This is a genomic window from Paenibacillus contaminans (assembly GCF_003285015.1).
In the GTDB taxonomy this organism is placed as follows: Bacteria; Bacillota; Bacilli; order Paenibacillales; family NBRC-103111; genus Paenibacillus_V; species Paenibacillus_V contaminans.
This window is the reverse complement of sequence record NZ_QMFB01000047.1, coordinates 1-54,858: the sequence shown is the minus strand read 5'-3', so window position 1 is coordinate 54,858 and position 54,858 is coordinate 1. Positions and strand designations below refer to the sequence as shown.

The 54,858-nt window shown below is 52.3% G+C and carries 34 protein-coding genes; 6 read left to right on the top strand and 28 right to left on the bottom strand.

The genetic code is table 11. From position 1 onward, the window contains the following. Positions 1-109: 109 nt before the first annotated feature. The 4 genes from DQG23_RS38965 to DQG23_RS38950 form a co-directional block, all read right to left on the bottom strand. Positions 110-5,533, bottom strand: a complete 5,424-nt coding sequence (locus DQG23_RS38965) for an FIMAH domain-containing protein (RefSeq protein ID WP_475114184.1) — start codon at positions 5,531-5,533, stop codon at positions 110-112. 1,331 nt (positions 5,534-6,864) lie between these two features. After that, positions 6,865-8,577, bottom strand: a complete 1,713-nt coding sequence (locus DQG23_RS38960; protein WP_113036456.1) for an AraC family transcriptional regulator — start codon at positions 8,575-8,577, stop codon at positions 6,865-6,867. A gap of 163 nt (positions 8,578-8,740) precedes the next feature. Continuing rightward, positions 8,741-9,760, bottom strand: a complete 1,020-nt coding sequence (locus tag DQG23_RS38955; RefSeq protein ID WP_158560928.1) for an ABC transporter substrate-binding protein — start codon at positions 9,758-9,760, stop codon at positions 8,741-8,743. A 590-nt stretch (positions 9,761-10,350) separates the two neighbouring features. Continuing rightward, on the bottom strand, positions 10,351-10,806 hold the full coding sequence (locus tag DQG23_RS38950; RefSeq protein ID WP_113036454.1) for a hypothetical protein: 456 nt from the start codon (positions 10,804-10,806) through the stop codon (positions 10,351-10,353). Between the two features lie 193 nt (positions 10,807-10,999). Here DQG23_RS38950 and DQG23_RS38945 point away from each other — a divergent pair, with 193 nt between their 5' ends. Further along, complete coding sequence (locus tag DQG23_RS38945) at positions 11,000-11,665, top strand: GntR family transcriptional regulator (protein ID WP_113036453.1); 666 nt, start codon at positions 11,000-11,002, stop codon at positions 11,663-11,665. Positions 11,666-11,685: 20 nt separating this feature from the next. Next, entirely contained in the window at positions 11,686-13,377 is a 1,692-nt protein-coding gene (ilvD, locus tag DQG23_RS38940; protein ID WP_113036452.1) for a dihydroxy-acid dehydratase, read from the top strand. Positions 13,378-13,472: 95 nt separating this feature from the next. Here ilvD and DQG23_RS38935 read toward each other — a convergent pair whose 3' ends face one another. The 10 genes from DQG23_RS38935 to DQG23_RS38890 all read right to left on the bottom strand — a co-directional run bounded on the left by DQG23_RS38935 (position 13,473) and on the right by DQG23_RS38890 (position 29,015). Beyond that, on the bottom strand, positions 13,473-15,203 hold the full coding sequence (locus tag DQG23_RS38935; RefSeq protein ID WP_113036451.1) for a glycosyl hydrolase family 28-related protein: 1,731 nt from the start codon (positions 15,201-15,203) through the stop codon (positions 13,473-13,475). Positions 15,204-15,218: 15 nt separating this feature from the next. Then, positions 15,219-16,103 carry a carbohydrate ABC transporter permease gene (locus tag DQG23_RS38930; RefSeq protein ID WP_113036450.1) on the bottom strand — a complete coding sequence of 295 codons (885 nt, stop codon included), beginning with the start codon at positions 16,101-16,103 and terminating at the stop codon, positions 15,219-15,221. A 31-nt stretch (positions 16,104-16,134) separates the two neighbouring features. After that, entirely contained in the window at positions 16,135-16,992 is an 858-nt protein-coding gene (locus DQG23_RS38925; protein ID WP_113036460.1) for an ABC transporter permease, read from the bottom strand. Between the two features lie 99 nt (positions 16,993-17,091). Then, positions 17,092-18,738, bottom strand: a complete 1,647-nt coding sequence (locus DQG23_RS38920; RefSeq protein ID WP_113036449.1) for an extracellular solute-binding protein — start codon at positions 18,736-18,738, stop codon at positions 17,092-17,094. A gap of 106 nt (positions 18,739-18,844) precedes the next feature. Next, on the bottom strand, positions 18,845-19,864 hold the full coding sequence (locus tag DQG23_RS38915) for an S-layer homology domain-containing protein (RefSeq protein WP_113036448.1): 1,020 nt from the start codon (positions 19,862-19,864) through the stop codon (positions 18,845-18,847). A 76-nt stretch (positions 19,865-19,940) separates the two neighbouring features. After that, positions 19,941-21,650 carry an exo-alpha-sialidase gene (locus DQG23_RS38910; protein ID WP_113036447.1) on the bottom strand — a complete coding sequence of 570 codons (1,710 nt, stop codon included), beginning with the start codon at positions 21,648-21,650 and terminating at the stop codon, positions 19,941-19,943. Between the two features lie 180 nt (positions 21,651-21,830). Beyond that, on the bottom strand, positions 21,831-24,116 hold the full coding sequence (locus DQG23_RS38905) for a helix-turn-helix domain-containing protein (protein ID WP_113036446.1): 2,286 nt from the start codon (positions 24,114-24,116) through the stop codon (positions 21,831-21,833). Positions 24,117-24,403: 287 nt separating this feature from the next. Further along, entirely contained in the window at positions 24,404-26,476 is a 2,073-nt protein-coding gene (locus DQG23_RS38900) for a beta-galactosidase trimerization domain-containing protein (RefSeq protein WP_113036445.1), read from the bottom strand. 147 nt (positions 26,477-26,623) lie between these two features. Next, the gene (locus DQG23_RS38895; RefSeq protein WP_113036444.1) at positions 26,624-26,995 is read right to left on the bottom strand and encodes an iron chaperone; all 372 of its coding nucleotides are present in this window, start codon (positions 26,993-26,995) and stop codon (positions 26,624-26,626) included. A gap of 412 nt (positions 26,996-27,407) precedes the next feature. Continuing rightward, positions 27,408-29,015, bottom strand: coding sequence for a sensor domain-containing diguanylate cyclase (locus DQG23_RS38890; protein WP_113036443.1), 1,608 nt, complete (start codon positions 29,013-29,015; stop codon positions 27,408-27,410). Between the two features lie 528 nt (positions 29,016-29,543). On the opposite strand from DQG23_RS38890, the gene DQG23_RS38880 reads away from it, so the two are divergent. Beyond that, positions 29,544-29,747 carry a YgaP family membrane protein gene (locus DQG23_RS38880; RefSeq protein WP_113036441.1) on the top strand — a complete coding sequence of 68 codons (204 nt, stop codon included), beginning with the start codon at positions 29,544-29,546 and terminating at the stop codon, positions 29,745-29,747. 126 nt (positions 29,748-29,873) lie between these two features. Here DQG23_RS38880 and DQG23_RS38875 read toward each other — a convergent pair whose 3' ends face one another. Further along, a complete protein-coding gene (locus tag DQG23_RS38875) occupies positions 29,874-30,830 on the bottom strand; it encodes a carbon-nitrogen hydrolase family protein (RefSeq protein ID WP_113036440.1) in 957 nt (318 codons plus the stop codon). A 951-nt stretch (positions 30,831-31,781) separates the two neighbouring features. Here DQG23_RS38875 and pdxR point away from each other — a divergent pair. Next, complete coding sequence (gene pdxR, locus DQG23_RS38865) at positions 31,782-33,215, top strand: MocR-like pyridoxine biosynthesis transcription factor PdxR (protein WP_113036438.1); 1,434 nt, start codon at positions 31,782-31,784, stop codon at positions 33,213-33,215. Between the two features lie 31 nt (positions 33,216-33,246). Here pdxR and DQG23_RS43560 read toward each other — a convergent pair whose 3' ends face one another. The 8 genes from DQG23_RS43560 to DQG23_RS38830 form a co-directional block, all read right to left on the bottom strand. Continuing rightward, positions 33,247-33,369: a hypothetical protein gene (locus DQG23_RS43560; RefSeq protein ID WP_272949090.1), complete on the bottom strand. Its 123-nt coding sequence runs from the start codon at positions 33,367-33,369 to the stop codon at positions 33,247-33,249. A gap of 163 nt (positions 33,370-33,532) precedes the next feature. Continuing rightward, on the bottom strand, positions 33,533-34,285 hold the full coding sequence (locus tag DQG23_RS38860; RefSeq protein WP_113036459.1) for an amino acid ABC transporter ATP-binding protein: 753 nt from the start codon (positions 34,283-34,285) through the stop codon (positions 33,533-33,535). 43 nt (positions 34,286-34,328) lie between these two features. Beyond that, positions 34,329-35,042: an amino acid ABC transporter permease gene (locus DQG23_RS38855; RefSeq protein ID WP_113036437.1), complete on the bottom strand. Its 714-nt coding sequence runs from the start codon at positions 35,040-35,042 to the stop codon at positions 34,329-34,331. A gap of 21 nt (positions 35,043-35,063) precedes the next feature. Beyond that, positions 35,064-35,765 carry an amino acid ABC transporter permease gene (locus tag DQG23_RS38850; RefSeq protein WP_113036436.1) on the bottom strand — a complete coding sequence of 234 codons (702 nt, stop codon included), beginning with the start codon at positions 35,763-35,765 and terminating at the stop codon, positions 35,064-35,066. Between the two features lie 6 nt (positions 35,766-35,771). Further along, positions 35,772-36,674 carry a transporter substrate-binding domain-containing protein gene (locus DQG23_RS38845; protein ID WP_113036435.1) on the bottom strand — a complete coding sequence of 301 codons (903 nt, stop codon included), beginning with the start codon at positions 36,672-36,674 and terminating at the stop codon, positions 35,772-35,774. Between the two features lie 22 nt (positions 36,675-36,696). After that, complete coding sequence (locus DQG23_RS38840) at positions 36,697-38,055, bottom strand: LLM class flavin-dependent oxidoreductase (protein ID WP_113036434.1); 1,359 nt, start codon at positions 38,053-38,055, stop codon at positions 36,697-36,699. Continuing rightward, positions 38,055-39,347 carry an NtaA/DmoA family FMN-dependent monooxygenase gene (locus DQG23_RS38835; protein WP_113036433.1) on the bottom strand — a complete coding sequence of 431 codons (1,293 nt, stop codon included), beginning with the start codon at positions 39,345-39,347 and terminating at the stop codon, positions 38,055-38,057. The genes DQG23_RS38840 and DQG23_RS38835 overlap by 1 nt, the downstream gene beginning before the upstream one ends. Before the next feature lie 110 nt (positions 39,348-39,457). Then, on the bottom strand, positions 39,458-40,300 hold the full coding sequence (locus DQG23_RS38830) for a sulfurtransferase (protein WP_113036432.1): 843 nt from the start codon (positions 40,298-40,300) through the stop codon (positions 39,458-39,460). A 181-nt stretch (positions 40,301-40,481) separates the two neighbouring features. Between DQG23_RS38830 and DQG23_RS38825 the strand changes: the two genes are divergently transcribed. Then, complete coding sequence (locus DQG23_RS38825) at positions 40,482-41,669, top strand: helix-turn-helix domain-containing protein (protein ID WP_113036431.1); 1,188 nt, start codon at positions 40,482-40,484, stop codon at positions 41,667-41,669. Between the two features lie 319 nt (positions 41,670-41,988). Here the strand turns inward: DQG23_RS38825 and DQG23_RS38820 are convergent, their stop codons facing one another. The 5 genes from DQG23_RS38820 to DQG23_RS38800 all read right to left on the bottom strand — a co-directional run bounded on the left by DQG23_RS38820 (position 41,989) and on the right by DQG23_RS38800 (position 51,786). After that, positions 41,989-42,414, bottom strand: a complete 426-nt coding sequence (locus tag DQG23_RS38820) for a PH domain-containing protein (protein ID WP_113036430.1) — start codon at positions 42,412-42,414, stop codon at positions 41,989-41,991. Between the two features lie 169 nt (positions 42,415-42,583). Next, positions 42,584-48,082: an S-layer homology domain-containing protein gene (locus DQG23_RS38815; RefSeq protein WP_113036429.1), complete on the bottom strand. Its 5,499-nt coding sequence runs from the start codon at positions 48,080-48,082 to the stop codon at positions 42,584-42,586. An 84-nt stretch (positions 48,083-48,166) separates the two neighbouring features. After that, positions 48,167-49,792 (bottom strand): extracellular solute-binding protein, encoded by a 1,626-nt coding sequence (locus DQG23_RS38810; RefSeq protein WP_113036428.1) that lies wholly within the window; start codon positions 49,790-49,792, stop codon positions 48,167-48,169. A gap of 133 nt (positions 49,793-49,925) precedes the next feature. Next, positions 49,926-50,801, bottom strand: coding sequence for a carbohydrate ABC transporter permease (locus tag DQG23_RS38805; RefSeq protein ID WP_113036427.1), 876 nt, complete (start codon positions 50,799-50,801; stop codon positions 49,926-49,928). 13 nt (positions 50,802-50,814) lie between these two features. Beyond that, positions 50,815-51,786: an ABC transporter permease gene (locus tag DQG23_RS38800; RefSeq protein WP_238178234.1), complete on the bottom strand. Its 972-nt coding sequence runs from the start codon at positions 51,784-51,786 to the stop codon at positions 50,815-50,817. A 295-nt stretch (positions 51,787-52,081) separates the two neighbouring features. Between DQG23_RS38800 and DQG23_RS38795 the strand changes: the two genes are divergently transcribed. Then, the gene (locus DQG23_RS38795) at positions 52,082-54,409 is read left to right on the top strand and encodes an AraC family transcriptional regulator (RefSeq protein WP_113036426.1); all 2,328 of its coding nucleotides are present in this window, start codon (positions 52,082-52,084) and stop codon (positions 54,407-54,409) included. Positions 54,410-54,858: the final 449 nt, after the last annotated feature.

Here is a 54,858-nt window from a genome sequence, read left to right as displayed (position 1 = left end):
ACCCCTTAGATTCATCGGATTAACCTAGGGGGTTTTCCAATGTCTATTCTAAGGGGTGCACTTCAATGATCATCGGACGTTTTTTCCCCTGTAAAGCAGGCATAAATCGTTATTCCCACAGTTGCCGCAGAAACCCGATATCCGCTGTCAGAGCGGCTCTCGCCTGTGCGGAAATTTGACTCTGATGCGCCGTGTTGTTCATATGCTTCATGAAATCGTCCAAGCTTTTCAGCGCTTGCGTCTTCCGGCCGGCATCCCAATGATGGACGGCTTGCATCATATTGTTGCGAAGCTGCGAGGCAATGGCATGCCCCAGCTCCCCCGCCGCCAAGTAGGCGTCAATGAGCTGCGTGATGGAAGCCGGGCTTGTCGCCGCTTGAACGGTTACCGTTTCCTGTATCCGGTTGCCGGCATGATCCTCAACCCATATGCCGATCGTATGGGTACCCAATAAACCGGCCCAATTCAGCGGCATCCCTTCCTGATACGCTTGACCGTCGACTGTCATTCCTTGCGAAGCTACGCCGGATAGGCCATCGGTCGCTTGAAGAGTCAGTACGACCGGTCGGCTATCTTCTACAACAGCTCCATTCGACAATACTTCACCGCCTGCCAGCAGCGTGAATGCAGGGGCCGTCTTGTCGACGCCGATCTCAAGCANAGGGGCCGTCTTGTCGACGCCGATCTCAAGCATCTGCTCCGCCTCCGCGTTTCCGGCCCGGTCGACCGAATGGTACCGCAGCGTATATCGTCCTTCGCCGGCGGTGATCGGAGCGGCATATGGCACGGTCTCCTCGCCTTGCATTCCACCCTGGCCATATACGCTTTGCGTTACGGACCATCCGTAATGCGTCGACTCGATTCCGGAATGGGGATCGGCGGCGTTTAACGCAAGTTGAATATCCGAAACATACCAGTTCCCATTCCCCTTAACCCCTGTAACGATGGGAACGGTAACGGGAGGATCGTTATCCACTTTGACGACGATCGAACGCACGGGTTCCGTTCTCCCTTCCGCATCCTCGGAACGAAAAGACAACGTATGCTCGCCGCTAGTCTGAAAGACGATCGGAGCGGTATACAAATTCCAGTTCTGCCCGCCGTCCAGACTGTACGTTGTCGTCGCTGCGGACGAAGACGAGCTGCCATATACGCTCAACTGAACCGAAACGTCGCTTGTGTACCAGCCGTTATGCTGTTCCCCGGCAACGGAAGCCTCCGTTTGCAAAAGGAACGACTCGGACGGCAGAGGGATCACGAACGCCGCTCCTGCGGCAAAATCATAAATAAATCCTAAGCCGAGGTTTCCGCTGTCCGCATAAGAACGGATCGGCGTCATATCGCCTATATCGAGCCGGTAATCGCTGCCGCCGAGCGAGGATATGCCTTTAATCTCGTACGAAGCGTTACGGATGCCGTCATTGGCGATATAGAGCCATTTGCCTATAAGATCCTCCATCCGGATACCGGACAAATCCATCCGGACGTCGATATGATTGGCGAGGCTCAACGTCTTCGTAAAATCCGTTACCGTCCCTTCCAGCCTGCCCGGGGACATGTCCGGCGATGCTCCGATCGGGGCAATATAGGAACCGTCATTCACGTAGCCGTACACCTGCTTGCCGTCCTTCTCGGCATACATCCCAAAAAATCCTCTGAACTCGATTTTGTCGTCGATCGTGTACGTGATTTCCGGATTCATTGCGCTGACGATGTAGTCCGTTCTGCCGTTCGTCAACTCCACTTTTACCGCTTTGGCTTCCAAATCGCTCGCTACCGGTACCCCGTTCGCTTTAACGATCGCCGGGCTGATGTTCATGACGAAACGTTGTTCCTTGTACGGTTCGATGACCGATGCGAAGTTGCTCTCCAAATTCGTTCCCGTACGGTGAGCCAGCAAATAAGTCAGGCTTTCCGGATTGTTCGGTTTATTGGTAGGTGGCACGCCATCCGCCAGCGCGACGTCGTTCGTCTGTCCAAGCATCGTCAAGCGGAGATGAATATCCGCGGGCTCCTTCAGCACGTTATAGGTGTCCACCGCATCCCAATCCACGCTGAACTGACCGGACGGAGCCTCGTCCTTTCTTACATTTTTAAGATAATGGAACCCGCTTCCGGTATACCCCGTTCCGCTTACGCTATCGACCCGCTCGCCGTACGCAACGTTCGGACCCGCATAAGTTCCCGTCTGCTGGGCAACCAGCTCCAGTCCCTCAACTGCGGCGCTGCCTTCCGGTCCGTGAAAGCTGAAGTGATGATCCGTTCCGCCCTTCACCCGGAAGAAGTCGACGGCATACGAGTTTTCTTCATCCGCCTGGATCATCGCCGTCGTTCTTTTGTACAAACTTGTCTGCGGATAAACGCCCGGCGCTTCGACGTCGACCACTTGAACGATGCCGCTGTCGTCAAAATGCTTCGGCGTTCCGACCCACTGCGACGCCTGCTTCGACTTGTCGACGACGACGGTATTATGGCTGACGGTATTGTTTACCCATTGATGCCTGTGCATATCATTGCTGTCGGCAAATTCCGGGTAGCCGAGATCCGGAGCCAAATCAAGCCCGAACGCATGAAGGCCCAAATTCAGCGTATCCCGGTGTCCGTGACCGGAGCTTCTGCCGTAGTACATCCATACGTCGCGCAGCGTATTCGATTTTCCAGCAGCCTCATCGCGGTCCTGCACATCCTTGCTGTCCAGCAGAGACAGCTCCTTCACGCCCATTTTATAATTGGTCGCCGTCTCGCGCTTGCCGACGCCTTCGAAGCGAATCGTATGCTTGCCCGCGGCAAGCGGCAGGACGGCAATCGTCTCATGCTCGGAGCCCGATCCGTAAAAATCGAAGTCCTTCACGAAAACGCCGTCGATCAAAATCCGGTAAATCCCGTACGAAGCCGATTTGAACGGCATCATCGAAATTTCGTACTGATCCGTCTTTGGCGCATCGAATTCGAAGCTGATGAAGCCTCCTGGCGCGTTAGCCTCCAATTGGAGCGTTCCCGTGTTTTCAAACAGCCGGTACGGGGTATGCTCGCCTGCGACCGTTAAAGCCGGGAATGCGTAGGTTTTGCCGAAAACGGTGAGCGGATGGATCCCATCGCGCAGCGCGGCGAAGCCGTAACCCGTCAGGTTGGCGCTGTCCAGCTTCAGCGGACCGTACTCCTCGATCGCTTCTCTGATCCGATCCGCGATAAGGTCCGGGGAGGCCGTAAACACATCGCTGTGAATGCCCTCGGTATGATTGTTATTCAAGAAATAAGCCAATTGGGCATAAACAGGCTTGCCATATACTTCGAAGGCTTTGACGGCGCTTTCTCTGCTTAGCAGATTGAGGCCCGGATTGCCCGTTTGTCCGGAATCGCCGATTTGCGCAATATAGTTGTCGCTTAGCATGAGCGGATAGATCCCGTCGTACATTTTTTGAAATTTCACATTTTCATACAAGTCGGCCTCAGGATAAATGTCGTTCCCCAGCAAAATATCCGCAACCAATTGATAATTTGCCAGCCACAATGCGTTGTAACCCGGCGCCGCTTCATTGCCGTTGCCGTCGCGGTCTACCGAACCGACCAACGATGCCATAATGTTGCCGCCCGTCACTTGCCATGTCGGAGTACTGACCAATCCTCCCGCCTGGAAGTTAAAATCCAGCCATTCCTTCGATTCGGGCAGCGTATCGTACACGATCGCGGCCATCGCCAGAGCGCTTTGATGCATCCCGTCGTTGCCGCGAATTTGCGCGCTGCGGATCGCAGGGAACACTTGCCTTACAATGCCGTCCTCGATATTTCGTCTGATTCCCGCAGCCGTACGCTTCAAAGGCCCCAGATCGTACGTTTCCGCCTTCGCCTGCAGGAAACCGGTGATTTCCGAATCGTCCATAGCCGGGAAAAACGCATCGTACGCGCTTACGAAGTCCCTGACAATCGTCGTTTCCCAGATGGAGCCAATCGCCTTGCCCTTGCCGGTTCCGCCGTTCGAGTTCAAATAAACCTTACTGTCATAAACCGATACATCCATTTGCGGATAAACGTCTGCGATGCGGTCAAGCAAAATCGTTCCCGCTCTGGCATACTTCGCTTCCCCCGTGTACAGGTAAGCGTTCTTTAGCGAATTCAGCGCATGCTGTATGTTGCCCTCCCGCTGTTCGCCATACCATAACCCCCAATGCACATAGTAGGCGATAAACGTATAGCGGTTCCCGTTCTCGTCCACCCAGCCGGTGCCGTCGTCCACTCCCCAATCCGGTCCTTTATCCGGATAGAGCTCGTTGACCAGAAGATCGCGATTTGCCAGCTCGGGTCTGAACACGCCGTTCGCGTCAAGGCCGCTCCGGTAATAAGCGCCGAAATCGTTAGTCGGATATCTGTAATATTCGCCGTCCGCATCCTTTGCGCTCGGATCGATCAGCTTCCACGGCTCATTGACCGGATCGATCAAATAAGGATAATTGCCGAAGGCGTTGATTTGCGTGCCGCTGACCGGACTTCCCTTGACCTGGTTAACCCCGTAGCTGCGCGGCAGCGTTTGCGGCGTTACCATGTTCCAGAGGAAATCGTATCCGAGCTCCACATACTTGTCCGCGGCGCTGACGGCGGAGGTTTTCAAACTTTTGGCCCATTCGAAGCTCTGCACGTTGCTTCTCGACGCCGCCACTTTCTCGGGCGTATAAAAGGTAGCTCTCGTCTTCTTATTGGTCACTTCGACGACTTGCACGGGCAGCGTCTTCGACAAGGTCGTTCCGTCCAGCGTCACGACAACCATGATGTCCGTAGCGCCGACCGCATACGCGGTTAATTTGGAAGTGCCGCTGTCGACGTCCGCAATAAGGCTGTCGCCGCTGGAATAGGAAATGTCCGCCTGCGACAAATCCGCGGCGCTGCCGTCAAGCAGCTTTCCCTGCACCGTCAGGTTTACCTTTTCTGTAACGAATAACGGTTCCTTATTGATCGCAACCGTTATTTCGGCAAGCGCATTTTTCACAACCTCCACCGGCACGATGACATGCTTCGTCACACCCGCCAGCGTAGCATCGACGCGCAAGTCCGCATGTCCGATCGTTCGCGCGCTCACCTTTGCGGGAGCGTCGAACGATGCGACTTCCGGATTGCTGCTCGTATACGTTATCGCTGCGCCGGTCAGATTCGCCTCCTGCCCGCTTGTCAGAAAGCCGCGAACGGCGAGCGTTTCCGTTCGTCCGGCCAAGATCGGCAAGTCGAGCTGAACCTCGATGCGGTCAAGAGCTCCTTCCGCAACTTGAATGTCCAGACCGGCCGTCTTAGTCGTGCCGTCGAGTTCTACCGTAACGTTGATGGCAGCCGAACCCGGTTGCTTGGCTGTGACCGTTCCGCTAGCGTCTACCGACGCTACAGCCTCATTGCTGCTTGCATAAGTAATGACAGCGTTGGCAAAATCCGCATCCGTGCGATTCGAAAGCTTGCCTTCCAGCAGTAAGGGAAGCGTTTCGTCCGCGACCAGCGTCGTTTTGGCAGCCGATAATGAAATCGATTTCAAAACAGGCGCTTCCGCGAACATTAGCTCGGAAGGATACATATCGTTGCCCCATTCGTCGCGCAGACCGGTCGCCTTAAACATGATCTTGTGCGTACCCGCGCTCAGCTGCAGCGTTCCAAGCGTCACCCACTGGCTGTATTGGCCTGCGGCTGCATAGAAGTTATAACCCGCAAGCTTTTCTCCGTCGAAAAACACGTCCGATTTCCCGCCGCCGGAAGACAAATAGCTTTTGAACTTGACTTCATATTTGCCCGATGCCGGAATATCGAATTGAAGCGTCAGCTTATCGTCTTTGACGAGCCCATTCATATGCAAACCGTAAGGCTGCGCCCGATATTTCGGAGTCGTCTCCGCCGTTACGATGCTCCAGCCTGGCTGCGAACCTTGCGTGCCTACTCCCAGCTTGTGAAAATCGAACGCGTACTCCGCCCCGAACTGGACCTGTTCGAACTGAAGCTCGGACGGATACATGTCATTGCCCCATCCGTCCCGCAGACCGGTCGCCGTAAACGTGATCTTATGGGTTCCTGCGCTTAATTGCAGCGTCCCGAGCGTCACCGATTGGCTGTACTGGCCCGCAGCAGCATAAAAGTTATAAACCGCAAGCTTGTTGCCGTCGATGGATACGTCCGATTTTCCGCCGCCGGAGGACAAGTAGCTTTTAAACTTGATATCATACTTTCCCGATTCCGGGATATCGAATTGCAGCGTCAGCTTGTCGTCTTTGACGGGCCCGTTCATATGCAGACCGTAAGGCTGCTCCCGGTATTTCGGAGCCGACTCCGCCGTCACGATGCTCCAGCCGGGCTGCGTCCCTTGCGTACCCACCCCCAGCTTGTGAAAATCGTAAAGATAAACGGTCGGTTCGTCCATCTGTGCCGGCGCCGGCTCTTCGGCGAATGCCGCAGGCATTCCTGAGAAAACCATGCTCCAAACGAGCAATGCAACGACTATTTTCGAAAACCAGCTTCTCCGGTGTCGTACCGATAACCTGTACGTTTGCAAAATTGTCCCTCCCGATTTAAAGTCTGCTATGTACTCCCTCATGCTTTCGTTCGCCCCTGCATGGCAGCGCTTTCAAATCAACCCGAAAATGTAGAACGGAACTGCAAGTTTCACCGCTTATTCATTTCCGTCACTCCTTCCCAGCGCTACGATTTTTTCCATTATAATTTCAAAGCCTCGCCGGTTATAGGACACAATTTTTTGAAAAGTGTACAAAATATTTATAAATCAATCGAGCTTAATTAACGGCGGCCCCCTTTGCCGAAAAAAGAAAACCGCTTGCAGGCAAGCGGCGAACAGAAATTTTTAGCGCACTTAGTCGTAATACGCGAGCCGTCTACGCTCTTTCAAATCCGCGAGGACAAAATATGCGGCAATACCGGAAGCAGCTGCCCGCGGGTCAGCGAATCGTCATAATTCCACTTGGCTTCAGTCATATGGATATTGCCGCTGCGGAAAGCGTGAAGGCTTTGCCATGCCGAAGTTTCCGTCAACTGCCGCGCCTCTCGCTTCGAACGCTCGTCTCCGGAGAAAAGCAGAAACAGGCGGTCGCCGTCATAACCCGGCAATTGTTCTGCCGTGATTTCCCGAAACCGTTCGCTGCCCTCAGCCAGCTTCGCCGCTCCTTCCGACGAACTGAAGCCTCGCGGATGATAAAGCGTAGCCGCCAACCCCCGATTGCCCATCACAAATAATTGCACGCCGATCTGCACTAGCACCGTTGCCGTTTCCCCGGTTCCGATGCGGCTGCGGAGCCGGTTCCACATCGAACTAGCCGCATCCTCGTGCCTGGCAATCCACTCGTCCGCCTCCCGCTCCGCACCAAGAAGCGCCGCGATAGCGCGAAGCCTTACCGTTACATCCTCCGTGCGCCTGAAGGAGACGACAGGAGCGGCTGCGGACTGAAAATGGGAGGCTGCAACGCCCTCCTTCTCCAGCAGGACAAGATCCGGTTGAAGCGCAGCGATCGTATCGGCATCGCCGCCGATTCCGACGTCCAAAATACCGGCTAGCTTATCGCGGTAGACGACTTGTCTGCCCATGACCGCAAGCTCCGCGCCGAGCGGCTTGACGCCCAGCGAAAGCACATCGCCCAGGATGCCGCCGCAGACGACCAGCCGGGACGGCTCGCCAGTCAAGCTCGAGCGGACGCGGGCTTGTTTAGCCGCCGGAAGGAGCGGCTGCCGGGATGCGGCGGTTTTGCCGGAGCGGGCGAAAGACTTCGGTGCGCATCCGAACATACGGCTGAACTTGCGATTGAAGTAATATTCGTCGCGGAAGCCGACGCTTTGGGCGATTTCCCGCAGCGGGTCGTCGGTAAGCAGGAGCAGCTCCTTCGCCCGGTTCAAGCGTATCGTATTGATGTAATCGAGCGGCCGCTTCCCGGTCAGACGTCGAAATAACTCGCTGAACTGCCAGCGCCCGACTCCGGCAATACTTGCCAGCTGTTCCACAGTCAAAGGCTCGGTGTAATGATCCCGCACGTAAGAAATCGCGCGCTTCACCGCTGCGGCCGCGTTGTCAAGCATATGGGAGCGCTGCTGGTTCTCCATCAGCAAAGCAAGCAGCTCCAGCAAAGCTGCCTGTTTGCGCAGCGCTGTCGGATCGTCATAGCCGTCAGCCGTTCTCGTTATCCGATCGACGACGGAGCAGAGTGCGGCAAACGGGTGTACGGCAATTTCTTGATGGTAGGGCAGCAAAGGAAACCCTCCAGCTATCGGACGGCTGTCTCCGAAACGAAACACAAAAAACTCGACAAGCCAGCCGGCCAAACGTCCGGTTGCGGAGCCGGAGCCGCTTTGGACGCTGAAGCGTCCGCCAGACCTAAGCTGAATTGCGGATCCTTTACTCAATGAAACGGAAGTTCCGTCGAGATCAATCGTTCCCGGCTCTTCCGTAAAAATGGCGATCGAACAAACGCAGTCGTCGGCTGTCGGTTCCGCAGCGTCAGACCGCCAAGGAGCGCCGCTGGCTCCCGGCTGCCAAAGGCCTTCACCGAACGGCTTGACGCTTTTTAGGAGGAACGTATGTGAAAGCATAAAGGCGCGATCATTATCCATGTCTCAGAGGCTCCTGTCGACGCTTTTTAATTGAGAATTGTTATCAGTAGTTTCAGTGTAACGAAAAGCAGGGAGCGTTTCAACAACGATTGTTGAAATGCTCCCTGCTTCTATTCTTCATTTGCGACGGCTTCGTATTCCGCAGACTATTGTCGCTTCACAGCTATTTTCCCATAATGCGGGGAAGCTCTTCGAGCAGTCTTTCCCTGGTAATCGGGTCGTCGAAGTTCCATTTCGATTCAAACACGTGCACTTGTCCGTTTTTGACAGCCGGGAGCGACTTCCAAAGAGCGCTGTCGAGCAACGCTTGCTTGGCAGCTACCGTTTCTTCGGCTTTGTTTGCGAGCAAGAATACCCAATCCCCGGTATATTCGGGCAGCACTTCGGCGGAGACGGTTATGAACCGCTTCGAATCGTCAATGATTCCTTTGATTTTGGGCGTCGGCTTAAATCCGAGCACATCGAATACGGTTACGGAAAGCCCGCGATTCCCCATGACATACAGCTGTTTTCCGAGCTGAAGCAAAACGGCGGCGGTGTCGTCCGGGCTTGTCTTCAGCCGTTCGAGCGTAACCTTCGCTTTCGCTTCGTAGCCGGCTATCCATTTTTCCGCCTCCTCCTTTTTGCCTGTCGCATCGGCAAGGAAGCGGAGCCGTTCATACATCGGAGCGGCGGAATCGTAAGAGACGGACGGGGCGATTTTGGCCAGCGCCTGCACCTTATCGTCATAGACGACACCGTCGAATAAAATCAGATCGGGTTCGAGCAAGGTGATCTTTTCCAGGTTGGCTTCGCCGCCGCCGATATCCTCGATGCCGCTCAGCAATTCGGGATAAACGATTTGGCTCGAGATGACGCTAAGCGTGGCGCCGACAGGCTTGACGCCAAGCGCGAACAAATCGCCGGGACTGCTGCCCACGTATACGATCCTTTTCGGCTGGGCCGGGATGTCGAACGTTCTTTTCGTGTAATCCGTTATCGAACGGGTTGGCGGCTTGGGCTCGCCCGTTTTGCCGGGATCCGGAGAACCGCCGCCGCCCGAAGTTGTTTGCGCTGCGGCTGCAGGACTGCCTCCTGCCGTATCGCCGGCCGGCGCATCGTTCGAGCATGCCGCTAATAAAGCGATGAACAGCGAGAGCGCTGCCGCGAACCCGATTGCGGAGATCATTTTGCGGATATTCATCATGTACCCCTCTTTCGCTTTATACAAGAAATTTGCCGCGACACTGAGAATCATTATCACAGCCTATCCATGATTATAGACGGTTTCGCCATACCGGCAATGGACAGAAAGCTGATTTTTTACTGGACAAAAGTAAAGCACAAAAAAACGGAACGCGGTGCTGCCGGATCCGTTGTAAGAAGCTTCCTTTTCAAAGCAAACTATTCTCTTCGATTGGTTTTTTAGGCGCTCGTACCATAACCGCATATGATCTAAGGTTTGCTGCCACACAAAATGCTATCAGTGAGGAAAAGTTTACTGTTCATAAGGCAAACCTCACTATCTCTCGCCGAAAACCCGTGCTCTGGAGAGCTAATGAGGCAAACGCAATTATTAGTGTGACAAACGAAATTGATAGTTTCGTTTGCCTCACTGACGGGCAAGAACGAGCATTTTACCGGTGAAATAGTGAGGACAGCCTCATTTCCGTTAGATTTGAGCAATGGCCGTTTCAAGCAGGATAACGGCCGTGGCTTCCGTTAGAAATCCCCCGCATGAGTCAGACGCACGAATGGTTATAGGCAATCTACAGGTTAAGACTTGGCGGTCTACTAGATCCAACTCATAAAATGCTTATAGGAAAACGCAACTTGGTTACGCTCCGCCCAATCCGCCAATTCCTTCATGCCCTTTTCATCGAGAAACCGAAAGCAAAGCTTGATCGGCACGATCCGCTTTCCGACAGGCTTGATGCCGATTATCGGATTGAAGTATCCCCTGACCATGATTTCCTTGATTTCGTCAGCTTTTATTTCCCTGCCGTTTACTACGAGCTGCCGTTCACCGATTCGAATGCGGGAAGCCGGCTTTAAAGCCCAATATAGCGTAACAGCCACAACGACGAAGCAGGGGATGAGTACGCCGATTTCAATCCATGTCAGGATTCCGGCTTGGTTCACTTTTAACATACGAAATATATGAATGCCGATAATGAGGCTTAATCCAGCGATCACTGGAACCCCGCGTGGATTGCGGATTTTATGAGTCGGGTTTTGACTGCTTATCAAGGTTGTGTCTCCTCCTTTTCCCAGCTCGATAATTCCATTATATGTGAAATGCACTCTCCTTTTCCATGACAATTTCCTTCACGGCTTCTTACAAGGAACAACTCGACGGTGTTAACAATAAATATCCGCTTGCAAACGGCATGCAGTATGCGATATATTGCATATAACAATAACGAAAAAAAGGATGTTGAACATGCCCGTTCCTCAAAATTTTTCCTCCCCCATCCGAATGTCTGCGAAAGAGCGGGCTTTGGCGCAAATTCAAAGATGGATCATCGAAGGTACCCTACTGCCTGGCGAGAAGTTAATCGACGCCGAGCTGGCGGAATCTTTGGCGGTGAGCAGGACGCCCATCCGCGAGGCTTTTCAGCTTCTTGAGGTGCAGGGCTTGGTTTCGATGCATCCCGGCAAAGAAACGAGAGTAACGAGCATCGAGAAAGACGATATTTTAAACATGTACCCGACGCTCGCCGCGCTTCACTCGTTGGCAGCCGAGTATTCGGCGCAGCTCATCGTACCCGAGCAAATCGAAATGCTGAAGGATCTGAACGCGCAGTTCGGCCAAGCGATCGAAAACGGGCAGCCCTATCAGGCGATGGAGCTCGACGAGCAGTTCCACAATCTTATTGTCGAGGTGTCCGACAACCCGTACATCGCTTCATTCAGCGCATCGCTGCAAATTCATATCAGAAGGTTTAAGTACGTTTTTCTTAAGCAGCCGATGGCCGCAACGCTAAACTCCGTGGAAGAACACGCCTCCATCATCTCGGCCTTGGAGGAGCGCAACAAGGAAGCCGCATCCGCCATGATGAAACAAAATTTGCTTAGACCGATGAAAGAGCTGCACGCATTAATCTAATAAGGAAGGGACCGATCGGGATGACTGAAAATAAGGACTTGAGAATTCGCAGCAAAGTAATCAGCGAGGGGGCGAACCGCGTCCCTAACCGGGCAATGCTTCGAGCCGTCGGCTTTAAGGACGAGGACTTCAAGAAACCGATGATCGGCGTAGCGAGCACATGGAGCGAGGTCACGCCCTGCAACATGCATATTGACCAATTAGCCGTCCAGGCCAAAAAGGGTATTCAGGAGCATGGCGGAGCGCCGCTTATTTTTAATACGATTACGGTTTCCGACGGCATTTCGATGGGCCATGAGGGCATGCTGTTCTCGCTGCCGAGCCGCGAAGCGATTGCGGACTCCATCGAAATCGTCACGAACGCCGAACGTTTTGACGCACTGGTCGCCGTAGGCGGCTGCGATAAAAACACACCCGCCTGCTTAATGGCCATCGGCCGGATGAATGTGCCGGCGGTTTACGTTTATGGCGGAACGATCCAGCCCGGAAATTTGGACGGCAGGAAAGTCGATATCGTCAGCGCCTTCGAGGCGGTCGGACAATATCATGACGGGAGAATGACGGAAGAAGAGCTCCATAAGGTGGAATGCAGCGCTTGTCCGGGTGCGGGATCGTGCGGAGGGATGTATACGGCCAACACGATGGCGTCCGCCGCCGAAGCGCTGGGGATAAGTCTGCCCGGCTCCTCCTCGACGCCCGCCATTTCTCCCGACAAAGCAGCGGAATGCGCGGAAGCGGGGAAAACGGTCATTGAGCTTCTGCGCAATGGCATTTACCCGCGCGATATTATGACGAAAAAAGCATTCGAAAATGCCATTACCGTCGTCATGGCGCTGGGTGGCTCGACCAACGCATTTTTGCATCTGCTCGCCATCGCCCACTCGGTTCAAGTCGACTTGACGCTGGATGATTTCGAGCGAATTCGCGTCAAGGTCCCCCATATTGCGGATCTTAAGCCAAGCGGCAAATATGTCATGCAAGACCTCAACGATATCGGCGGCGTTCCGGGCGTGATGAAGCTTCTGCTCGAGCAAGGGCTTCTCCATGGCGACTGTATGACCGTAACGGGAAAAACATTGGCGGAAAACCTGGCGGAAGCCGCTCCATTAAACGAAGATCAAGATATCATTCGGCCTTTGGACAGCCCCTTAAAGCCTACGGGACCGTTAGTTGTGTTAAGAGGAAATTTGGCTCCCGAAGGAGCCATCGCTAAAATGTCGGGGATGAAGCAACTGCGCTTTACCGGCCCTGCCCGTGTCTATGACAGTGAAGAATCGGCGACTCAAGCGATTTTGGAGGATCGGATCAAGGAAGGGGATGTGCTCGTCATCCGTTATTGCGGTCCCAAGGGCGGGCCCGGCATGCCCGAGATGCTTTCCGTAACGGCCTTGATCGTCGGTAAAGGGCTGGGCGGCAAAGTGGCGCTAATTACGGACGGAAGATTTTCAGGCGGTTCTCACGGCTTTGTCATCGGACATGTCGCGCCGGAAGCGCAAACGGGCGGTCCCATCGCGCTGCTGCAGGACGATGATATCGTCACGATCGACAGCGAAACACAGGAGATTTCATTCGAAGTCTCGCCAGAGGAGTTGGACAACCGCCGCAAAGCTTGGATCCGGCCGCAGCCGAAGTTTAAAACAGGCGTGCTTGCCAAATACGCAAGACTTGTGTCATCCGCTTCCAAAGGCGCCGTCACGGATTTATTCGAATAGCTCTTCGACTTTGAATAAAGACCGTTATGTACGGTCAAAACGGTTCTCTCGAAAAGCCGCACCTGCCCTCCAAACGGAGACAGGTGCGGCTTTCGTTATTCGTTATATACCGGAATATAGCCGGCTAACGTTCCATCGGTATGATAAACCGGAATTCGCTTGCTTTGCGCGGCGGGAACGCTTGCCGTTTGAATGGCCGATAGCTGAATCGATCCGTTATTCGTTACCGCAAATAACTCCTGATCGGTGTTGGAAACGACTTTCAACACCTCGGTCGTTCCGGCGCCGCTGACCGTTTGCTTGACCGCTATCGAGGTCCCGCTTCTATACATCGTATTGTGGGCCGTCTTCCCGTCCGTATATGCAAAGCCCAAGCTGCCGTTAACGACTAGATCCGCACCGCTCGGCACGCCGTTCGTTTTAATGCCGATCGTCTCGAACCGGCTTTCGGATCCGGCTATGACGATATTGCTTGTCCCTGCCGCATAAACAATCGGGTCATATTCTCCTAAAGCCGCGTTTTTGAACGTATTTCCGACAAAAGCGCTTTTTCTGGCGAAACCCGAAGGACTTGTATTCAAAAGCTTGATGCCAAAGCCGTCCGCAGCGCCTGTAAACCGGTTATTCGCAGCTTGGCAAAATTGCGTCGGTCCCGAATAAAGATTATCGAGGACGAAATAATGATCGCATTTGGCGTAATACACGAAATTATCGCTTATCACGCAGCCGTCCGTACCCGACACGAGCAACGGAATGAGCTTCGTATCGAACGGTACCTCGGTCGGGGCGGAGATCCGGTGGGAAATAAACTGATTGCCCGCGGCGACGACTCCGGAGGCTCTGCCCAGCACCAAGCCGAATTGGGCGCCGACGACCGTATTGCCGGCGATTTCGCACGATAATTTTTCGACATGGTTGCCGGTTGCCGGTGCGGATGCGCTGACATACATGCCTCGATAAAAAGCGCCGAATGTATTTCCGAATACTTTAATATTCGAAGGAATAAGCGCGGAACTGCCGTTCAAATCCATGCCGAAGCCGAATGGGCAATTCCTGGATTCGCTGTTCGAAATACGGATGTTCGTACAGGCTTGCGGCCCAGCGCCTTGCTGAACCGTAAAAGCTTTGCCTCCGTCCACATAATTGCTCTTGACTACGTACGGCAAATCGAAAACGTATACGTTGTCGATCGTAATGCCGCTAGTGCCGTTCGTCATCGAAATGCCGTTACAGCCATGAGTCGGATCGGAGGGATCCGTTTTTACGGACGTGATGGCCAAATCGCGGATCGTCATATTTTGCACGCTATTCAGTTGAAATACGTCAAAACCGATCGCGCTGACTCCCTTAATGACCGAAGCCTTGCCGTCGCCCATGAGAACGATGTTGTTCAAGTCGATCAGGACGGCGGTCGAATCCTGCCTTAATTCGGATAAATAAATATCGATGATATAAGTGCCCGGCGGGAAGTAGACGACGCCTCCCGTGATTTTGGCCGCTTGAATCGTACTGTTGATCGCATCGTAGTCGTTCGCCGTCCCGTCGCCGACCGCTCCGTAATCCTTTACATTGTACCAAGGACAACAGGAAGCCAAGCTTGCAGTCGTTTTGTCCTTATTCTTGTTGCCGTACACGGCTTCCGTAACCGCTCCGTCCTGCGCTGCGGCGTTTGCAATCGGCGTCCCTTGGAGCAAGCTCTGGGAAGCCAGCGCAATGCCGGCGACGCCTAGCGAAGCCAGAAGCTCTCTTCTGCCGAGCCGTTTGCCCGAATGCGTTTCTTTATTTTCGATATGCTTTGAAGTTCGATCCGCTTTGTTTTGAGTCATTTTCGTTTCCTCCCGTCATTCTTTTACACTCCCTGGCACGATCCCTTGCATGAAATATTTTTGCAGGAACGGATATAGAAAAAGGATGGGCAGCGTCGCCAAAATAATTTGAGCCGATTTGATCGACCGATCCGACAGCTCCTTCATCAGCACCACCTCCTTTTCCGTAACCGCGTTCATATCTTGTTGGATAATGAAGGTCTGCAAATAGCTTTGCAGCGGGTAATTTTCCGATCTGTTCATATAAATCAAACCATCGAACCAGCTGTTCCAATGCATAACGACCGAGAACAGCGACAAGGCGGCCATCGCAGGCATGGACAGCGGAATATAAATCCGCAGCAGCGTCGTCAAATGGCCCGCCCCGTCGATAAAGGCGGCTTCCTCCAATTCCTTCGGCAGGCCGCGGAAGAAATTCAATAGCAGGACGACGCTGAATACCGGAACCGCAGTCGGGATAAGCAGCACCCAAATCGTATCGAGCAGTCCCGTCATTTTGACGGTTAAGTAGGAGGGTACAAGGCCGCCGTTGAACAAAATCGTAAGCACAAAAAACCATGCGTAAACGGTCCGATACCTAAGCGCTCCGGCCTCCTTGGACAGCGGATAAGCTGCGAGAACGATCATCGTCATATTCAAGGAAGCGCCAAGCAGCACCCTTTGCACGGATTTCGCGAACGACTTGGCGAACGCTTCTTTTTGAAGCACGAATTCGTAAGCTTTCAGAGAAAAATCGACGGGTCTAAGACCGACCGTTCCTGCGTTTACCGCCGTACTGGAGCTGAAGGACACCGCAAGGACATGGATAACGGGCAATAAGCACAATAAAGAAAGAGCAGTTAAAAAAACAATATTGCCTGCGATAAACATACGTCTGCCGAATGTCGGTTGTTCGACCAAGCCCGCATTCTCCTTTATTCTTAGAGGTAGCTCAAAATATCCGATATCGGGCCAGCTTGTAGGCGAGAAAATATGCAGTCGATATCAGCGCGAGCGAAATAACCGATTTAAACAAACCGACTGCCGTCGCGACGCTGTACTGGGCATTCAACAACCCCATCCGGTAAACCATCGTATCGATAATATCGCCGCTTTCGTATACTTGCGGACTGTACAGGTTCAACACTTGATCGAACCCCGCATTAAGCACTTGGCCGAGCGCAAGCGTCAACAAAAGCACGAGGATCGGCCGCATGCCGGGCAGCGTGATGTGCCAGGTTTGCCTCCAACGGCCCGCTCCGTCGATTACCGCAGCTTCGTACAGCGTCGGATTGATACCGGTCAATGCGGCCAGATAAATGATCGTATTGAATCCGAACTCCTTCCATTCGTTTGTGGCGACAAGCACATACGGGAACCATCGGTTGTCGCCCAGAAAATAAATCGGCGCGATCCCGAAATAGCCGAGCAGCCGGTTCACGAGACCATGCTCCGGCGACAAAACGTCGATTAATATTCCGCTGAGCAGCAGCCAAGACAAAAAGTACGGGAAATAAATAAAGGTTTGAACCGCTCTTTTGAACGCGGTCTTCCGAACCTCGTTCAGCAGCATCGCTACGAGAATCGGTACTATGAGGCCCGCGATTATTTTCATAACCGAAATAAACAGCGTATTCGCAATAACGGTCATGATATCCGGCAGGCTGAAGACATACGTAAAATTTTTGAATCCGATCCATTCCGAGCCTTGAATACCTTTGGCCGGTATAAACCTTTGGAATGCAATGACCAAACCGAGCATGGGGCCATAGCTGTAAACCAGCACTATTAACACAGATGGCAGAAGCATCGCGTGCAAAGGCAATTCGAGACTCCGTTTCTTCCCCAAGCGGCATTTCCTCCAATCGGGCGGAAGGGCCTTCCCCTCCCTTACCTGCGATGCAATCCGTCATTTCTTCGTGTACCAGTCGTTTACGGCCTTCGTTATTTCGTCCCCGCCGGTCTTCTTCCAGTCGGCGACGAAATGCTCGAATTCCTCAATCGGTGCGCCTTGGATGATTTTGGTGAACGCTTCCGCCTCCAGCTTGACGAGCTGCGGCATTTTATCCGTCATGACCTGAAGAGGAGCGGTTATGAATTGGTTCGGCATAAACTGGTTGTTTTTAATAATTTGATCCACGACCTTCCCGCCTCCGTTCAAGCCGAAGCTGGCATTCTCCCCCCAAAACCTTCCGTCGCCATTCTGATATTTTTGAATGCTATCGTATACTTTCCGCTCCTCCGGCGTCAGCTTGCTCTTATCCCCGCCTCCGCCTTCGAGCAAAGGCTTTATATTTCGGTATACGCTTACATTTTTTTCGGAGCGGTACATTTTAATCGGCGCGTACATCCATAACGTATTGTTGTCAGGCGCTTCGTTCAGCTTGGCGAATAGGTCGTCGGACGTATTGAAATAAAAGGTATCCAGCCATTTTTGCAGCAGCGTGAAAATCGCTTCCTGATGTTTAACTCCCTTCTTGACGACCCAAAATCCGCCGTAAATATTTAGATCATGCTGATACATGACGGCTTCTCCGTCAATCGAAGGCATCGGGTACGCCTGCCAATCCGCATTCGGATCTTTATCCCTGCTTCTCCCAAGCGGAATGATTCCGGAATTCATGCTGCCGAAATAGACGCCCGCTTTGCCCATTGTAACGTTTTGCGTCATTTGCGTTGCGTTTTTGACGCCGAATTCCTTATCCAGCAGGCCGGTTTTGTACATCGTTTGCAGCGCGGCAAGCGCCTTTTTCATTTCCGGCTGGATGCTGCCGAACGTCAGCTTGCCGGAGGCATCCTTCACCCAAATGCCCCGGTAAGCATGGTAAGCGTTCATAAAGCCGTTTGCCGCCGACAAATCCTTGTCGATTCCGAATCCGATCGTATCGTCTTTGCCGTTCCCGTCCGGATCCTGCTTCGTAAAAGCTTCGATGATCGTTTGCAAATCCGCCATCGTTTTCGGCTCGGGCAAATTCAACGATCTCAACCAATCCGTTCGCACCCACAAGACCGGCACCGATTCCTCGGCAAGTCCCGTAAACGGAATGCCCATCAGCTTGCCGTCGATCATCGCCGCTTCCATGACTTCGTCACCGGCTTCCTTGAGCACTTTTCTGACCGAATCCGGAGCCAATTTCTCATAAATGCCGGTCAGGTCTTCAATCAAGCCGGATTCATGAAGCTGCTTGAATTGCGCCGGCGTGACGAGAAAAATATCGGGCAAATCGCCGGATGCGAGCGTTAAGTTCATTTTCTTCTCATAATCGTTGTAATGAACCGCCCATACATGCTTCACCTTGATTCCGAATTCGCTTTCGAGCGTCCGCGTCCAAACGTTATTGTTCATATCGTCGCCTTGCGGATACTTGATCCCGCTAAAATAGTAGCTTCCGGTTGTAAGCTCAATCGGCGGATCGTACTTGGCAGGCAGCGTTTGCATGATTTCCGCAGCGGGGGCGCTTCCGGCTTTCTGCTTTTCGGTATTGGAGCCGCAAGCCGATAGAAGGAGCGAAGCGGATAAGTTCAAGGATAATGCAGCAATAATCGGGCGTTTCATGTTTCATCTTCCCCCTCGTCTAATTTACTTGTTCAACAGTTCAGTCATTTTCCATACCGGCAGCTCCAATGGCAATGGACGTATGATACGGTTCCGGGTTCGCAGTTCATAAGCGCCCTCCCCATTTGAACAACAATCGCTTGATCAATACAGCCGCTTCCGCTCTGGTCGCCAGTGCCCCCGGCTCGAACGTATCGGCGGTTCTGCCGTTGACGATACCTTCACGAACGGCAATCGCAATATCTTTAACCGCCCAATCGCCGATCGAGCTTGCATCCGCGAACGGGATCGAACCGGCTGAATCCGTATCCTTTAAGCCCCCCTCCGAAATATGCATGCCCGCCCTCATAATCATCACCGTCATTTGTTCCCGCGTAATCTCTTCCTCCGGCGCGAAGCCGTTTTCCGTCATTCCTTGAATAAGTCCCGCAGCATAAGCGCCGCTTACGGCTGCTCGATACCAGGAGTCCTCCGGCACATCGGTAAACGGAGTTGTCGCGTCGCTTTCATCCAGCTTTAATGCACGTACCAGCATTGTTGCGAATTGCGCTCTGGTTATCATCGCATCCGGCACAAACCGCTCCTCATCCATGCCGTCGATTATTCCCTCGAATGCAAGCTTTTCAATATCTTCTCCGGCCCAATGCCCTGCCAAATCCGAAAATCCTTTAACCGCAAATGCGCTTTTTTCTACCGGAATCGTCGTGCTTTGCAGCTTATCGGTGACAATCTTTATCGATTCCCACTTCACCGAAGCTTTCCCTTGTTTCTTAAGCTTAAATGTTAAAGTACCGATCTTGAAATCGCCGCTATATCCGGGAGCATCACCTATTTGGGTATAAGCCGTGACGATTTCGTTCTTCGTGACGATCGGTGGCACGAAAAATCCATCCAGCCCGGATTCCCCTCCCAGCAGCTCCAGCCTCTCGGGATCGAACGATAATCTGGCTTCGTAGCCGTATAGATGATTCAAATTTGCCGCACTTAAGGTCATGACGACTTTACCGTCATAAGGCTTGCCTGCATCCAGCCGAAAAGCCGGAGCTTCATCGGCGTTTGCCGAGGCGACGAGGGGCCCCGATAAACAAAAAACGACGATCAGCAAATAAATGATCGATGTACGCACGCTTCTCCATCCCCCCTTATCCCGAGCTGCCCCTGCAGGAGGAGGAGAACCTCCTCCTGCAGGGGCAGCCGTTCTATTACCGCTTTACTTTCTTGGCTAATATCGCCAAATCCTCGATATCGATTTTGCCGTCGCCGTTCAAATCCGCACGCTTCACTTGCTCCCAATCCGGGCTGCCGCTGTTTTTCCCATAATTAGCGGCCATAATCGCCAAATCGCCGACCGTTACTTTGTTATCCTGGTTAATGTCTCCGGGAAGACCGGCTGTCACTTGAATGCTCACCGAGGACAGCTCGGCCACATATTCAACGCCTTGACCGTCCGCCAAAGCAGCGTCCGTAATCCTGATCTCGCTTGCCGTCGTCTGCGAAACAAACTTCGCTTTAAACGTGAGCTCGACAATATCACCTTGCCCCGTAATCTCGTTGCCCGGTCCTGCGCTGGCCAAAATCAATTGAACCGTTCCGTTCGGGTTTGCCGAGGTTTCCAGCAAGTTGACCCCCGACTTGACCGAGGCCGCCGAAACGAACTCGACCGAGCTGGGATCGAAAGCGAATGTGACATCCTGAGCGTATACCCGCTCGGAGACGCTGCTTAATCCGTATCTTACCTTGAACGTTTCACCGCCCTGTACATTGCTTGCGTCAGCCGTCAAGGATGCTGCATTGCCGAACCCCGTTCCCGCCGTAATATCGGCCAGCTTCCATATTTGCAGCTTTAACGGCAATGTATACTTACCGTCAGGAAGAGGGTTGTACGTATAATACGTGATGAGAACCTCGTCGCGGTAAGTTGTAATGGAAGGATAGGCATATACGCCGCTGTTCGAAGGCGTAAGATTGATGAAATTCGTCCATGTTTCGCCTTCGTCGCCCGAAAGCGCCATCGTCAAAGGTCTGCGCACTTCCGTAGAAACATTGTTCCAGATAAGCAGCAGCGGCCCTAGGCCGTTATCCGGTATTCTTTTGACCATTTGCGGGGTATACGGCGAATTCAAATCCGTTTTTACCGGATCGCCCCAAGTGGTTCCGCCGTCATCCGAATACGCTTTGTAAATATACTTGAGCGTCGAGCGGATGAGCAGCATGACTCGTTTATCCTTCAGCTCGACAAGGACCGGTTCGGCCGGAGCCCCTGTCGGCATGTTGACGAATGGCCCGACCGTCCAAGTCTCCCCGTCATCGTCCGAATAGATCGCAAACGCTCCCGTTTTCCCGGGCTGGGCCGCCGATTTTCCGCCAAGCGGCAATATAATTCTACCGGAGGACAGCATCACCGCCCGGTCGTTCGCCGTCACGTGATGACCGGTATAGGGCGTAATGTTGCGTGGCTGTCCCCATGTCAACCCTTCGTCGGCGGAACGTTTCATATACATCGAAACTTCTGCGTTATCGTCCTGCTTGGCGAAAAACAGAGCGAGCTCGCCGGTTTTCAATCGGACGATCCCTTGGTTCGTCACATTTTTTTGACCGATATTTTCTTGAATGAGGAATTTCTCTCCCCACGTTCTTCCCCCGTCCTCCGAGATTTTCCCCGAAATGACGCCCGGAGACGCATCCATCACATCCGTGTAATCGTCGTAAGTAAGCAGCAGCCTGTTGTTCGTCAATTCGAAAATCGCGCTGTTGAACGCTCTTTTCGTCGTTGTGCTCTCGTTCGCCTCCACAAGGGTCGATTCGAATACCGGCCCTTTCTGCTGCTCCTGACCGCCTGCGGCGTAGGCTTGCATCGACAACAGCAGTGAAAACAGCATGACGACCAGAAGCGTTTTGCACATTTTGTTCATCCGTCTTGCCTCCCTTATAAAATGACTACACCAAAAATCTATAAAATTTCGGGCTGATCCGATATATAGATTTCTGGGTTAAAGCTTCGAAATTCCATACGATTGCGGCATTTCCGCCTTAAAAAAACCTTGTACGGCACGGTGTCATGCCAACAAAGGTTCCTCGGGACCGACTTAAGCTCAAGTGACGGAATCCTCCCCGGCGTTTATCTTGAATGCGCTCCTGTATTTCGCCGGAGAACCGCCGACTACCGTTTTGAAGCAGGTGCTGAAATAATTGGCATCGTTATAGCCGACTTGCTCTGCGACTTCTCCGATTTTGCTGTCCGTCGTTTCCAAAAGCTTTTTCGCATGGTCCATCCGAACCTTCATCAAGTATTGGGAAAAATTTTCGCCCGTTTCATTTTTGAACAGCTTGGACAAATAATTTTCGCTAACGAACAGCTCCTTCGCCATTTTGGCGACCGACAAGCCGCTGTCCGCATATTGCATGTCTATCGTCCGAATCGCTTTGACGACGAGATCGTTCATCTTCTTGTCCCTGCCCGCCGCGATCGCGTCGATCATATCCGTAAGCAGCTGCAGCAGCGCTTCCCGTGATTCGTCGATCCGATCCGAGCCGTGAATTTGCTCGATGACCCCGAGCCGGTCCGTATGGATGGCGTTCACGTTCGCACCGAGGCCGGAGGCGTTTTTCAAGCTTTTGAGATAAATGTTTAAAATCGAGAAGTTGATAATTTCCTTCTTGATATATTTCTCTCTGAAGGCGGCAAAAAGCTGGTTCATTTTCTCCATCAGACGGTTTTTCTCCATGTACATGACGGCATCGGCAATATCGTCCTCCATGTGCTCCAGCATTTCGTAATCGTAGTCCGTATGCTTGATATCGTTCGAATAAATGATTTCGTTCTCCCCGAGAAAAAAAGTATAATTCAACGCCGACAACGCTTCTTGGTAAGAATTGCGGATGCTTTCGAAGCCGGCGGCGACCGAGCCCGCTCCGATATTCGCTTTAACGCCCAATTGGACGTTTAAAGCCTTATGAAGAGCTTCGAGCGTTTCCTCGCGCTGCGATTGCCGCTCGAATCCCGCCACCAAAATCATTTTTCTGGAGTCGAATACGTAAAGATACGCCTCCGCACCCGCCTTTTCCAGTTCGGCTGAAAGGAAGCTCTCCAGCATGCGAATGTTGAACCGGTTCATGTTCAAATCATGCTCTTGGAACTCGAATATGGCGGCAAAATTGTTTTTGTCGGCAATACGAATGCCGAGCTCCCCGGCTTCTTGTATGTAATCGCTTTCGTCCAATCTTACGAAAAGCAGCTTGCTGAAAAATCTTTCTCTTCGCAAAGGTACGCTTTCCTTGAGCCTACCTACCATCCGATTGAATTGATCGGCTAAAATTCCGAGCTCGTTTGCGGGAATTTTATTCATTTTGCTGTTCAAATCTCCCTGTTCGACGCGATTCATCAGGCTCACTAATTTGTTGACGGGTCTGACCAGCGATTTGGACAAAAAATGGGACAGCAGCATAACGCTGAGCAAAATGATCATAACGGCGTAAACCGTCACCCTTTTGAAATATGCCACGTCTTTCAGCAGTTCTTTCTCCGGTACCATGCTGATCAGCGTGTATCCGTATTTTTCATTTTTCAAATAGGTCGCCCAATAGTCGACGCCGCCGATATTCGGTTCGGAAGAGCCTTGAACGCCGTCCTGCTCGAGAAAGCTTGTTTCGAACGGACTCGGGGAATTCCACTTGTTCCTATTGCTGTCTATCACTTGCACATGCTGCCGGTCCATGACAGAAACGTAATTGCCGCTTTCACCGTTTCCTAGGAGCGCCGCGAACGCCTCTTTTTTGACGCTGAGCAGGATGACGCCGATTTCCGAATTTCCGTCGACGATGCTGCGCGCAAACGTAACCAGCTCCGGATTGTTCAGGATTCGACCGGAATAATCGATGTATACGCCGCCTTTCAAATCCGCCACAGCGCTATACCACGTCGAAAACTCGATATGCGACAACATCTCGTCCCGCGTAAAGGCGTTGTAATCGAACGAATACCGGTTGTTAAACTTGTCCAGCACATAAATCGAACCGATTTCCGTCGTCACGATATTCGCTTCGTTCATCCTTTGATACAACATCGAAGCGAGCTTCAGCTGCTTTTCGAGAGGCATGCTTTTGAAATGCTTTAATAAATCCTGCGTATTTTCCTCATAGACTAATGACATCATGACGTCGGAATATTTTTGAATACCGGCGTTCATATGATCCTCGACATTTTTGAGCCGGTTCAGGACCGCTTTGCTTTCCTTTTCTTTAATAATGGTTCCCGACACCTTAATGGTAACGCTTGCAAAAGTGACGATAATAAGTACGGCAATAAGCAAATACGAGAAAACAAGAATATTTTTGATGCTGAAAAACGAAAAAGTCGGCCATTTCCTGCGGTCTCCCACCAGATATCACCTGCTTATTTCATGATTTTTACTCATTTTACTTGGTAACAAGGACAAACGACTACGCCGTCCTCAAGACTTTTGAAGAAAGCGGCGCCCTATACTTAGTGATAGTCGCGTTAATAGCTGTATTTTAAAACAACACCTGCCTCCTGCCGGAGACAAGTGTTGCGTGAAGCGGACTCGTTACTTTGTTTATAACCCGGTATAATCTGACGACGTATCTACGTCCCGAAGCTGATACGCATGTCAACATCTTTGACGATGCCGTTTCGCCATGAACCGGCCTACAAATTCGAGCCCTCAACAACAATCGCGGCGTGCAAGCCGATTTCCGGAACGACGCAGCGGATGCGATCCCCTTCCTTCGTAAACGGCAGCTCCACGCCTCCGGGAACGACGTATACCCGCTCGGCGGTTGTCTTCATGACAACCTCGATATGTTTCGCCGGCACGATTTCTTCGACGAACGTCTTGGAGCCTGCTGCCTTCTCTTCGCGGACATTCGTCAAATGGACGACGGCGCGGTCCGGCTGACGCATCACATTGACTTCGACCGACAACGGAGCTTCGACTTTCACCTTCGGCTCCGGATACAGCAGGTTCAGGATGTTCAAGTAAAGCGTCCTCAGCCAAGGCGATCCCGTCCGCCAATACGCGGATTCGATCGGAGCGGCGATATACATGCTCGTTCCCTCGCCGTACGAATGGGAAACGATCGCCGGATAAGGCGTCTCAACTGCCGGATGCGCGTGCTGATGGTAAACGTGACGGAACGGCTTGGCCTCCAGCGCAGGGTCCGTAAACTTGGCGAGCGTCTCTGCGCCGGGTTTGGCCGTTATTCGAAGCGTATTCTGATCCGAGTCCTTCAGCAGTATCGGCATATTGGGAACCGAGCCCGAAACCGCCCGGTCGACCGGATAAAAGTAGGAAACGCTGTAATTGGATACGTCGGCGAATTCGATGCCGAATACGTCCGCAAGTCCGAAAGAAGGCTTTCGTCCCCCGTCTCCGTCATACAAGGACGTACGGTTCGATGCGAGCAGACGTCCTCCTTGTCTTACGAACTCCCTTATGCGATTTTCCACGGCTTCGCTCAAATAGGCCTGATCCGGCAAAACGAGCAGCTCATACTCGTCGAGCTTTTCCAGCAAAACCGCCTCGTCGATAATATCGAAATGAATATGTCCTTCCGTCAGTATCCGGTGGAGCCCTTGCAAATGAGGTTCGTCGGCGGCATATGCATGAACGGATGCCTCTAGTAATCGTTTACTTTCGATCGAATGAAGGACGGCGGCCATCGGAACGCTTTCCGCATCCTTCAGCCACGGCTCAAGCGACTTTACCCACTCGTTCGTCTCGCCCATCGCTTGCATCACAGGTTCGGGAACTTGGCCCTTCATAAATCCGGAAGGATAAGCGACATGGCCGAAGCTGATCGATCCGCCGTTCACGACGGCAATCGCGGCCGTTGTCCTCAGCGTCGCTTCCGGCGCGACCGTCCACTCTCCCCAGCTTCCCATTTCGCTAGGCATCATGAGCTCGAAAGGCTTTCCGAACGACCGCTTCCACCTTGCCAGCAAACTGCCGTGCGCATAATGCGGAGGATGAAATTCGGAAGTAAAATAATCCGCATAACGGTCGGCTTCCACTTGCCCGAAGCGCGGATCGCCCGCATGATTCCAGCCGACAAGCAAATCGGGATTGATCGCCTTGATGCGGGAGGCAGCGTCGCGCAGGAAGTTATGGCGTATATCGCGCTGGAAAGACTGGAACTCTTTTAGCTCCTGCGTTCCCGGCTGAGGCGAATGCGGCATCGGCTTGCCATAGCGGGATTTATACCAAGCACTGCAATACTCGCAATAGCAGCTATTGCTCCACACGTAAGTAATATCGAAGAAAAATCCGGCGACTCCGTAGTTTTCGGCGATCTCTTGGAATTGGCCGTAAACGTAGTCGCGATACGGGGAATTCATGCAGAGAAGGTCGTAGTAGTCGAAGGCTTCGACGATCGGCTCCTGATCCGAAGTCCGCTGCCGGTAGTCGGGGTTTGCCGCCGCGACATGGCTGTTCAGCCCTACATTATAATAGGCGATGATTGCGATTCCGTGCTTGCGCGCTTCTTCCACAACTTCGGCGAGCAGATCGCCCTTCAATCTGATATTTTTGTGGCCGATTCGCGTATTGAAATAACTGTTGCCGAAGGCGTCCTTCGTCATAAACGTAATCGTCTGGACGCCGGCTTTTACCGCCGCTTCGATATAGTCCGCCACATTCAGTTCCACTTCGGGAACGGCTTCTCCCGCATGAAAATCGAACAATCCCCGCCGAAATGTATTGCGGTACAGAGTATTTGCCATGATTGGTAGCCTCCGTCTCTTTGCGGTTCTTATCGCAGCTAGCTTCCATTTTGCCGCGACCGCATCATTATATATAATATATATTATATATCCGGAGAAGGACGGTCAATATGCCGTTTAAAATTGCTTCGTTCATTTGCCACTATTTTATTTCCGCCAAAAAGTTGTACAGTCTGCCTTATCCGAAATATTAAACTCGATCATTTTCTCAAGTAACGAGAAATCAACCGGACTATTCCACTTGATACGTACAAGCTCCTTGGTGTGATCGTAGCCGGCCTGCGCAATGTCATCGGAAAAATGATTAATCCCCGCTCTTTCAGGGGCAACAGCCAGATGTTGTTTGGATACGCTAAAGCCGATAATAAAGGTGTCATGATCGGTAAACATAGGCTGATTCCATGCAATTTTGGGCACTAAATTCGGAAATTTCTTAGTTACCCATGCGAAAACTTCTTCCGTACGGGCCCGATGCAGCGGGTTATCGATCTTCGTTAAAAATTCTGCAAAAACTTCCATGCCGATCCCTCCTAAAATATAACGATGTCGTTCAGCGAAGTTCCTCACACCTATACAACAAAAGGTATAACAGATTCAGACCAAGTAATCAATGAATGACTCGACTTACCAGAGTAACAGCTTCACCAACCACTGGCATATTCAGCGTCGCGGTTACTACCGGCAAATTGGCCAAATAGCTTCGACAAGAAGCCGGAGGCCCAGAACGATCTTGCCGTAACGGTGGAGCTTAACGGCAATGCTCAAAAATCTCATAAAACTCCTTCGATTCAGGTTATGCCAACAAAGCAAAAAGACAGCCGGAAGCATAAAATTGCGCTTCCGGCTGTCTTTTCTGATTGGGCTCTCCAGTACGGCAAACAAATAATAAGGGACGGAGGATACGCTTTGCTAATCCGCTTGGCTGCGGCGCTCATTCGGTGGAAAACTCGTACGATCGCGTTATGACCGTCTGGTTGCGGCCCATTCTTTTCGCTTCGTACAATGCTTGATCGGCTTGCAAAAACAAGGCTTCCGCCGCCAACGCATGCGACGGGTAATGAGCGATGCCAAGCGAGAGCGTTACCGGTTTCCCGACCGGTTCGACGCTCTCCTCCATCGTCCGGCGGATTCGCTCGGCGACGATAAACGCTTCCGGCACACTAGTCCGAGCCAGCAGGATGACAAACTCTTCTCCTCCGTACCGGCAGCAGATGTCGATCGGCCGAACCGATTGCTTCATCGTTTCCGCGAGAACCTTCAGCACTTCGTCGCCGACTTGATGACCATACGTATCATTGATCGATTTGAACTTATCCAGATCCAAGACAATGATGGAGAACGGAGCCTGCTCCGCAATCCATCCGTTCATCGCCTTTTCCATCGTCCTTCTGTTCGCCAGTCCCGTTAACGGGTCCGTAACGGCGGCTTGCGTCAGCTGATCCGTCCGTTCCCTAATATCCGCAACTGCTAGCATAATCGTCCGGGTCAACAGGTCGGCTTCCCTGTTCCAATGACTCTGCGGCGCAGGAAGATCGACCTTCTCCTTCCCCAATTTGCTGACAAGATCGGCAAGGGAAACGAACGGCCGGGCCAATCTTCGCGCAAGCCAAACGGCTGCCAGCATCAGCAGCACAAAAGGAGGAAGCATATAGAGCAGCATCGTTCGGATATCGCGGTTCAACTGCTCGTACACTTTGTCGATCGGGGAAACGACGACGACCCCCCAGTTATTCTCCTGGACGGTCGAATAGCCGGCGAGCAGCGCCACTCCTCTCGTATTGACGACCTGCTCGGAGCCGTTTTGGCCCTGCATCGTCTTTATGACGACTTGATTTCGGCTTACGTTCTCGGCGATTCTGCTTCTGTCCGGATGAAACAGCAAGGAACCGTCCGAGCTTACGACAAAGAAGTAGGTCCCCAGCTCGTCGATGTTGTTGCTCCCGAATATCGTATTCATGATGTTATTCTCTTGTAGGTAAATCGTCCCCCCGATCAATCCCCGGTATGTCCCGTCTTTATCGAAGAGAGGCTCGCTCATGAACATGATCAGCCGTCCGGTAGCCGAAATGTACGGCTTGGACGTATAGGGCTTCCGCAGTGCCAGCGCTTCTTTGCTTGCATCGGTACTAAGCGGTTTACCGGCCGTGCCGGCGGTTTGCGGCGCTATGCTCCGCATGATGCCCGTTTCATCCACCGCTACGATGGAATTGAAGTAACCGCTGCTTCGTCTCATCAGCTCCAAATGCTCGTACCTGATCTCCTCGTTCATTAGCGGATTGTTCGCCATAATGCCGGCGGTATATTGCAGGCTGCCCCGCATCGATTTGAAGAGCGAGTCCATCGTCAAGCTCATTTTCATCGCATTGGAATGATTTAATGTGAGCGTCGTATCGAATAACGCCCGTTTTTTGGATTGGTAGGATGCGATCAGCTGAATCGTAAACGTAAGGGCGACCGATAGAGCAACAAGCCCTGACAGCAGCGTCGCAAGACTGATCTTTCTTTGCGGGCAATTAATAATGTCGCGCGGCGTAAGCATGGCATTGCCCCTTTGCATCAATGATCCATGCTTAATTCGACATTATTCTACATTTTCCTTCTATCCATCTGCGTCCGCTTGCAGAGGCCTTCACTTCAACATGTAGTTCACTATCAATAAAATTATGAGAAAAATCGGGATAAACAACAGTTGTGCAATAATCACAGGGTTGGTAAGCAAAGGATGTTTAATGGTGACATCGCTCATTGCTTTCATGTCCCGATTATGATGCTGCTGTCTTTTCATAATCAGAATTGATGCGATCATCCCGATCAAAAGTGTAATGACGCCTCCGGCGAAAAGCCAAAATAATGTATTAGTGTACAACACTCATCGTCCTTTCTCAAATTAGGATTCGCGATTTTCCGATATCGTGTATTGTTTCGTTTACAGAAAAAAATATGCCAAAGACAGTAACTACCATTAAATAAACGCATTAGCACGCCATAAAACATTAACAATATAGAGGGATTCTTTTAAATAAAACGAATGAACGAAAGCAGCTTCCTGGAAGGAGGAATATAAAGCTTGAAATGCAACGTTGGTAAAACCGAACAAGTCTTGAGAATTTCCAGCGGAGCTATTATTGTTTTGGCCGGTCTCTATTACAGAAACTGGTGGGGACTGATCGGGTTGGCGCCAATCATTACTGGTGCAGCCCGCTATTGTCCGGCGAATGCCGTCCTAGGAATTCAAAATTGTAAGGTTACGTCCTCTAATCAGGCGCCATAAAACAGAAAAAAAGCGGTCTGAAGCCATGTATAGGTTTCAGACCGCCTTTTCTGTTTCGATATGCACGACTAACCACGAACGGAAACCGCTGAGACTTCATATATAACGCTTCATACAAACGACAGGTTATTCTTGATTGAAGCCGCGCACGATATCCTGCTTCTGACGGTTCACGATTAATTGAAAGACGTCCGGGCGGCTGTAATGACCCACAGCATCAAAATCAAAACGGCTTTGCGCGACCAAAGAAAGATCCAGATCGGCAATCAGCATGCCCTCTTGATTATAAAGAGGCTCCACGACGTATTCGCCAAGCGGACCGACAATCGCGCTGCCCCCTCTGCACATGATGCCCGGATCGTCCTTAATGTCTTCATAACATGCCAAATCGGCGGGATACGAATCTTTGGTCACGAACTGATTGCTGGAAACGACAAAACAGCGGCCTTCGCAGGCGATATGCCGTATCGTAGACTGCCACGTGTCGCGTGCGTCCGCCGTTGGCGTAATAAAGATGTCGATCCCTTGAGCATACATGGCCGTTCGGGCAAGCGGCATATAATTTTCCCAGCAGATCAAACCGCCGATTCTGCCGAAAGGCGTATCGATCACCGTAAGCGTACTCCCGTCGCCTTGTCCCCACAAGAGCCGCTCCGAGCCTGTCGGCACAAGCTTGCGGTGTTTGCCGGCCACTTCCCCATCCGGCCCGATATAAACGACCGAATTGTATAAGGTGCCTCTGCTGAATTCCCGGTCCCGCTCCACTACGCCGATGACAAGGTATACCCCGGTTTCTTTGGCGAGCTCTCCAAGCGCCTCCGTTTCTACTCCCGGTATTTCAATGGCGCTCTCCCAGTATCGCTTCCAATCTTCCCGTCCCGCGGTATTCCGGCTTCCCACACGCGTGCCGAACCCGAGTCCCCGGGGATATCCGGGCAGAAACACTTCGGGAAATACGACTAAATCCGCTCCTTGACCGGCCGCTTCCTTCGTCTTGCTTATTATTTTTTCCATCGATGATAACTTATCGAAAAGAATCGGCGAAGCTTGAACGACAGCTATTCGAATTTGATTTTTGGTCATTCGGCTAATCCCCTCTCCGGCTTTACTAGGGCGTGTCTGAATACTCTGAGAGGAACAGATTTTGCCGAATTTTCGTTCCATGCAAGGCGCGTTTGTGAAGGCGTACCGGGGGTACGTCAAGCAAACGGAACGAAGCAGGGGGCGAAAAGGCGGTGAAAGATGACCCCGAGTGAGTTTTCAGACACGTCCTAGCTATCATAAAAGAAAAAACCGACGGCTAAACCATCCAAAAGGTAAAACTTATAGCCATCCGCTTGCAAGCATAGGTTGGTTATACGAGGACGATACTACAAGAATAAACGGCTTCACCGTCCTAAACGCTTTCGAAGAAAGCGGCTTCGTAAGTATAAGCTAAGGGCAGGCGCGTTTACTGCTGAATATTAGGCCCAATTAATGCACGACATATAATTCTGATATTTTGAGAACCGCCTTGCGGCGGCTTTGGGGTTCGATATATCGCGCAGTCCGAATTTGCCCGCTTGGAATCGAGTACGGCTTCCTTTCCCTGCATCTAGTCCGAAAACGCCTGCTTGCAGCGGCTTTTTTGCTCGTCACACCGGTGAATCCGTTCTCCAAGTCGGCAAAATCGGACTCGAGCGTAAGGCTCACCTCGATTCCTTGCTCCAAACGGGCGTTTTCGGACTACAGCATATTGAGGAACCTTAATGGCAGCTTAGGGATGAACGTCCCTTATAGGACTTGCGTGTTTACCTGAAAATTTGAACAATCGGCGAAAGAGACGCTTTCTGGCGAGAATACATAGGAACCGATGTCCGGCAAACCATCCATTCTATAAGCAGGTTCACCATCCATGTTCAATAAATTGATATAGTTCCGTCATTTTTCGCATGAAAAGAGATGATTTCTTTTTCAATCGGATGTTATGATAAAAAACAAGGATAAACGGCTGCCGATGCCGTTTATATGCACCATCAACAGGGGGGTGACATGATGTGGAAACCGGATCGAAAAAATGACCAACCGCTTTATCAGCAAATTGCCGACGATCTCGAGCGGAGAATATCATATGGAGAATTTCCGCCGGGCAGCCTGCTGCCTTCCGAACGAAAATTGGCCGAGCAGCTTGGCGTCAATCGAAGCACGGTCATTCTTGCTTATGCGGAGCTTCGCGCGATCGGCATCATCGAAAGCCGGACGGGAAGCGGAACGCGGGTAAGTAAATTCAAATGGGGAGCTACGCCGAAGCATACCCCTAACTGGCATCGTTATGTCGAGGGCGGGAGCTTCTTGCCGAATGTGCCTTTTCTGCGCCGCATCCGGGAAGCGCTCCAGCAAGACAAAACGCTGATCGATTTTGCAAGCGGAGAGCTGGCGTCGGATCTTGCGCCTGCGCAGGAAATCAACAGGCTTATGGAAGAAAGCAGCCGCACGGAATATTTCGGATACGACAATCCGCAAGGGTTTGTTCCGCTTAGGGAAGCGCTCGTTTCTTTTCTGGGGAAATATCGGGGAATTCAAACCTCGGCATCGTCGATTCTAATCACATCCGGCTCTCAGCAATCCTTATATTTAATCACCCAATGCTTGCTGGCTCCGGGAGATGCGGTTGCCATCGAAGATCCTTCTTACTGCTATTCGCTGCCCATGTTTCAATCGGCCGGGCTGCGATTGTTCCGGCTCCCCGTCGATCATAAAGGGGTACGGCCCGAGGATGTGCGCGCGCTCTATAAAAAACACCGCATCAAGATGGTGTTCTTGAATCCGAATTTTCAGAATCCGACAGGCAGGCTGCTCGATCCGAACCGCCGCAGCGAGCTTCTGGAGGTTGCCAGCGAGCTGGGCCTTCCCATTGTCGAGGACGATCCGTTCAGCTTGACCGCTTATGACGGGGTGCCGCCGCTGCCGCTTAAGTCCGACGCTCCGACCTCGGTGCTCTACATCGGCTCCTTCTCCAAAATAGCCGCATCAGGGCTGCGTGTCGGATGGATGGTCGCACCGCATTCCGTAGTCGACCGGTTGTCGGATGCGAGGCAGCAGATGGATTTCGGACTAAGCGTCGTGCCTCAAAATCTCGCTGCGCAATTTTTGATGTCTCCTTATATTCAACCCCACCTGGAGCGTCTGCGGATGAATCTGCTCTACAAGCGCGATCTGGTCATAGAAGCGCTGCGAAACGAGCTGCGGGACCTTGTCAGCTTCACGGTTCCGCAAGGCGGCTTGCATCTGTGGTGCAAAATTATACCCGAGGTGAACGATAATAAGCTGCTGGAGGAAGCTATCCGAAACGGCGTGATCTTCGTGCCCGGCAGCGTGTACGGCTCGGATTCCGGTTTCGTTCGTTTTACTTTCGCAAGACCGAAGGCGGATGAAATCGTTTCGGGCATTTCCAAATTCGCCGCCGCCTTGCGGAGCGTTCTCGGTTAATCGAAGGCCGGATTCAGAACAATGGGAAGAATCATTCCTCGTCGTCTTCCCATTTTTTTGAATAGGCCTTTTTTAAAACCCAAAACGTCATATAACAAACGAGGAAGATGACAATTGCAGAAACGACCCATACGATACCGGGTATATCGACCATCGTTATCCCTCCTGGCTACTATAAATTTTTTTATAGTATAAAGGTAGGGCACAAGGACTATGCTGTCACCATCCATTTCCGCATGAATCGTACCATCCACATGTCCAGCGGCGACCGGGACATGATCGCAGCCGAAGAAAGCCGCGCCCCGCATGCTTGCAGATCAAATCGAGTAGCTCAGCTCCGGCCGAATCCGCTTGAGAAACTGCTTCGTGCGCTCCTCCTTCGGATCGCGGAACAGCTCGTTCGGCTTGCCTTCCTCCACGATAACGCCTTCGTCCATAAACACGACGTGACTCGCAACATCCTGCGCGAAGCTCATCTCGTGGGTCACGATGATCATCGTGATTCCTTCCTTCGCGATTTTGCGAATGACCGCCAGCACTTCCCCGACAAGCTCCGGGTCGAGCGCGGAGGTCGGCTCGTCGAACAAAATGACCTCGGGATTAAGCGCCAGCGCCCGGGCTATGCCGACTCGCTGCTGCTGGCCGCCGGACAACTGGGACGGGTAAGCGTCCAGCTTGTTCGCCAGCCCTACCTTTTGCAGCAGCTCGACGCTCCTTGCCTTTGCCTCTTCCTTCGGAAGCTTCTTCACGACCACGAGTCCTTCCATTACATTTTCCAGCGCGGTTTTATGCTTGAACAAGTTGTACTGCTGAAACACCATTGCCGACTTTTGTCGAAGCCGGTGAATGTCTTTCTTGCCCGCGCGCTTGCAGTCGACGGCGAAATCGCCGATGGCGATGCTGCCTTCGTCCGGCTTCTCCAGATAGTTCAAGCAGCGCAGCAGCGTCGTTTTTCCCGAACCGCTCGGACCGAGAATGGCGACGACATCGCCTTTCCGCACCGTCAAATCGATGCCCTTCAGCACCTGATGGCGGCCGAAGCTTTTTTTGATGTTGGACACGGTAATCATGCCGTGCCGCCTCCTTTCGTAAATCGTATTGCCCGTAAGCCGTTCATGCGGCGATTTTCCGCTCATGACGGCTGAAACGGGCCTCAAGCCAAGCGAACAGCCTCTCGCACCCCCAGCAAATGATCCAGTATATGACGGAAGCGTCGACGTACATTTCCAAGTACCGGTAGCTGTCGCCGGCCAAGATTTTGGCCTCGGCCATCACCTCGACGACTTTGATCGCGAAGGCGAGCGAGGTCCCTTTGATCAAATTGATGAAAATGTTGCCCAAATTCGGGAGCGCGACGGCTAACGCCTGCGGGACGATGATTCTGACGAAGCCTTGGGATGCGGTCATTCCGACAGACAACGCCGCTTCCATTTGTCCGGAATCGGCTGCGCCCAGCGCTCCACGGATCGCCTCCGATTGGTATGCCGCCGAGTTGACCGTAAACGCCAGCAAGGCAAACGCCAAGGGGGACATTTCCTGCACCGGCAGCTGCCAGCCCCATTCCCGGTTCAATAGTTCGATAAAGGACGGCGTCCCGTAAAACACGATGTAAATTTGCACGAGCAGCGGGGTTCCCCGGATGAACGAAACGTACAGCGCGCAAAGCTTGCCCAGCACCGGCACTTTATACATTCTGCAAAGCGCGATGGCAAATCCGAAAAGCGTACCGAGCAGCATCGAGACGACCGCTATAAGAAGCGTCGCAGGCACGCCCTTCAGAACGTCGGGAAATTTCTCGATGGCGTATTCCAAGCTGAAATTGGCCAATGCTGGCCCTCCCTTCCTTCCTTATCTCGCGATGCCGGCGTGACCTTTTTTGAAGCTTTTTTCCAGCCGGCCGAAGCTTTTCTCGATCAAGATGCTCAGCACCCAGTACATCAATGAGACGATTATATACACCTGAATGATATTCGCCCCGTAGTTGTTTCCGAGTATGATCTGCACTTGGCCCATAATGTCCGTAATCCCGATCGAGAAGGCCAGCGACGTTTCCTTCAGCAAAATAATGAGATTATTGCCCAAATTCGGGATTGCGATGCCGAAAGCTTGCGGCAAAATAATGCGCCGGAGCGACTGGAAGTAGCTCATTCCGACGCTGTACGCGGCCTCCTGTTGGCCGCTGCCTACCGCCAAATAGGCGGACCGGATCACTTCGGAGAAAAAAGCCGCGCTGTGCAGCGAGAACGTAACGACGGCAAAAATCATTTTATCCCAGCCGTTCACATCGACCCCGAATACGAGGAGCAGCTGCGGCAGCCCGTAATAGACGAGAAACAGCTGGACGATCGTCGGCGTGCACCGCATGAACGACAAGTAAAACGTCGCGATGGCGTATGAGATTTTTCTTTTCCGGATTCTGACGAGAGCGATGATAAACCCGAGCAGCAGTCCGAAAAGCAGGGATAACAGCAAAATCGTAAGCGTAACGGGCAGCCTTTCGGCGATTCGCTGGATCAGCTTCAGAGTCGTGTCAATGCCGGAGCCGTTCATGTCGGGTTAACCGTCTTTCCGGAATTTATAACCTTGCTGCACGTACTCCAAGCTTTTGTAGACGTCCACCTTGAACCATTTCTCCGAAAGCTTCGGCAGCGTTCCGTCTTTGATCAGCTCCTGGGTAACCGTATCGAACTTTTGGGCAAGCTCCGTCTGGTTTTTGTTAAAGAGCAAATATACCGGCTCCTTGGACACGACACCGCCGACTTTCAAATTCAAGTTCAGCTTCTTCACCACGTCTTCAAAATGAACGACGTTGAGCAAATGCGCGTCATACTTGCCCGATTCGACGAGCTTCAGATCGTCTGCCGGCGTCGTTTTGTCGACGTCTTCGATTTTGACCTCCCTGCCCGGGTGGTTGAGATTGTAGTCTTTCAAAATGTAGCGGAAGCCGGAAACCGGCGTCATCGGAACAAGCTTTTTGCCGACCAGATCATCCAGCGTTTTGATGTCGTTCCGGTCCGGTTTTACGGCCAGTGCCGTAATCGAATAGCCGAATTCCTGTTTCGGGTACAAATATTTTTTCTCGCGCTCCGGATTTTTGAACCAGAAGTTGGCTGCGAACGCGTACTTGCCGGAGTCGGTACCGATCAGTTGGCCTTCGTTATCCGCCGGCTCGTATTCGAATTTATATTCCGGCAGTTTTTTCTCAAGCTCCTTCAAGTAGTCGATAATAAAGCCGGCCGGCTTATTGTTTTCGTCCAGATAGCTGAACAGCGGAACGGGAACGGTATTAAGCGACGCCTTGATCACTTTGGGCGCTCCTTTCGCGGACGGCGAAGCTGCTGCCGCAGCCGAGCCGCTTGGCGAGCTTTCCCCCGCACCGGTTGTAGAAGATTTCGCGCAGCCTGCCGCAAACGTAAGAAGCGCCAAAGCAAAAATAAGGTAAAGTCGGGCCGTTTTCATGGGGTTGTTCCTCCTCGTATTTTTATGTGGATGATTGGACGCCGAGCGCCGACCAACGGTTGGCCGGGGCCGTCAACCCGAGATGGTCGCGCAGCGTGCTGCCGGAATAGTCGGTGCGGTAACGGCCTCTTTTTTGCAAAATCGGGACGACGTGATCGACAAACTCCTCCAATCCGCGAAGGTAGTGGGACGGCATAATGTTGAATCCGTCGCATGCGCCGTTGTCCAGCCATTCCTCCATCAAGTCCGCCAGCCGCTCCGGCGTTCCCGCGAACGTATGATGCCCGCCTGCGGCTACGACGTGCTTGCTCATTTGCCTTACAGTCAACTTTTCGCGCTGGGCCAAATCTTTCAAAAGCTGCAGGCGGCTTTTCTTGTTGTTGTTGCTCTCGGCGTCGATTTCCCAATACGGGAACAAACCGTCCAGCGGATACGAAGACAAGTCGACGTCGATCGTGCCGGACAGCGTTTTGACGGCGATCTCGGGCAGCACCAGCTCGTTGAAATACTCTTCCCGCTGCTTCGCTTCGCGTTCCGTCGAGCCTATAATCGGAGCGAGCCCCGGCAAAATGTGAAGCTGCTCCGGCCTGCGCCCGTACTGTCTCAGCATCCCTTTCAGATTGGCATAGTAGGCCTTAGCGTCCTCCAGATTGTCTTGTGCGGTAAAGACGACCTCGGCCTTTTGGGCCGCGAATTTCAAGCCGCTCCCCGACGACCCCGCCTGAAAAAGCACCGGATGCCCCTGAACCGGGCGCGGGACGTAAGAAGCGCCGCTCATCGCGAAAAATCGGCCCGAATGATCGATGTCATGCACCTTCGCGGGATCGGTATAAAGCCCGAAGCTCCGCCCGGCCGCCAGCGCGTCTTCCTCCCAGCTGTCCCACAGCTTCATCGCGACTTCGACGAATTCGTTCGCTCGTTCGTACCGCAAAGCGTGGTCCATATGGGCATCCTTGCTGAATTGGGACGCGATGCGCGGATCTTGGGAGGTGACCATGTTCCAGCCTGCCCGCCCTCCGCTCAAATGATCCAGCGTTGCGAATCTCGCGGCAACATGGAACGGATCGTTGTACGTCGTGGACAGCGTGGCCGTCAAGCCGATTTTCTCCGTCACGGACGCCATGACCGACAGCAGCGTCAGCGTATCCGGCGTCGGGATCGAACGCTCCTCGGCCGCCTTTCCGTTCTGCTCGCCGATGGCGATTTGCTCGAGCACGAGAATCGTATCGAACTTCCCCCGCTCCGACAGCTTCGCAAAGTTGTGATAAAAGGTCATGTCGAGCAGATCGGCCTCGGTCTCCGGATGCCGCCATCCTCCGACATGCTGGCCGGTATTAAGCAGAAACACGCCGAGATGAAGCTGTTTTTTGTCGTTTCCCATCAATACCCCTCCTTGCTTATCCGCACGTTCACCGGGAGCGGAAGCTCGAGATGCTCCCGAAGCGTAGACCCGCTGTATTCGGTGCGGAAAAGTCCTTTGCTTTGCAGCGCGGGGACGACTTGGCCGACGAATTCGTCCAATCCCCCGGGCAGCACCGGAAGCTCGAGATGAAACCCGTCGCTGCCGTAAGCGTCGTACCACGCTTCCATCCAGTCGGCAAGCTGCTCCGGCGTTCCTATGAACACGCGGTTTCCCTTTACTTCCAAGGCCCGGCGGCCGAGCTCGCGCAAGGACAAACCTTCGAGTCCGGCGGCTTTTACCGCCTCTCGCAAGCCGGGAATGGCTGGAAGCGGGCCGCTTTCGGAATAACCTGTCAAATCCGTATGGAACAGATCGGATAAAAAAGCTAACCCCTCCTGCGGATCGGCAAGCTCCCGCAGCTCGGCCGCTTTGCGCCGGGCTTCCGCCTCGGTCGCCCCCAAAATCGGCGTAACGGTCGTCAGCACCTTCGTGTGATTAGCATCGCTGCGTTTCTTAAGCTTCGCGTAAAAATCCGCCGCTTCGCCCAGTGAAGGCCTCGAGCTGAACACGATGTCCGCCGGATCCGGAAACGTATTTTCGAGAATAGAGCTCCTCCCGATGCGGACCGGATGCCCTTGGGGCGGGCGCGGTATGCTTAACGGGCCACGCACGCGAAAATGATTCCCGGCATGTTGAATCACATGCACCTTGCCCGAGTCGATATAACGTCCTTGCTCCCTATCGGCGATGACCGCCCCTTCTTCCCAGCTGTCCCATAGCCTAGCCGCCACTTCGACGAACTCCCTTTTGCGCTCAAGCCGTTCCTCGCGGGACAGCTCCGGCGGGCCGCCGAGACGGCGCCTCGGCTCGAGAATATCCGTCTCGCTCGCCAGCCATGCCGTCCTTCCGCCGCTCAAATGATCCAATGCGGCCAATTGCCGGGCGACGGCGAACGGCTCGATGACCGATGTGGACACCGCGGCTCCCAGCCCGATGCGCTCCGTGACCGAAGCGAGCGCTCCCAGCAAGGTGAAAGGCTCCAAAAGCAGCCCCGGTTCACTGCCTGTTGAACGAAGCCGGTCGCCGACGAAAGCGTGGTCGAGAAACAGCAGATCGAGCTTCGCGTGCTCGGCCGTTTGCGCCAGTTTGTAAAAATAAGCCGGGTCATGCAATTTTTCCGTTTCGGCTTCGGGATGACGCCAGCTCCCCGAATGATAACCCGCGCCCTGCACGGACACCGCGAGATGCAGCCGGCCTTTTCTTTTGCCCATGTTCGTTCACGATTCCTTTCCGCTTTATGTGCTCTTAACGGCAAAAGGCCAAGACATTCGCCGCATTGCGCGCAGCGAAGATCTCGGCCTCCGGTTTTCCGGTCAGCTGATTATATTTGTTCCGGCCCCGGAGCGATCGGGTTTTCCGGGTACGATATCCAGTCGCTCCAGCTGCCGCCGTACAGCTTGACGTTCGGGAACCCCGCTTCCGTCAAGGCGAGTATGTTCGGACATGCGGTAACGCCCGACCCGCAGTAAACGACGATTTCTTTCGACGCGTCCAGCTCTTTGAATAATTGTTTCAGCTCCGCCTGCTCCTTCAAAGCGGCTTCGGCCGTAAAGCCTTCCTTCCAAAAATAGTTCGCCGCCCCCGGGATATGGCCGCCTATTTTATCGATCGGCTCCTCGAGACCCAAATATCTTTTGGGCTCGCGCGAATCGACAATGACCGTATCCGGCCGGCCCAATCTTTGCCTGACCTGATCCGCGTCCAGCAGCCATCCTTCCTGCAACTGTGGACGAAACTCGTTTCCCTTCGGATGAGGAATATCCGTCGCGGTCTCAAAGCCAAGGCTATTCCACCTTGAGTAACCGCCGTCCAGCACATGCACCCGGGAATGTCCGTAATACTTCAAAATCCACCAAAGCCTAGACGCCATCGCTCCCCCTTGATCGTCATAAACGACGACCGTTTTCGTTTCGTCGATTCCCGCCTTTCCCAGCTTTGCGGCCAGCTTCCCGGCCTCCGGCAAAGGATGTCTCCCTCCATGCACATCGACAGGATCCGATAAATCCCGTTCAAGATCGAAATAAACGGCTCCCGGCAAATGGCCGGCATCGTATGCTTCTTTTCCGGCATCAGGCTTGCCAAGAACAAACCGGCAATCCGCAACGACAATTTCATTATTGTTTAATCGTTCGCGGAGCCATTCCGCGCTAACCGTGTTCGACAAACGGCTCTACCCCCTTCTTTTAAAAAAAACAATTGAAACTTTATAATTCATATAGATATACTTGGTTTAATAAAAATTAGCATGTGCGTTTCGTTTACGTCAACAAGATGAACATCATTAACGAGCATTGACCAAAACTGACGAAAATGCCCATATTTTCACAAATCGGAGGCTTCGCCGTATGCTTAAAGACCAATTCAACTACATGCACATCCGGGAAGTCATGGATCAACTGGACGTCAGCCGCTCGACGATCGACCGCTGGCGCAAAAACAAACAGCTGCCAAGCGTGAAAATCGGTAAAGAAATATACTTCGACAAAAATGAACTCATGCGCTGGTACAAGGAATTCGGTCAAGTGCGATACCCCTCCCTCACGCCAGCCGAAGGGACGATAAAAATCGGGTATACCACCGTGTCGACGCATATGTGGAGTCCGCTGATCGTTAAGGAGTTCGGCTTGCTCGAGAAGGAGCTGAGACGAATCCGCCCCAAGGACCGGATCGAAATTATATGGCATAAAGCGAAGGACGGCATGGAGCTCGTTAAAGGGCTTGTCGCCGGCACTATCCATATTGCCACCTTCGGCGATTACGCGCTTTCGGTCAGCCAATTGATCGGCAGCCTGCTGCCCGACTTCCGCCCGGTCCTGCTGGCCGCCGGAGGGAAGTCGGCGAACGGCAGCGGATTCGGGCTGGTCGTACCGGCCGGCTTGACGCTGCGCCATATAGCCGAGCTTGCCACGCTGCCGATTGCGACCACATTTCGGACCAACGCGGAGTACCGGTTACGCAAAATGCTTGAAGCGCACGACTTGCCCGAGCTGAACATCATTCACCGCTCCATAGAGGATAGCGTGGAAAGCTTGCGCCAAGGCAGACTGAGCGCCTCGATTATGTGGGAGCCGTTTCTGAGCCTCGTCCATCATCAGCAAATCGGGAAATCGATATTCAACGAGGAATTGGATTTAGGCTTTATGGCCGGCGTTGCCGCCGACGAACGTTGGGTGCAGGCCCATGAGGATTTGACGATCGCCTACTTGAAGGCTCATTTGCTCGCCGGCCGGCTGATCCGGGAGCAGCCGAACCGGGCTGCGGAAGTTTTGGCCCGGGAAACCGGTTTTCCTTCGAACGTAATCTGCCGGGCCGTTTCGAAAATCCGCTGGGATGCCGCTTTGTACTTGAACGATTTGAAGAGGCTGAACGATTTCAACCCCGGCGGTGCCGCCGGCCAAGCAGCGCCCCCTGGGGAGAAAACCGAAATCCGGTACGACACCCGGTACCTCCGCATCGCGGCGCAGGAGCTGAAGCTCCCGCCTCTTCCACCGCTTCCGCTGGAAGGCGCCTGGCGGAAGGAGATCCATTATTAGTTTTGCCTGAGCCGTTCGTTAGTGTAGAAAACCTTATTGTTTATGAGGCTATCCGTACTATTTCGCCAGTAGCAGGCTTGCTCTCGCCCGTTCGTGAGGCAAACTTCACTATTCCTTTCGTTTACCTCACTGATAGTAGCATTTGCCTCATTAACTCGCCGGAACACGGGTTTTGGGCGAGAGATCGTGAGGTTTGCCTTATGAACAGTAAACTTTTCCTTACTATTTCTCCAGAATACAAATCTTCAGCGGCATGGAGCATGCATGAACGGGATAAAGAAGCCTCCACCCCCACTGCGAGTGGAGATAGAAGCTTCTATTATTCTTCGATGCGCGCATGCGGGCATCGCTTTTTCAACTCCGCCAAGAAAGTCGTTTCATCCAATGGCGAAAGATGAATAAAATCATATTTATTAAAAAAAATTTCGACTCTGCGGCTGGAAAGCGCGCTGCTCGCAAGCCAAGAGCTGGTTCGGTTTGCTTTGGCAATCCCGTCGTAAGGAATCGATTTGGCGATCGGTCCGCTACGGACGATCAGTTCCTTCTCGCCAAGCTCATAATTCGTACCTAACCAGAGCCAAGCCATAAATCCGGCAAAAGACGTACAAAGCACAAAAATAATGCTCCCGCCGATGTAGCCCGCTCCTTCCTTGAATAACGGCGACAACCCTGCGCCAACCAGCAAAAGAATGCTTATCCAAATGACGATCGACAGCCATAGCTCCTTCCTCGAAACAAACTTCACCCGCGTCCCCTCCCGAGTCTTCTCTTCTATTTATGGAACTTGTTACTAATTAAGCATGCTTTGCTATATAGTAACAAGTTTGTTCATCTAATAAAAGAACCGCTAGCAGCCAAAAAGAAAATGGCTGAGCAGCCACAGCGAGCTGCCCAACCATTTATAATTGAAACATCTACCTCATTCTTTCCAGCAAGTTGTATATTGCTTGGACGCTTTCCGCGCGGCTTGCCGTGTTTAACGGATCGAACGTATTCGATTGTTTGCCTTGCACGATGCCAAGCTCTCTGGCAATCTCGATGAGCGGCAGCGCCCAGCTGCTGATCGTCTCTTCATCGGCAAACGCCTCGGAAGCGCCGTTCGACGCGGCTTTCTTGCCTGTTCGGATTTCATAGGCGCGAAGCAGCATAACCGTCATTTGCTCCCGGGTTACCGATTCGAGCGGCGCAAAGCGATTTTCGTCTACGCCGTTCACCAAGCCGGCAGCCGCTGCTGCTGCGACCGCTTCCGCATACCAGTCGTCAGCGCCCACATCGGAGAAGCTCGCTGTCGCTCCAGCTTTCAATTGCAGCAAACGAACGAGCAATGCCGCAAACTCGGCACGCGTAACATTTTGCTGCGGAGCAAAGCTTGTATCGTCAACTCCCTCAATCACATGCTGAGCCGCCATCACTTTAATGACTCTGGCAGCCCAGAAGCTCGCCGGAACGTCGGTAAAGGTTTTATCGAATGCAAGCATGACGTATTGGCCGGCATGGCTCGCTTCCGCGATCATCCACTCTCCGTCAATTTTGCCGCCGACATAGGTCAGTTGACCGTCCTCTCCGATCAAGTAGACTCCCAAAAGCTGTCTGTCCGCATCTGCCGGAACCTTAAACGTAATGCTCGGATTGACTCTTTCAACCGGAATGCGGGTGCCGTCAGCCGCAATTAGCGACATGCCGACAGTAATTACCTTGCTGGCAGGATTAAGCACGGCATGCGCTTGGCTTGCCGCTTTGGCGAGCCTATCCGCCGTTTCGTTTTCCGATAAGGCGGCGATTTGCAGCGATAATCTTGCATCCTTGCCTTTGCCCTCAACAGCCAGCCTTAATAGCTCGGCAGACAACTCGATTTTCATATCGCCCGAGATAACGATCAGACGATTGTCGTTCAGCAAATTGCCGGCATCGCCGGACAATAGAATTTCTTCGACGCCGGCAGGAACGACGATTTCCACCTTCCCGTCCTGTGCGGCTTTCAGCTTATCGGCGGAAAGCTCGAGCGTTTTGCCCGGCTCCTTTTGGCCGCCTTGTTCTTTACTTCCGCCTTCCGGCGATGGCGATGGTGTCGGTACAGGCGTTGGTGTCGGTGTCGATGTAACGGTTTGTTTGCTCACCTTAACCTCGAACTTTGCCTCTTTACCACCGTATACCGCTTTAATAACCGTATTGCCTTCCGCTTTCGCTTCAACCTGGCCGCTTGCGGATACGGTTGCCACGTTCTCGTCGCTGCTCGTAAACTGAGCCTGCGTGGTTACATCCGCTGTACCGCTCAGCGAATACTCCGCGGTTACCTTTGCCTGCTGCTTCGTTCCAGCTTCGACAGGAGAGGTCAGACTGCTCAGCGCGATGCTTTGCAATTCGTCAATAACTTCAACCGAGCTCGTTACTTCAAGCTCGAACGTCGCTTCTTTGCCGCCAAAAACGGCTTTGATAACCGCTTTGCCTTCCGCTTTCGCTTCAACCTGGCCGCTTGCGGATACGGTTGCCACGTTCTCGTCACTGCTCGTAAACTGAGCCTGCGTGGTTACATCCGCTGCGCCGCTAATCGCGTACTCGCCGGTTACCTTTGCCTGCTGCTTCGTTCCAGCTTCAACAGGGGAAGTCAGACCGCTCAGCGAGATGCTTTGCAATGGATTCTCATGATCAATCTGTACTTCGATCGTATGCGAGCCTGCAGCCAAATTCAGCGTCACCAGTCGTTGAGATTGATCATAGACGTATTGACCGTTCTCCAGCACTTGACCGTTTACCGTCACTTTTACTGCCCCAGGCGTATAAACGGATACGCTTCCTGCGGATGACGCTTCAATGACGCCGCTAAGTACGCGGCCATCATTCTCCAAAGAAGCCTGCATCATAGAAGCGCCTTGAACGAGCGTCTTCCCGGCATATTGAAGCTGCGTGCCGCGCGTCATATGATAGCCTACCGCCGTTTGTCCGTTATTCAAGCTGACGACCGCCTGGTCAGCATCGCTTTGCACATCATCGATCGTGTATGGAGCCTCGCCTGTTTTGAACAGGACAAGATCCGTTACGCCGGAAGCGTCATCGCGATTCACTTTCGCGCCAGTCGCCCCGTCACCTTGCAGCAAAGAAGCGTCGATCGTCTTTTTGACAGGCTTGATTTCTTGTTCTTTGCCTGCCAAAGTCAGCTCAATTGCGTTAACGCCCATATAAGCGTATGTCGAATTGTCGTTTTTGCCTGCATATTCGAATTTCACGCGATGTTTTCCGGCTTCGAGGTACATTTCCCCAAGCGGGAAAGGATCGGCGGGAGCGACTGCCGCTCCGTACCCGTCATACACTTCGCCGGCTTTTACCCCGTCGATATACGTTTGCCATTTGCCGTAAACCGTGTTTTTGAAGAAATGCCCGTTCAGTTTGTAGTTGCCGGACTCCTTCACGTCGAATTCGAATGTAATGTAATCGCCCTGCTCCGTGCTGCGGTAGAATACCAAGCTTTGACCGAGCGCGGAAACGATTTTATACTCTTTGCCTGACGTATCTGGAGGCGGAAGAAGATCTTTCATATAAACCGAACCCGTCGGAGGAGCGGCTTGCGCCTTCAAAACCGTTAAGAACCGGTACTGATCCGACTTCTCATGGCTTGCGACCTTCGTATAGTTCCCGTACGTTTCCGCTCCCGGATACATGCCTACTGTCATATTCAGCGGTGTCTGGCTCAAAAACTTCGCGTTTAATGTTGCCTTGCCGTTATTGATAAAAAGATCGTTGCCCGCCGCCGGGGTACTGAATTGTCCTTGTTTGCCGTCTACGGCAAATTCCGTAACGCCGCCGTTGAACAGAACCCAGTCGAAGCTTCGAGGCACGTCCGCCTTCAAATCGTCCAAGATGACATAGTAATCCGGTTTGACGTAAACGATATGCCGGTCGAATTTATCCAGCTTCGGATTCCCGTACGCTCCGGCAGCGGATCCTTTCACATAATCGTAGCCAGGCGCAAGCATCCCCTTGGTCATCGTTCCGCCGCCTTTGGACGATTGCCCTTTGCCGTCTACCTGAATCGTGCTGTGACCCAGCTTCATCGTAAAGTCATTTTTGGGGCCGGCCGAAAAATCCGCATATCCGGGATCGGAAGCGATCCATGTGCCGTTCACCGCTATTTGGAAGCTGTTCTGATCGTAATGGTTATGGCCCATTGTCGAACGGTTGGCGATGAAAGCAAGAAGCATGTCGTCTTCTTTCCAGCCCGAGCGCAACGCCGCCCAGCCGATCGTATCCAGCACGGTCGAACTCGGCCACTGCTCCGGAACGGTTATTTTAGCCGATGGGTTAAACTGCAGAAACCTCGTCAGCATGTTCGGATTGCCGCCCGCATTTTGCATATACCAGCCGGCAGCTCCGTTATCCAGCCAGTTGTTGAGTACGGACATGGTCAGCATCAAATAGTTCATTTGGTTGGAGTCGGAGAAATTCGCAAGTCCGCCGCCGCCCGGCGCTTGGAAATAAGCCGCCCAGCGAACGAGGAAGTCGTTCAGGAACGGATGGTTGATCCACTCCTCCAAACCGGTTGTGCGCGATACGACATCGACAGCCTGGATAATATGCTCCATGGAATAATCGGTGTACATAAGACCTTCCTGATGCCCAGACATCCGCACATCCAGGTACCAGTCAAAATAATCCGTTCCTCTCGCCAAATACTTGTTGGCATTCGGATGCTTGCCGAGCAAAGCGGATCCGCCGATTACGAGAGCCGACGTGCGCAATGCTTGGAAGTTGTTGTCCACCTTGTTATTGGAGTCTTTGTACAAAGGCTCCAGACCTTTAGTTGCGAGCGCATTCTCGATGATTGCTCTTTCTGAGTCCGCCATCAAGTCGTAAACGAGATCGTACGCCATCGTCATGCCCAGCGTCAAATGCGCCGTGTCCAAGCAGGAGTTGCCGCAAGCGTACGACGGATCCGTCCATGCATTCCAATTGGCAACCGAAAGCATATAGGAGAGCGCTTTTTCACCGTAAGCCCGATTTTGCGTTACTGCATAAGCCATGCTCAAAACATTCAAACGAACTTCGATCGCCTCGCTCATTGCCGGCCAGTACGGATAACGGCCGCTCGAATTCCATCCCGGAGGATCCGGCCTGACTTCCGGCTGCACAGGCGGCAGCGCATAGGTTACATTAAGTCCGCCGTAATAAGGAAGAGTGAAGCTCGTTTCATTCATGTAGGATTGCGCCGCTTTTTCAAGCTGAGTCCATATCTGATAGCCGGTTGTGCCGAAATATTTCGTCGTATCGTCAGCTGCACGCGCACGCATATCCGCCATATCGTTTTTCGTGAAGTACAGCCGCGGATGGTCCGTTACAAGTACAGGAAACTCGCGTACCGTTTCATTTTGCTTTAATCCGAACTCGACTTTATCGAAATGTACCGAGCCGACATTGCTTGTGTTCATATACATCAACAGCTTGGCCGTTACGGCATTTGCAGGAGCTATGGCATCGATGACGATCTGCTCCCAGCTTCCTGTCTTATACGTCCCGCCGATCCGTACGTCGGGTTCGATTCTCGTCCCCGCTTTGTCATAAAACTGCACGTACATTTCCGAAAAGCTTCCCGGCTCGCTAAAAGCCATAACCGAGGAACGATATTCCTTGCCGGGCTCAACCGGCAAAGCCGGGCTGGTCATCCCGCTGCTTGTACCGTATACGGGATTGCTTACCTTAAGGCTGTATTGCCCCTCATATACCCGATCGGTCACTGAACGAGCGTTATCCGGATTTCCCCATGGTACCCACCTCGTAGGTTTACCGTCCGTTACCAATTCAAAATTCAAGTTCGGATCCGCAGGAACGGATACGCCCAGAAAAGCATCGTCAAAATAAGCGACGCCAACGTTCGCTTTACCCTGCACCAACAAAATCTCCGCTTTAACCGCTCCGGCAGGGGCTTTCATTTCAACCTCCATGAGCGACCAAATCTTCGACGTTTTATTCTCCGTGTTTATGCTGCCTGCATCTTTACCTGCACTATCGTAAAATTTCAGATAAATATTCGAAGTACCCGATTCGTTAAACGTATAAACGGATGCTTTATACGGATTGCCGGGGGTTACATCGACCCTGTCCGTCGTTATTCCGTATGTGCTGGTGCTGCTCGCATCCGTTAGCTTCACGCTGTAAGTTCCGCTGCGTACCGGGGCCGGGCTGTAAACGGATTCATAAACGGCCGAGCCCCAAACCTTCCAGCCCGTCGGTCTTTCTTTGCCGTCCGTCGTATCGGCATAAAGGTCTTCGAAGCCGCTGTTGGGAAGCAGATTGCCCACAACCGGGCCTTCCGCCGCCGACGATACCTTCGAAAGTGAAGCCGGGAATAGTGAGAATAGGAGCAATAAAGCCAACATAATAGCCAGCGGTTTCTTAAGATGCGATTTTCCTATGATTGGCATAGTATTCAACCCTCCAATTAAAAGTGTTCATAGAGGGGCATACGGGCTTGTCTCTCATCCAAGCCCGTTCCCTCTAGAAGTTCTTTATTTCTTCTTATACTTCGTGTACCAGTCGTTCGCTTCTTGCGTCAGCTCGTTCAAGCCGTACTTCGTATTCATTTCTTCTACATACTTGTCCCACTCGTCCAGCTTCTTCTGGCCGGTAATGAATTGAATGGTCGTTTCGCCGATCTTCTTGTCGAGATTCGCTTTGTACTTGCCGTCAGAAGGCAGAGCCGCCCAAACGACTTGCTCGTACTTGTCCGTTACCATCGCATATTTCTTCGCAAATTCGAGCAGCTGAGGGCTCATCGTGTTTTTGCGCACCATGTCGAAGTTGGACATTTGGAATGCCGTACCGCTCGGACCCGCTGCAATAATGCCCTTCTTGTCCTTGAACTCTTCTTTCATCGTCGGCAGGCTCGTTACCGGATTGATATCCCACATTTCGCCCTTGATCCCGAATTGCGCAAGTCTGTAGTACTCCTCGTCCGTGTTGAGCTTCTCGATCATTTCCAGCCATTTGATCATTTTCTTAGGATCTTTCGCTACGTCTTTGCCCAATCCGACCGCAGAGCCGCTCGTTACGCCCCATTTTTCGATACCGCTCAGACCGGTAGGACCGACCAGCGGCATACCCGGCGCATACGTTGCGCTTTCGCCTTGGAGCTTCTTGAAGTTCTGCCAGTTGCCGGAGCCCAGATCGCTCGGATCGTCCGGATTCAGCTTAGGATTGACGTGGTAATAAGTTCCCGGTACGCTGAAGCCGATTTTACCGTTCCACATCGATACCGTGTTTGCCCAATATTGGCCTTTGTTCTCGCCGGTTATGAATTCCGGATCGATAAGTCCGTCTTTGTACCATTTATTCAAAAGCGTAAGCGCATCCTTCATTTCAGGAAGCAAGGAGCTGTATTTCACGCCGCCGTCGCGCTCCATCCAAATGCTCGGCTGCAAGCCGAAAGCGCCGTATACGGCTTTAATGCCGAAGTTCGAAAGCGCATACGTATCCTTCTTGCCGTTTTTGTCCGGATCTTCATTGACGAATTTGTAGAATGCTTCTTCAGCTTCCTTCAGCGAAGCCGGAATTTTATCGATACCGACGTTTTTCAGCCAGTCGTCGCGCCAGATCGGAACGTAGTTGTACGCATCCGACGTAATCATCGGAAGACCGTAAAGCTTGCCGTTTACTTTATAAAATTCCAGAATGTTCTCGCCGCCGTTCTGCTTCACCTGCTTCAGCCAAGTCGGCGCATGCTTCTCGATCAGATCCATCGGAATTTCGGCCAAAATGCCCTGTTGGCTGTACGAGCTGAACAATGCGGGGCTCAGCATCATGACGTCCGGAATCTCGCCGGAGGAAATACGCAGGTTCAGGAGCTCGGCATCCTTGCTGCGATCCAAATAGACGTACTCGATTTTGACATTGAACAATTTCTCGATTTCTTTCGTAACCGCCGAGTTCGGATCCTGCTGCTTATCGTTCTGCGGCTTGATCGTGAGCTTGACCGGCTCCTCCGGCTTCGCGCTTTCAGCCGGCTTCACGCTGGACGAAGGGGATGGCGATCCCGAAGCACCGGTATTTTTGTCTCCGCCGGCACAGCCGGCCAGCGCCGCCATCGCTACCGAAACGGATAGCAACAAGGCGCCGATCTTTTTCTTTTCTTGCATGTAAAACCCTCCTTAAGTTTGTATTATATGAGATAAACCTCTTGCGAGGTAAATCTAAATATTGAGCGGCATAAGCCGCGGCAGTGCTTTGCCGGCCGGCCGATCGCGCAAACGACGGACCGGCCTTTTGGCGTTAGCCTTTGAGGGAGCCTATCATAACGCCTTTGATAAAATATTTCTGAATGAACGGATAGATCATCACAATCGGCAGGGTACCGACGATGATCGATGCCGCTTTGATCGTTTCCGCCGCAATATTGACCGACACGTCGCTGCCGGCCGTACCGTCGAACATCGGAGTCGCTTCGATAATAATCTTGCGAAGAACCATCTGAAGCGGATAGTCCGTACCGTTTCTTATAAAAATCAAAGCGTCGAACCAGGCGTTCCAGTGTGCGACGAGCGACCACAAGCCTATGGTGACGAGAATAGGTATCGAAAGCGGAACCATGATATACGACAATATTCTAAGATCGCTGGCGCCGTCTATTTTGGCGGACTCTTCGATTTCATGCGGGATGGCCATAAAATAGTTGCGCACGATCAGCATGGAGAACGTATTGATTGCGGGCGGCAAAACCAAAGCCCAAATCGTGTTGCCCAGATGCAAGTAATGCTGGATGAGTAAATACTCCGGAATCAGTCCGCCCGAGAAGAACATCGTAAATACGACAAACAGCGTAAAAGCGGAACGGTGCGGCAGCTTTTTGCGCGACAACGGATAGGCAACCAAGACGGTAAGCACCATTTGGATTGCGGTCCCGAGCACCATTCTATAAATGGTGTTTTTGTAGCCGGTCCATATAAACGAATTGTTAAGCACGTGGTTGTAGGCGTCCCATGAAATCTCTTTCGGCCACAGCGCAAACGCCATACGGCTTGCTTCGGCAGGCGTGCTGAGGGAAATGCGGACAACCTCCCATAGCGGATATATCGTAGCAAGCCCGAGCAAAGCCAGGAACACATAGTTAAAGCCTTGAAAAACCTTCTCTCCGGATGTTAGCTTCATAGCATTTCCCCCCTTACCAAAGCCCGTATTCGCTGTATTTTCTCACGATATAGTTTGTTCCGATAACTAATGCAAACGCGATAATATTTTTGAATAAGCCTGCCGCAGTCGAGAAGCTGTACATCATGTTCTCCAGCCCCATTCGATAAACGAAGGTGGATAACACGTCTGAAACCGAATACACGGCGGGGTTATACATATTGAAGATTTGGTCGAAATCGTCATTCACAATGCCGCCGATCGCGAAAATAAACATGATGATGATCATCGGTAAAATAGCCGGCAGCGTGACGTGTATCGTCTGCTGAAACTTGTTGGCGCCGTCCAATACGGCAGCTTCATATTGCTGAGGATCGACTGCCGCTAGCGCCGCCAAGTAAATGATCGTTCCCCAGCCGACTTCTTTCCATATGGAGGAGCTGACAAGCAGCGTTCTGAACCAGTCCGCATCGCCGAAGAAGAAAATCGGATCGAAGCCGAGCGAAGTCAGAATGACGTTGACGATGCCCGTGGAAGGTGAAAGCACATTCATCAAAATCCCTGACAATATGATCCACGACAGGAAGTGGGGCAAATACGTAATCGTTTGTATAAACTTTTTGAAGAAAGCAGCCCTTACCTCATTAAGCAGAAGCGCAAGAATGATCGGAGCCGGGAATGAAAAGATGAGCTTATAGAAGCTGAGCACCAAGGTGTTGCGGAACACGAACCAAAAATCGGGCGAATCCAAAATATCGGAAAAATGCTTGAACCCGATCCAGGGACTCGCGAATACGCCTTCCATAATTCGAAAATCCTTGAACGCTAGGATGATGCCGTACATCGGAAGATATTTGAAAACGATATAATAAAGAATTCCTGGAACAAGCATGAGCAGCAAGTAACGATGCGTATAATATTCCTTCAGCATTCCTTTGCGCCTGTGCATTTCCTTGTGAAGAATCGGTTTTCCGGAAGTCGGCGCTTCCGGGCTCATTGCAGTCATCTGGTATTTCTCTCCTTTACTCCTGTTGCATGAATTTTGTTGATCCATTTGCTGATAGGTTTAATGTAACCGCTTAATGATTCGCTGTGCAGTCCGAAAAACTTACGAAATCCGCTGTTATTTTGGGGAATTCGAAAAAACGAAAACAACGAAAAATTAGAGATATACGCTACTTTTTTATTCTAGGTTTGTCGTTCTCCCGGTTACGTGCTAACATCTAGGTAAGCTGTCCATGAAAGCGCTGACAGCTTTATAAGCATGTCATTTCGTTTAGCCGTTTAGAGGGGGATGTCGGATGCCGCATAAAAAGACACAGAGATGGACTGTCCTTTTCAATCGAAACCAGTACAGAAAAATGCTCGTTTTGTATTCCGCTTTTGCGATCTTCGTCATCGGAATCATTACCTTGATCCTGATCTCCTACTTCAACAAGACGTTATCCAAGGAAATCAACATTTCCAACAAACGATTTTTGACCCAAGTCCAAATTGCCGCGGATACGAGGCTCGCAAATTTGCAGTCTTTCATCTTCGAACGGTTCGTCTCCATTAATAGGGAGAACAGCATTAATACGTTTTTGTCGGGCTCGGCAACCTTCGATCCGGCTATGATCGTCGATTTATATGGCATCGTGTCGGATTATGCCCAACATAACAACTTTATCGATTCGATCTACATCTATCGGATATCGGATGATACGCTCATATCCTCTCGGGAAGGAGTCGTCTTTAACGCTTCCGATCCGGACAATTACAATCAGCGGTATATTAAGGTCGATCCGATTCAAAAGGTGATGGCCTCGAACGACAACGTATATTGGAACAGCCCGCGCGAGAACAGCAAGGTGTGGAGCGACCGGCCGGTCCTCACCCTCGCCTATTCGCTGCCGTTGTACAAGTCAGCCGCGGAGAAAACGGGCGCCGTCATCGTCAACATCGACGAGCAGCGCTTCCTGGAGGCGATCAATCAGTATACCCGGATGGATTACGATCTCGGCATCATCAATCAGGCCGGCGATATTCTTGCGCACAGCGATAAAAATGCGTTAAACGGCACAGCGCACGATCTTCCTTTTATGAACGAGATGGCGGAACGGAAGGAGGGTTTTACAACCGTACAGTTGGACGGTCACATGCAAGGGGTTTCCTGGATTTCTTCGACGATTCACAATTGGAAGTACATCTCGGTCACGCCGATCGAGGCCTTAAATAAACAATTATCGGTAGCCAAGCAGTTTGCCGTAGCCATTTTGATTGCGGTCGTTTTATTTACGCTCGCAGGGCTTCGCATCATTACGAAAAACGTGCACAAGCCCATCCGCCAACTGATGAACACGGCAGCCGGGAAGTTCAATTTGTCCTACGACAATATGAATGAAATCACCTTTATCGACAAAGTCATCACGAGCTTGTCCAGCAAGATGGAAGAAATGGAAGGGACCATTCAGCACAATCAGCCGGTAATCCGGCACAAAATGTTATTCGACTTGCTAATCAATGGGGATTACGGGGGCACGGAAGAGGAGATACGCGAAAAGCTGAAGGTCGCAGGTGTGGAATGGAAGCATGACGGCTTCCTGATCATGGCTACGGAAATACAACCGAAGGAGCTCGTAGGGCTCTCCCCCAAGCAGCGGGAGTTCGTCATCTTCACCTTGATGGAAGCGATCGACGGTTATTTTACGGGCGAAAGCTCGTGCCGGAGCATCTCCGTCAGCCAGAACCGGATCGTGTCCGTCGTGAACTTCGACAGCAGCGAGAAAATTTTACGCGAGCCCCATCTTCTTCTCGAGCTGTGCAACGAGCACGCCGGTCTCAAATGCAATATGGCGATAAGCGAACATACTCCGCAAATTTCCGGCTTGCAGCACATGTATAAGCAGACGGACCATTACTTGCAGTACGGCTTTATATGCGGATATGGCCGGCTGTTCACGCCGGATCTGGTGCGGCAGCAGGAGAATGGCGGGAAATATATGGAGCCGGATGTTTTCGACGAGCTGCTTTCCCACTTGAAAACCAGCAAAAAAACGCAGCTCACCAATCAGCTGACGTATATTTTCAACTTTTTGCAGGAGGAAAAAGTCAGTTACATGTATGTGCAAAACATACTTATGCAAGTGCTAACCATATTCAGTCATGCCGTTCAGGAACGCCGGATCGAGGACAGCGAGCTGGATAAGCATACGATGCTCGCCAAGCTTCGGGAAATGGAGTCGCTCGAAGACTGCCGGCAATGGTTCCTCTCGCTTGCCGCCCGCTATACGGAATGGATGAGCGCGCGCGTCAGCTCGATCGACGAGCAGTTCGTCGCGAACATTTCGCAGTACATTGTAGACAACATCGATAAAGACATTTCGCTGAACAGCGTGGCGGAGCAATTTCATATTACGGCCAACTACCTGAGCAAAATTTTCAAAGAAAGCACCGGCGTCAATTTCTCGAGCTTCGTAACCGGCCACAAGCTGCAAAAAGCGCGGGAGCTGCTGATCAACGACAAAAAAATGAATATTACCGACGTCGCCAACTCGCTCGGCTATTACAATCTCCCTTACTTCAGCATGCTGTTTAAAGAAAAATACGGGGTGACCCCCGTTAAATTCCGCAAGGAGCATGCCGGGTAAGGGCACGGACAGAGCAGGATTTGCCGCACGGTCAAGGGACGGCGAAAACTTCCGAGCAAAAGATGCAACTGCATTGCCGTTGATGACTTGTGTCCGAGAAGATTAGTAAGGCAAAGGCTATCAGTGAGGCAAGCCTCACTATTTCTCGCCGATAACCGTGTTCCGGCGAACTAGTGAGGATAACGCAACTATCAGTGAGGCAAGCTTCACTATTTCTCGCCGAAAACCGTGTTCCGGCGAACTAGTGAGGATAACGCAACTATCAGTGAGGCAAGCCTCACTATTTCTCGCCGATAACCGTGTTCCGGCGAACTAGTGAGGATAACGCAACTATCAGTGAGGCAAGCCACTCTATCTCTCGCCGAAAACAGTGTTTCGGCGAGTTAATGAGGCAAACGCAACTCCCTCTGTTCGTAGCGGTTTTCTCACGAATGCTCGCTCATTCGCAG

What these genes read in the sequence shown, in the direction of transcription:
- DQG23_RS38960 (WP_113036456.1), bottom strand. Translation starts at nt 8,577, where the DNA reads ATGGATAATGATCGCGCCTTTATGCTTTCACATACGTTCCTCCTAAAA.
- DQG23_RS38955 (WP_158560928.1), bottom strand. Translation starts at nt 9,760, where the DNA reads ATGAATATCCGCAAAATGATCTCCGCAATCGGGTTCGCGGCAGCGCTC.
- DQG23_RS38945 (WP_113036453.1), top strand. Translation starts at nt 11,000, where the DNA reads ATGCCCGTTCCTCAAAATTTTTCCTCCCCCATCCGAATGTCTGCGAAA.
- ilvD (WP_113036452.1), top strand. Translation starts at nt 11,686, where the DNA reads ATGACTGAAAATAAGGACTTGAGAATTCGCAGCAAAGTAATCAGCGAG.
- DQG23_RS38935 (WP_113036451.1), bottom strand. Translation starts at nt 15,203, where the DNA reads ATGACTCAAAACAAAGCGGATCGAACTTCAAAGCATATCGAAAATAAA.
- DQG23_RS38925 (WP_113036460.1), bottom strand. Translation starts at nt 16,992, where the DNA reads ATGCTTCTGCCATCTGTGTTAATAGTGCTGGTTTACAGCTATGGCCCC.
- DQG23_RS38920 (WP_113036449.1), bottom strand. Translation starts at nt 18,738, where the DNA reads ATGAAACGCCCGATTATTGCTGCATTATCCTTGAACTTATCCGCTTCG.
- DQG23_RS38910 (WP_113036447.1), bottom strand. Translation starts at nt 21,650, where the DNA reads ATGAACAAAATGTGCAAAACGCTTCTGGTCGTCATGCTGTTTTCACTG.
- DQG23_RS38900 (WP_113036445.1), bottom strand. Translation starts at nt 26,476, where the DNA reads ATGGCAAATACTCTGTACCGCAATACATTTCGGCGGGGATTGTTCGAT.
- DQG23_RS38895 (WP_113036444.1), bottom strand. Translation starts at nt 26,995, where the DNA reads ATGGAAGTTTTTGCAGAATTTTTAACGAAGATCGATAACCCGCTGCAT.
- DQG23_RS38890 (WP_113036443.1), bottom strand. Translation starts at nt 29,015, where the DNA reads ATGCTTACGCCGCGCGACATTATTAATTGCCCGCAAAGAAAGATCAGT.
- DQG23_RS38875 (WP_113036440.1), bottom strand. Translation starts at nt 30,830, where the DNA reads ATGACCAAAAATCAAATTCGAATAGCTGTCGTTCAAGCTTCGCCGATT.
- pdxR (WP_113036438.1), top strand. Translation starts at nt 31,782, where the DNA reads ATGTGGAAACCGGATCGAAAAAATGACCAACCGCTTTATCAGCAAATT.
- DQG23_RS43560 (WP_272949090.1), bottom strand. Translation starts at nt 33,369, where the DNA reads ATGGTCGATATACCCGGTATCGTATGGGTCGTTTCTGCAATTGTCATC.
- DQG23_RS38860 (WP_113036459.1), bottom strand. Translation starts at nt 34,285, where the DNA reads ATGATTACCGTGTCCAACATCAAAAAAAGCTTCGGCCGCCATCAGGTG.
- DQG23_RS38850 (WP_113036436.1), bottom strand. Translation starts at nt 35,765, where the DNA reads ATGAACGGCTCCGGCATTGACACGACTCTGAAGCTGATCCAGCGAATC.
- DQG23_RS38845 (WP_113036435.1), bottom strand. Translation starts at nt 36,674, where the DNA reads ATGAAAACGGCCCGACTTTACCTTATTTTTGCTTTGGCGCTTCTTACG.
- DQG23_RS38840 (WP_113036434.1), bottom strand. Translation starts at nt 38,055, where the DNA reads ATGGGAAACGACAAAAAACAGCTTCATCTCGGCGTGTTTCTGCTTAAT.
- DQG23_RS38835 (WP_113036433.1), bottom strand. Translation starts at nt 39,347, where the DNA reads ATGGGCAAAAGAAAAGGCCGGCTGCATCTCGCGGTGTCCGTGCAGGGC.
- DQG23_RS38825 (WP_113036431.1), top strand. Translation starts at nt 40,482, where the DNA reads ATGCTTAAAGACCAATTCAACTACATGCACATCCGGGAAGTCATGGAT.
- DQG23_RS38815 (WP_113036429.1), bottom strand. Translation starts at nt 48,082, where the DNA reads ATGCCAATCATAGGAAAATCGCATCTTAAGAAACCGCTGGCTATTATG.
- DQG23_RS38810 (WP_113036428.1), bottom strand. Translation starts at nt 49,792, where the DNA reads ATGCAAGAAAAGAAAAAGATCGGCGCCTTGTTGCTATCCGTTTCGGTA.
- DQG23_RS38805 (WP_113036427.1), bottom strand. Translation starts at nt 50,801, where the DNA reads ATGAAGCTAACATCCGGAGAGAAGGTTTTTCAAGGCTTTAACTATGTG.
- DQG23_RS38800 (WP_238178234.1), bottom strand. Translation starts at nt 51,786, where the DNA reads ATGACTGCAATGAGCCCGGAAGCGCCGACTTCCGGAAAACCGATTCTT.
- DQG23_RS38795 (WP_113036426.1), top strand. Translation starts at nt 52,082, where the DNA reads ATGCCGCATAAAAAGACACAGAGATGGACTGTCCTTTTCAATCGAAAC.